Source organism: Desulfitobacterium chlororespirans DSM 11544, from assembly GCF_900143285.1.
Taxonomy (GTDB): Bacteria; Bacillota; Desulfitobacteriia; order Desulfitobacteriales; family Desulfitobacteriaceae; genus Desulfitobacterium; species Desulfitobacterium chlororespirans.
This window is the reverse complement of record NZ_FRDN01000005.1, coordinates 379,390-437,060: the sequence shown is the minus strand read 5'-3', so window position 1 is coordinate 437,060 and position 57,671 is coordinate 379,390. Positions and strand designations below refer to the sequence as shown.

Genomic DNA, 57,671 nt, shown 5'->3' with positions numbered 1-57,671 from the left:
TTTGTTCCGTCAGGATTTTTGATAGATTTTGCGCCCTTACCGTTCCAGTTAAGAGTAGCAGCGCCCGTGTTGGCAGCATGGATTTTAACTGCAATGGCCACTCCAGCCACCAGAGCAGGCAAAGCAGGAGCCGTAGCTGCCGTATAAGCGTTCGCACTCCCTGCGGTCACAGCATACGGTATTTGTTGCGTAAAATCCGCCAAGTGCGTAGCAAGAGTATCTCCTTCGGCGTTGATCAATACATTCTCGGCAATGGTAATTGGCAAAACAGAATCCCAGCCATTGTTCGTTGCATTGCGCTTTTTTATAACTGTGTTGTATGTGGCCATTTTAAGCCCTCCTTAAATAATTGCATACCATAAGTCTCCACTAGAGGGAGACTCCGGTTCGGTGACATTTACTGTTATGTTAGGCAACCCGTCAAGTTTTGATTTATCCACGCCGCTCATCAGACCGGCATTACCGCCTGCTACGGCACCCGGAATTACGTCGGCACCACCCGTGATATGTGTTGCTCCGTGGGCAGAGGGTGTACCTGAAGCGTGTGAGTGTGAAGATATCACTCCTGTAAGTTTGGCCTCAATCTCGGCTTTGGTGATGTCACTATTTTTCTGGGCATTAGCTGAAGCATGGGCAGATTGGCTATGATCGTAGGCTGTTTTTCCACGGTCACCGCGATAGGCTGTATTTGACGTTTCACCCAAGGCCAGTGAGGCACTTATTTCAACATAACCAGTACCACCCCAGCGATAGGTTTGATTCGTATCTATTGCGATGTAAATTTTCCCAGTTTCGCCGGTCGAGGGAAATGCGGCCTGATTTGCGTATTCTAAAACATCGTCTACATAGGATGGCAACTGCGATGCGGGCACTTTGCCGCTTGCATCTAGTTCAGCATACCCGTTAGCCGTTCCTTTTTTACTCGCATTTTCCGGCGTAAAATCCAGAGCAGTTTGCTTACCATTCCACGATGCTTTTTCAGTATCTGACACAAATCTTTTAGCCGCGGACTCGGTCACGTTCTCGGCTTTTGTCTTCGGGTAAAGATTATCCCAAATTTCTCCGTTTCTTTGCTTTATTTGAATATTGATATCAGCCATGGTATTGTCCACCTCTTCCTTTATTAATTTTTTATAGGCTCAAACCAATAATCATCGGTTTCCGGTGGAGTAGTGCTGGTTTGAGCATTTGCTATATTTACTCCACCGCCATCAAAATTTGCTTCAGATCCTATTGCAAACCACAGTGTCTTATGGTTCACTGCTGATGGTTCCTCTTCTTGCAAATATATGCTTTCCGCCTCATGCGCAGCAAAATCATCTATTTTCTGTGATAGCAATGGATGCAATTCTTCTTTTGTAATTTTTCCAGCCACTATTTCACTCTCCTCATAAGATAAATTATTCCTCTTTACATCGTATTAAGGGTCTATTATGCAGCATCGTAGACAGTCTCAATCAGCTGGATGAGGGCAGTACACTCCTCATCACCTAACTGCCCAACAGCATACACAGTGTTCACCCGGGTGGTCACTACGGCCTTGCTGTAGACTTTTGCTTTAGTCATCTTCTCCCAAATCTGATAGGGTGTCATCTTACGCACCTCCTAAAAATTGCATTTCTAATAGGGCTGTCTGATAAAGGTTTTCCGCGTATATCTGTTCTTCGAGAGTAGGTTGCAGCCCTTCAGGTCCCGGCTCAGGAGGCGGGGAAAAAGTATCCGTTGCCTCATCGTACAGCCAGCCCTCTTGCGGCTGTGGTACCAGGTCAGCGATGTCTTTAATCACAATGTAAGGTGCAAATTCTGGTTGCATGTCAGCCTCAAAAATCCAATAGACCTTATTATCCAATATCTGTGCAAATTTAGGCATTAGTGCTAATCCTCCTTAAGACCAAGATACTAACAGAGCTCCAGGGCCTCCATTACCACCATTGCCACCCCCACCATTACCAACTCCAGGGCTTCCTGGTGAGCCTATTGTTATTGGTATAGCCGCACCCGGAGTCACAGGAATAGGGTAGTCTTTTATAAATACTCCAGACGCGCCACCGCCTCCTCGTCTACTTCCTGTTCCACCATCACCCCCTTTGCCAAATGATGAATACCATCCAGGTCCCCCTGCCCCGTTATTGGTGTTTCCGGGGTTACCATTCGCGTATGATGCTGATGGCGGTACATCTGTTAGACTGTTTGTACCCCCTGTTGCGATATTACCTGAGTATTGGGATGCCCCACCACCCCCAGCGCCTCCGATGAGCGATAAAAAAGCCCCAAAGCTTGTTACACCCCCATTGCCCCCTTTTCCACTATCATAGTCACCACCGTTAATACCCCCGCCGCCACCCGCGCCGCCGCTTATCGCAGTAATCCAAACAACAGTCACACCTGCGGGGACTGTAAAACTCCCGTTGCTTGTAAATAATTGTGACTTCATTTTCCCGCTTGATTCTAAGGCGGTTTTCAGGTCCTTTATTTTTGCATGTACACTTCCTGATGCACTGGCCACATCTGCATTGCTACCAACATTAGTTTTTATCGTATCTGTGTTTGATTTGGTGGCATCTAAAGTAGCTTTATCTGCCAAAAATATTTGCGTTGCCATTTATCAGGTCACCTCCTCATAAAGCATATATACTTGACCGTTTGAGGCTCCTAGGCCCCAGCGATAAGTTTTATTTAATGCTGAATCAGTAAATTTATGTGGCATAGTTTCCGCCAAATGCATAGCAAATGCATCATACCCCGCCACTCCTCCAGGGACATCCTTTTTCATCTCATCAGCCATTTTAGACTCTGTCACAGTATCATTAGCCAGCACTGCCGCTGATATCGCTCCATCCGGACCGATGAGCACATTCTTCCATACCTGAATAAATATTTCTGTTCCTATATTTACGCCTTCCGCCAACCGAACTATTTTCAGATCAACAACACTGTATCGCTCCGTGCTCAGCACCGTACTATTCTGGGCAACGGTTACCGTGTCTGTTTCCTTAACAAAGGTTTCCAAAGGTATTTCAAAATCAGTTTGACCGTGCTGATCAGCCGCCAATACATATGAGTAGGTTACCAGTTTAGGGATGCCGGTAGCTGTAACCAGCTGAATTTGCTGATCGGTATAGGCTTTGCTGCTTTGTTCGGCTTCCCCAAGCTGCTCTTCCAGAACAGCTAGTCCAGCTGTTGCTTCATTCACTTCTTGCCCCAACTGATTAAAATCTTCCTCGGTAACAATTTCACCATATTGCCAGTTTGTCTTTGCCATTCTCACCCCTCCTTAACTCGAATGGTCTGCGTTATAATCGTATCTGCGGTAATAGGGACATAAACTTCATTTGAGCTGATGACATTATCAGAAACATCCTTAAGCTCGATTAAAACTACTGTCGGCACCACGCCACTAGGAACAATATATTGCATATTAACCAAGCCTTGCTCTGTCTCTTTAATACTAAAGTCGGTGATTTCGTAGCTCTCATTTAATACGACCTTAGCTACTTGACCATCTACATGGTCTGCCACATTGGATAAAAACTCTGTTGATATCACTTAACGCTCACCTCCAAATCTGCTACGGCAAAAGGCGTCATTCCTACCCTCCATGTTGAGCCCAGTCGGGTTTGTCTCTCTAATGTACGGAAGCGTATATGCTCTTCCAGAGAGATATGATCACCTAAAGCGGTTTGCTGGTTATAGATCAAGTTTGCCGGTTTGATGGTTTTTATTGTCCTCTCGACCTCTTTAAAGAGAGCCGCATTTTCAATGGCGGTCTCCACGAAAAGTAAAAAGTCTTGACCATCCGCACTCACAATTGCTTTCTCCTCACCCACTAGAAAATCCAAGCGGTCTTGAAGATAACGAATAGTGAACGGCGGCTTCGTTGAATAACGGTTAATAATCCGTTTTTTCCGGAAGTCCAGTGTTTCAGTCGTGGGATCAACCTGGATGCCCAGCATCCTTTCCCGGCGTTTTACCGCCTCATAGCCTGAAGTGAGAACAAATTGGTCAGCGAGTTGCTGATCCACTGTCTCACCTAGAGACTGTATTTCGGTATCCACTGCATCAGCTAGAAGCTGAAAGTCTAAAATGTTATCAAACAATTGGGGCCAATATTCTCTAATCGACTTACTCATTGATAATCACCGTCCCTAAGATTGGAATTTCTTCCTCATCAAGCAAGAAATTGGCCTCCGTCCCATTAAGCTTTGTTCCAGTCACATCTTCGACGCCTTGGACAGTAAGCATCCGGGCATCAATTTGTGCCATACGGATGATGATCTGGGTTTGCGCAGCCCAGGTTTTTCTTTGTTCTAAAAGATAGGCATCTAAGATCGCTTCTACATCGGATTGAACCTGCCCGGGAGTTACACCTGGCGCAAGTGTGAGTGTCGTTTCCACATCCACCGTAACCTTATCCACCCCGGCTATCGTCACGGCATGGCCGATCGGTGCCTGCCCCAGTCCCATCCCCTGATTCTCTTCCGGATCCATGGTGGATTGGACCTCATTCACTAATTCAGGAGATGGCTTAGCCCAGTCAGAGGCAATAATCGTGCATTTCACAGTGCCACCTCCAGCCCAGGTTGGGAAGACTTTGGTTCCTCCTACGCCATTGATAGCATTGATTTTCTGCCGATAATCTGCCATATTCCCGCCAAAAGCCGGTTCGTTTACCGTCTCATAATATCGGGAGAGCAGGGCTTCGTCTGTCTCCTCATCCTCACCTGGAACCAGCACCTCGGTGAGTTCCGCCTTGGCCAAACCATTGATATAGGCAATAGGGAGCAAATCCCCAAACTGCTGATTGCCTGCTGTTCCGGCCGTTTCACATTCAAGGACATACGCGCCGGTACTGATCTGTTCGATAGCTGTATAATTCAGCCCACCGATGCTGCAGCGGCTGCCTAGCGGAATGTTAAGAAGGGCATTATTACTGTCCAGAAATCCACCGCGCCGCCAGGCTTTTGTGGCCACCTTCCGCTTGATTCCAAACTCAGCGGCCCGGCGGGTTAAAAATTCTCCGCTGGCCGTATCCGCGAAAGAAAGATTATTGTTAACCCCTAACTCGGCATATGCCTGAGCCAGCTCCGCTGCTGCCGGGGCCAGGGCATCGTAAATCAGGCTGCCCTCCCGCTTGTCGATGGTCTCCGGCACCCTGGCGAGCATCCTGACCAAAATCGCCTCATAAGTCTGATGTTCATACATTAATCGCCCACCTCCTGAGTCATATTGAATCTCCCATAGGTGCTGATCACCGTAAACTCAATCAGCAGGCTATCTCCCGCAGCTGTGGTCTGCACATTTTCGACTCCTGTGATCCGGTCATCTTGAGTCAATGCCTCTTCAAGCATCCTAACAGCTTCAGATTTCACAAAAGCCCGATTCATGCCTATCAATTGACCCAACTCACTACCGTAATTCGGGGTATAGATCAAATGGCGAAACCGCTGGGTCTGCAGAATCTTGGCCGCGGCTTGTTGCACAGATTCCAGTCCGTCCAGCCTCCCAGTGATGCGCCCTTTGGCCGGGTCAAGCCTCCAGGTAAGGGAAGGCCGTTGGGCATATTGAATCACCCCATGGGTAATGCTTCCACCTGTGGGGATCATAAAGACACCACCACCTTATCTAAAATGACATAACGCTGCCCACCCTGGACTCTAAGCATCAAAACCCTATCCCCCGGGGCAAGTCCGGAGCGAATCACGATTCTTTGGGTTAAAGCTTCCGACGTGTCACTCGTAGAACCATCATCGGTGTATTGATGCGTATGCTGCAAATCCACTTCGTATTTTGTCATTCTCTCCGGCACCATTAAAAAATCCGCTGGCAGTATAAAGCGTTGATCGACTTTGACACTGAGCGGATGCACTGTTAAGATCTCGCCAAAAAGAATATTCACAGGGTTGGATGCGTTAACGGCATCCGCCCCAGCCGCTTTGATTAGGTCCAATAAACTAGACATTCTATCACCTTCCCAGGCTTGTTTTATTTATCAAATAACCCTTAACTCCAGACTCATTGTATGATTCACCCCATCGAAGCGGTGGGTGCATTCATCGACCAGAAAAGGCTGATTGATTCCATACTCGGCAATTTGAATGCGTACATAGCAACCTCCCCGGACCCGGATATCGCCTAATGCTTCAATTTTAAGGGATTTCGTCTCCCGATTCTTAAGAGTGAGTAGATTTTTAAGCATTTCACTAATTTGGGCCTCGTTCATCTCTTCATCTATAGATTGACAAAGCTGCAGCACTCCCCATTTGGCTATATTGGCACTGCAGGGCTTTTCGTAGGGTTCCCGTTTACCGGTTTCTTTATTGTCCTTATATAAATTGATGACATTATACGTATCAGAATCAATAGAAACCTTATGACTGAAGTCTGTCATCAGGCTATGATCACCAATGATAAAATCCAGGAGAAAATCCTCAACATTCCGAATGGTCAGTGCGCCAAAATCATCAAAGAAGACATAGTTCTTGCCTGTATTAATGAGCGTCAGGTCCAGCGCCTTACAGATCATATCCATCAGCTTCTGATTGTCTTCGGAGAAAGTCGGTATCCTATACTTTGTATCATCAATGCGGCCTGTCTCAAGTTGGAACCGGGCAGCTATTTCCCTGACCAGCTCCGAGACTGTGATATTCGTATAAATACTAGTATCACTGGCCATAAGATAGCGCAGCTGATCATAGCAAGTAATCTTCACCGCCTCATCCTTACCTCCGTCTATACTAAAGATATAACCATAGAAGACATTAGTACCATCTTCCATCTGGACATGGACAATGTTCCCATTGGCGTACTTAAATGCCAGTTCCTGAGCGGGTGCATTTTTGATGAGCGTAAAATCTAAGCTACCAGCCTTGCCGATCCGGCTTGTTTTCCAATTCACATCAGCGACGATCTGAGAGATGTCCCATACGTTTCCGTCTTTATTGTCGATCACGATTTTCAGCATCTTTTATTCCCTCCCTTCATCTGAACCTATTATGGCAGTTTCAACACCCGACCGATCTGCAGCCGCCTAATTTCCGCGTCCGTGATGTCATTTAGCTTTTGTATTTCCGGCCAGCGGGCACCATTGCCCAAATGCTTCTGAGCCACCGCCCACAGGGTATCCCCAGCCACCAGTGTATAGGTCTTAGGGGGCTTGGTTTCGTTGGGCCTGACCGGTGCCGGAGGCGGCACTGCCACTGTGGAAGCTGATTTATCAATAAGATCTTCTATAGGCACCTTTTGTGCCGCATAGGGGACGTAACTTTTGAGCTTAAGGGAGTATTCAAGATCTCCTGAACCGCCGGCAACCTCTTTCCAGTCAAAGCTCTCAATACTAGCCAAAGTGTTGATCTCAAATCGGTCCGAGGTAAAAATAAAGCGGATGGGTTGTTTAGACTCCATCCACCTGATGATAAGCTGGACATATTCGATAGGCTGCAAGAGTGTTTGAACTGTCACAAAGGGATAGCGCTGAGCTGGAAAGATGCTGCTGAATCCGTATTCAATGCGCTGGGGATTCTTAATAATGTTGATCTCACCCAGGGCGATGATGTCATAAGTTTTGTTGTTGCCGGACTTACTGGCGTCAAGGCTTCCCGGCATGACGGGAAGCTCGAAGGATTCGTCCCGGTTGTTGAAGCTGAGTTCAATGCTATAAGACATTGGAATCACCTGCCTTTCAAGGGTAGTGTTTATCCATACACTGCTGATGCCGACGATGCAATATCTTTCTCCAGCATCATCTTAATCTTTGCCACAATAGTATCCGCATCGCTTCCGTTGCGGATGTCTCCTGTAGTCACGGATACGGTCGGTGTCAAGGTTACAAAGTTCTGGATGTTCTTCATTTCCGCCAGCTCCCGCATGATCTTCAGATCTTCACTGGAGATATCTACGGTGTCATTGATTTTGCCGATTTCGCCCACAGAATCAATAGTGTTGTTCCAAGGTCCGTTGTTGTTCCAGATCCCAGAGCCTTCATTTGTCCCCGGGTCAGGGTCTGCAGCCACCCTTTGGGCTGCACGGCTATTCAGCATTTCCTGCACTTTTTGTTCTCGCTCTGCTGCTTTCTGCGCAGCATCCTGCTCCATAGCTTTTATTGCTACATCCCCTGCTAGTCGAATAGCTGCTGCATCTTTAGCCAAATCTTTGACATTAAGATCTGCATAACCCATCATCTGGAAGTTCGTACCAAGAAGGTCATTTGATTTATTACGAAGCCAATTTATACCATCAATTACGCCGTTAATCAGGAATTCCATTATCTCCAATGCCCCAACACTCATGTCCCAAAACGTATTGACAACAGCCATTTTAATTTTCTCAAAGAAGATAGGGACTTGATCAAAAAAGTTTAATACCGCATTCCATGTTCGCATTACACCTGCCGCAAAATTATCATTAGTTTTCCAAAGATGATGTATATAAATGACGAGTCCTATGATTAAAGATATAATGAATAGTATTATGTTAGCTCTCATAGCCGCATTTAAGCTTCGCCATCCTGCACTTAAACCATTAACCGCGGCAATTTGGGCCGCTACCGCCAGTGTCATTATGCCTGTATTTATCGCCGCAACTGCCTGTGCTACTGCATTCATTTTTGATATTACAAACCATGCCGTGTAGGCGGCGACAATCCCCCAAACAATTGGCTCAATAATGGACCAATTCGATGATATAAAGTTTACTACTTGGAATAGTACTCCAAAAAGAGTCAGAATTATATTAATCGCTATATTTACCCCATAAGCTAAATTGTTAAAAAACTGCATCCCCTCGGTCGTGTCTAACCAGACACTTAATTCTTGTATACGTTTTGTGATTTGTTGCAACGGACCATCCGCTTCATTGAGTTGGCCAATCCAGAAAGAGAATTTATTTCCTAGGACTGTCATTGCCTCGCTGAAAGTACCTGGAGTCTGAAGAAATAAGCCGTTTATTCTTTCTTCTTGATTTTCGAGTGCTGTTACAATTCTGTCTGCTGTCAATTCACCTTCAGCGCCCATTTGCCTTATCTGTTCTACAGATACACCGAGACCTTCAGCAAGTATATTGGCAAACATCGGAACAGCATTTTCAATATCCACTAGCTCACTATTTCCCATTACTCCGTTTCCAAGAGCTTGTGACATTTGAAGGGTAGCCGACGATTTATCGGCAGCATTTGCTTGACCTGCTGCAAGCAACTTATTAAATCGCTCAGCAAAACCAAGCATATCTTGAGTGCTTTTAAAAACCCCTTGAGTACCCATTCCAGCCTTAACTAAAAGGTCCGCTGTTGCAGTATAGCTTGCTCTTGTGTCATTCGCGACTTTCAAAACCTGCTTTTGAAGGTCTAACAAATTCCACGTGCCATCATTTATCATGGCAATCCTTGAATTGACTGAAGTGACATCATCTGCTAGTGTCATTACTTTATTGACGCCACTCCATACCCGCTCCATGAGTGCTATGCCCTCATTAGCCAGCGTTATAGCCCCGCTTATCCTATCTATTGCTGTTGTTCCAGCCTGCGCTGATTGGTTAAATCTTTGCTGCGCTCTATTTGACTCATCAATAGCCTCACTTGTCCCATCTATTGCTACTGTTCCGGTCTGTACTGATTCATTAAATACTTGCTGCACTCTATTTGACTCATTAATAGCTTGCGTTACTTGCTTTTCTGCTGAAATCGTGAATTCTATTTCCTGAGTGATATCTTGTACTGACTGTCTCATAGCCATGGATACGTTTAGTGAAGATGCTGATGAAAATGTTGATGAAAATGTCGATGCTAATGTTGATTCTAACGTTGATGCCAATGTTGATGCTGATATAACTGTGGCCATAGCCCAAACCTCCTTTCGCCAGCTAAACTTTTATCTACACAAAGAACACACCCGTTTTGGGAGTGGTTTATTTACCATTGTATATTACCTACTACTTCTTTTTCATCGCACTTTTTTCAGCTTTTATTCGCTCATCAATACAAGCTATTACAAATGCTTTTTCTTTGTACGGCAGAGTTAAAAATTCACTTGGAAATTTACTGAATGTGTGGAGGGCATAATAAGCGTAATTAGCCTCGCCATCTCCCTCCCGAATTAGTTTTTTGCTTCTTCAATATCCTCTTCAAATGTTTTGTCGAAGCCACTAAGGGTTTGAATTTGGTTTGCTAACTCAGCAATTTCACCAGCCAGTAACACCTTGTTTAAATATTGCTCAGGAGTAATGCAGCCCATCTTTTGGATACTGTTTGCATCCTTAAATTCAGGATTAATTGTGTGGTTAATAATAATAGTCTCGTTGAATTTTCTGGTATCAAAATCAAAACTGCCTCCCTTTTTCGTTTTAATTGTTGTAGCTTTTTTTCTTGCTTCTTCAAATTCAGCGTTAGTCATAGCCTTAATCTTAAATCTTAATGGACTGCCGTTTTCATCTTTAAAACGATCAGAGATAATAACCTCATTAACAACATTATCAACTGGGTTTAGATTTAGAAACTCTTGTAATGTACTCATTCTTCATCTATCCTTTCTTTGTTTAAATCATCTTTGACTAACTGGACGGTTGATATATGGAAAGGAGACCAGACTTTCCTTTATCTGATCTCCTGATTATCTCACAGCATGATCTAACCTCAAAAAAACTCTTTTATCCCGTCACCGGCCGGCTGAACTGATCCAGCATATCAATATCCTCGAAGGTAAAGGGCATCTCCTCTTCCAAAGGATCGTCTGAAGTGATATCAAAAGACGCTGCTGTAACGCTGTCCAGATTGCAGCCCTTAAGCACAACAGTCTGCTTTCCTACACCCGAGGCCGGGTCCTCATTGACGATCTGAAGATCAAAGTAGAAATCCCGCCCGGTTTTCACATAGTCGATCATCAGCTGCCTGAACAGGCTCGTAATATAATAGATCGTCAGGGTCCCACTGCCGGTCCAGCCAGCAGCCTTCTTTCCCACATTCGTCCTGCCGAGAATAGGCACATCCGCTTTATTCTTTTCGATAGTTGCCTCAATGGATTTAGCATAAAACAACTCTTCCACCCGGCCATTGATCGTAGCAAAAGCTTTGGCCTGTTTGCCGCTCACTGCGTCTTCCACTCTTAAAAATGCCATCTTATCTCACCTGCACTTTCTATTTAATCCGCACACGAACATAAATCTTTTCAATGCTGTCTACCGGCCATGCGTAAGCCTCAATATAGACCCCATCCACATCGTTTCCGGGCTGGACTGCCAGATCAGTCTGACCATCAAAATTCTTAATTGCATCAATATCCTGCAAAGTGTTCATGTAGTTAATGCACTCTGATTTCAACAGGTTCCGTCCCTCTGCATTATTGGACACTTTACCAATATAGAACTTAGAAAAAATCCGCACAAAATCACTGTTGATTCCATCCAGGACCCTGATCACCCGGTTCTTGGCGAACTGTTTCCCTTTATCCGCCGTGAAACCGGTCAGTGTGTTAATATCCTGTTCCACCAACGCCTGGTTGTCATTAGCGGTAAATAAAAATTCCCCCGCCTGCAAAGCCGCGATGATCTGTGCATTGGTATACCGGGGGGACACATCAACAGCCCCATCATAGCCCTGATAAGTGAGGGATTCGTTCACCCGTGCCCCTGCCGTGGCACCGGCTACCCACGCTGTCGCCTGAGCGGCCGTCAAGGTAGTTCCATCAGCGAGCACCACACCGTTTTTAACACTTAGCACACCCTCATAGTCAGCCGCCGGATAGTTTTCGAGAACGACCTGGATCTTCTTCCCTTCGTCATCCCGGAGCCTTTTGGCAAAGGCAGTAAAGGTGGCTTTGAGCGCATCATCAGTGCTGGGGAGTGCAATCGTGTTAAAGTCGAAAATCTCCACAGCAGCCAGATAATCGATATAGGCCTGGTTGGTCACGGTTCCGTCAGACCCGTTCACCAGTGAAGCACCTGCTGTTTCCGTTAAGGCTCCAGTACCGGAAAAGATGACCCAATCATTTGCCGCAAGGCCGGCGATATCAGACACAGTTTGCTTATCGAGCTCGGCTCCATCCACTAAGGTGGACACATCAAACTTTGTCTCATCATCGATATTTTCCTGGATAACCAGGGCAATGTCGTTGCCACGGGCTCCACCCCACTTGGCCGTTACCGTCAAGTTTCCGACCGTCACCGCCGCCTTCGTGCCGGCGTTCAGCCGGTAGAGAAGCAACGTCTTGGCCCGTTTCAAAGCCTCATTGATCAAGCGTAATTGGGCATCCATGATGGAGTACCCCAATTTTGGGAATACATCCTCACCGGCTTCGATGGTGATCATTTTACCGGGTTCGCCCCAGCTCAGAATCAGGGGCATGGATACAATCCCCCGTTCCCCCAAAGTCCCTGCCGCTTGGGGCTCAGATTTGAAATTGATATACACGCCGGGTCTCACCTTGTTTTGAGCTGTAAATGTTCCTGCTGCCATTTTTATTTAGCCTCCTTTGTTCGAAAGTCCTCAGAAATTGAGATAACCTCACTCTTGGTATAGCTGGCACCGTCCTGAAGCAAAGCCTCCAGCACATCCCTTTGCTGCGCTGTGAATTGCTTCGATTGCAGGATCTGCAACTTTGAATATACTTTTTCAATAAGTTCATCTTTCTTAGCCACGAATAAATCCCTCCTGTTCCATGGTCTGCATCAGTGGCTCCAGTGTCGCCTCTTTTATAACCTGGAAATTATAATCCACAAAAAAATGCAGTACCCCTTCGATGAGTTCATGTCGCATTTTCGTGCCTCGCATTAGTCCGCCGCCCTCGTCAACCACTGGGATCAACTCCATTGCTTCGTACAGTTGCTCAGCCACATCGTGCATGTCATGATTTTGTCTATTCCCCTCACCTTCTCCGCCTTCTCCCTCATCTACCACTACCGGGAAGTAGCAAATATCGAAAGAGTGGTTCCGTTGATATCGCCGGCCAAGAAGCTGATTCTGCGACACCGGAAAAAGCTTGACAAAAAAACAAGGCTTATCAAAGCCTTGCCGGATCTCTTCGCCATAAACAGAGATGCCGGGGAAATGTTGATGCAGTATTGTTATCACACTGTCCCGGATCCCATTGACTGTAATAGCGCTCATTGGATCACCCCCTTCGGCAGTCGGTCATTCATGATTTGCCTCATTGCCCAGCTATTTTTCTTTCCGACATACGTCCCGGTAAAGCCGTAGTTCTTCTGATAGGCCATCCTCACCTCCTAAAAAAGGAAAGGCGCCAATCCCTCGACGCCTTTCACTGGTACCATAATACTACGGAAATGGTGTTAAATACTTCGCAAATTCTACACTTATATTAACCTCATCCTTAAAGCAAACTTCCTGATTATCCTTTTTTTATCTCCATAGTATTTTGTTTGCCCTATGTGCAACTCACCGATGATTCCAAAGTCTGTATAGCAACTCTTAAAATACTTCATCTCCACTAACCGTGTTTCCTCTTCCGACAACTCTGCTAAGACATCCTCGATGCACATCACAACATCTTTCATCCTTCTAACTCTCTGTTCATTAGCAATAACCCCTGCTACTTCATCATATGTTGGGTCACTGATCCGATTCTGTGCAAACCTCCCCGTCGGGTCTTTGCCAAGCCCCGATTTAGCACCTCTATACAGCATCTCTTTATCGTATTCACCAATAAGTTTTTTATAGGTCCGATAATTCCTAAGTTCTGCCTCGACATATTGGTGAATATGCTTCTCAATTCTTTCTTCCACCGCCGCTCCACTCCTTTATCTGCTCACACCAACTCTATCAGCTCACTGGAACATCGCACATCCACCAACATGTATTGCTGTGGTGCCCGCGTGACCCATAGTGAAGGTGCTCTTTACAACGCTTAAAAATTAATAGTTCTATTTATTTCACTTCTGATTTCTTCTATTCGCTTTACAACGTCTCTGAGGGAAATGCAATCTGATTCCCTGATTTGACGCTTCACAAGTTCCTTAAGACAATGATTGAGATCTGAGCAATAAGCAACTACTTTCAATTCTTCCTGCCCCTTTGTCTTTTTACCGTTACTAACGAATTTTGTGTTAAGAATATATTGGTATTCATCAGAGGTGATGCAGTATTTCTCATTTATATCGATTCGCATACTATCTCTCCACCTTTATATCCAACTTCTCCGCGCTCCGCCTGGAAGAGTTTTTTCCTGTAGGTTCAATCCATGGTAATCTATTCATTATCCCATCCCTGCCAATTCATTTAGATTTGCATCATTGACTATAGGATCAGTAGTGGTTTTCTAGTTTGTATAACCGCTTATGTTAGAGAACCACTACTGATCCTACTTAAGTAATCCATACAGCAGACAACTTCAACTTGATTATTAATGAGCTGATGTACTGACTTGGCGAAACATGATATACTAAGTCAGAGATTATTTTTATTCCGCCCGTTAGATCTGCCAGGACTTGCGGGCATTTTCTTTTTTGTCAGGCATTTTCATTAGCCTGACTTCCCTTCAATAGAAATGAATTCTGCATTTGCCTTTTTTCTTAAGCATTGTGGTTCACCTCCACCTTTTCCCTTTGGATAGTCAGAGCTTTATGGTCCCTCCCCTGACTAATATCTCAGCCCACTTGCTTTTAGGAAGGTTATCCAACTTTCGAGTACGATAAGACGTGATTGCCTTAAGCCACTGCAAAGGTTTTATTCTATACAGCCTGCAACCGCTCATTCACTTCACCTCCCATTCCGATCGATAATTGCTAAAATAACTACTGGCAAGGGTATCTTTGATGTTGACGTTCACACCGACGGAAAGAGTTGCAATCCTTGAAGCTTGGTTTTCACCAAACACATTCTCACCTCAACTTCATATTTCATGAACCCCCAACACCACCTTACTTCACAAATTGTGATGTGTCAACATCTTTTATTCATATTTCATGAATATTCATCTTGATTAAGATCATAGTTATCTATATAATCAACACAAGGGAGTGGTTATCAATGGAGGCAATTAAATTGAGGGTGGCGGAAAACCTACGCAAATATCGCGAAAGAAAAGGTATAACCCAAAAACAATTAGCCGACCATCTAGGGGTCAGAGATAATACGATCTCATCATGGGAGAAAGGAACCAACTCTATCGACATCTCTACTCTTCTGAACATTTGCAATTTCCTAGAGATTAACCTGGACGATATCTATGGAATAAGTGACAAAAAAATATCCCCCGTTGAATTAACGGAGGATGAACTGGCTCTTGTCTCAAATTTCCGCAAGCTGTCTCATGATAACAAAATGAAAATCTTTGGAATGATCGAATTAAAAGCTTCCGAAGATGCATGATGGGAACTTATAAGAAACCTCTAAAAAATTAAGACTCGTGTTAGCAAAATGTTGGCTATAGCCACATCGCAACACGAGTCTTACTTATTTCAGGAATTTATTTGTGGTTTAAGGCTTTACATCATGCCGCCCATTCCACCCATGCCGCCCATACCAGCCATAGCAGCCGCACCATTATCCTTTGATGGGATATCGGAAACTAAGCACTCGGTAGTAAGGAGCATAGCAGCGATGGAAGCTGCATTCTGCAGGGCAGAACGTGTCACTTTAGCGGGGTCAACGATACCGGCTGCAATCATATCTTCATATGCTTCGGTCAGAGCGTTGAATCCTACCCCACGACCGCCATTGCGAACCTTCTCCACAACGATGGAGCCTTCAAATCCTGCATTATTGGCAATTTGACGGAGAGGTTCCTCCAAAGCACGGCATACAATAGCTACACCGGTCTTTTCGTCTCCGGTCAGCTTAAGGCTGTCAAGCGCTTTAGCAGCATCCACTAACGCGCAGCCACCACCGGCTACGATACCTTCTTCAACTGCTGCACGGGTTGCAGCTAAAGCATCTTCAATGCGGAGTTTCTTTTCTTTCATTTCAACTTCTGTTGCAGCACCTACTTGAATCACAGCAACCCCGCCGGCTAATTTAGCCAAACGCTCTTGAAGTTTTTCCCGGTCGAAATCGGAAGTCGTTTCGTCGATTTGCTTTTTAATGGCTTCCACACGGCTCTTAATATCATCTTGAGAACCGGAGCCTTCAACAATGGTGGTTTCTTCTTTAGTTACGCGAATTTGACGAGCACGGCCCAGCATATCAATCGTGGTGTTTTCCAGCTTTAAGCCAAGATCCTCGGTAATGACAGTACCACCGGTGAGGATTGCGATATCTTCCAGCATTGCCTTACGGCGATCACCGAAGCCAGGAGCTTTTACGGCAACGCAGGTAAAGGTTCCGCGAAGTTTGTTCAGAATGAGGGTAGCCAAAGCTTCACCTTCGATATCTTCGGCAATAATCAGAAGTTGACGGCCGGCTTGAACGACTTTCTCAAGAACAGGGAGAATGTCGGCGATAGCGCCAATCTTTTTATCGGTAATTAAGATGTAAGGATCATTTAAAATAGCTTCCATCTTATCGGTATCGGTGATCATATATGCAGAGAGATATCCCCGGTCAAATTGCATACCTTCGACAACTTTAAGCTCGGTGGTCATTCCTTTAGCTTCTTCTACGGTGATTACGCCGTCTTTGCCGACCTTTTCCATAGCATCAGAAATCAGAACACCGATATTGTCATCGCCGGCGGAGATAGAAGCTACTTGAGCGATGGATTCCTTGCTTTCAATGGGCTTAGCATTGGTTTTAATATCATCGACAACAGATTCAACAGCCTTCTCAATACCCCGTTTGATACCCATAGGATTAGCACCGGCAGCTACATTCTTTAAGCCTTCACGGATAATCGCTTGGGCCAATACAGTTGCAGTGGTGGTTCCATCCCCTGCTACATCATTGGTTTTGGTTGCAACCTCTTTGACAAGTTGAGCACCCATATTTTCAAATGGATCTTCCAGCTCAATTTCCCGGGCGATAGTCACACCATCATTGGTAATCAAAGGAGCGCCAAATTTTTTGTCCAAAACCACATTACGGCCTTTAGGTCCAAGCGTTACTCGGACAGATTCAGCCAAGGCATTAACACCACGCTCTAAGGCGCGGCGAGCTTCTTCATTGAAAACGATTTGTTTTGCCACCTGTAAGTTCCTCCTTAAAAATCCAAAATTCAAGAGTCAATAAGTAAAAAACACTGTGCAACGTCAAGTTCATTAAGTGAATAAAGCAAAGAATAGTGTTTTAGCCAATAACCGCTAAAATGTCAGTTTCCTTAAGAATAAGATACTCTTGACCATCATACTTTACTTCAGTACCGGCATATTTGGAATAAATCACGCGGTCACCCACTTTAACATCCAGGGCGATACGCTCTCCCTTTTCCATTTTTCCAGGTCCTACTGCAACGACTTCACCTTCTTGAGGTTTTTCCTTAGCGGTATCCGGCATAATGATTCCGCTTTTTGTCTTTTCTTCCATGGGGAGTGCTTTAATGACTACCCGATCACCTAGAGGCTTAATGTTCATTGAAGAAAGTCCCTCCTTAAGAGCTTAAATATTATTTTGATATTGTTAGCACTCATTCCTATTGAGTGCTAACATCATACTATAATAATATGCAAGGTGGATGAAGAAATCAAATCCTGTCATTTGCGTTTTTAAGAGATTTACAAGCGAAAACCTTCTATTTTCTCCTTATATCTTCCCCTTATTGCACCACTCTTAAATTGACAGAATCTCATCGCTTCGACTTGCATTCACTAAGCAATATATTGACCAGTCCCCGGGGGGTTTATTCATCCTGGGGCAAAAAATCATCACGACATCTAAGAAGAAGGGATATCCAGCCCTCCTGGCCAAATATCCCTTCCTCTAATTCTTTTCCGTGCCTGCTCAATTTTTACACAGAAAGTCATCAATGAGCACTTAACTTTTCATAGCGTTTGCGAATCTCCTCTATTGCCGAACCCAGAACGGCTTGAACCATAGAATGAGCGAGATTCAAAAGATAGACCTTTGTTTTACCGATCTTTAAACTTGAATCGGCATATTCTTGTTCAAGAAGAATCCCCTCTCTTAATGCGTAGCGAATAAGCTCTTTCACTTGGGATATAGTAACTCCCAGATGATCCGACAGGGCGAGCCTCGCTTTGGTGGAAGCAATATACGTCATGCTTAGCTGAAGCTGAGCTAAGATTGAGATTGCTTGTTCGAGATCCTTTTCAGGCTCATATTCCTGCGGTCGCTCCTGAGGGAGAAACTCGCCGAAAAAGTCTCCTGAATCACTAAAGGCTTGAAGTTCGTGGTGCATGCTTCCCTTCACGCCAATGACTTTAACATCTTTTCCCCAGGCCCTTACTTTGCGAACTAAAGGCAAAAAATCTCCATCCCCAGTTAGAAGAAGAAACACATCAAAGGTTGCGGTACGGGTCAGCAAGATCTCCTGCGCTTCCAATATGAGCTCCACATCCGCCGCATTCCGCCTTAATCCTGTACTGGCAAAATTGTTCTTTCCGTAAACATGGCGTGTATATACATGAATCTTCTCAAAGGAAGTCTGGGCACGCCAGAATTCTTCCCGATCGAAATTAGCATAGAGATAAATAGCAGATAGAACATAGTCATTTTGTTTAGCATACAGTTGAATGGATTCCATAAGGATTTCCGGAGTTAATTCATAACCTTGTTCAAAGAGTCCAGTCCATATATTTTCATAATCAATAAAAGCAATCGCCTTCAAAACAATGTCACCCCATTTCCACTTTCCCTTACTATAGAGTACGCAGGAAAAGGACAGGAGTGACAAGCAAAAAAAATTTTATATTAAATTGAATCTAAAAAACCTAAAAAATACGCTGAAGATGCCTATTGATGAACAGGCGCAGCACACTCGCTGGCCTCGCCTTTGAGGATCTGAATTCCATGGGGCAAAGCAGGGACAAGAGCTGCCCAACACTCCTTACAGGCCTTAGGCGAACCCGGCATATTGATGATTAAAGTCTGCTTGCGCAAGGCCGCTACTGCCCGGCTCAACATAGCCTTCGGAGTAATTTTGTAGCTTTCATAACGCATCACTTCAGCAATCCCAGGGACCATACGATCCGCAATAGCAATCGTCGCCTCCGGGGTGACATCACGCAGGGAGAAACCTGTGCCACCTGTGGTCAGAATAAGGTCTAAGCCCTCTTCATCAGCCCACTTTTTCATCGTTTGGGCCAAAAGTTCCCGATCATCCGGAAGAATGGTATAGAGAACAACCTCACCGTCAATCTCTTTCACCAGTTCCTTGAGAACAGCACCGGAAAGATCCTCTCTTTGCCCCTGAGATCCTTTATCACTGGCGGTTATAACTCCAACTCTCAACATTACTCCATCACCTCAACACTATCTCCCACACTTATAGGGCCGCCGTCCAGAACACGGATGAAGATCCCTTCCTTGGGCATAACACAGTCTCCCGCTTGATAATAAATAGCACATCGGGTGTGACATTCTTTACCGATCTGTGTCACTTCGCCCACGCCGGTTTCACCAATCTTTAATTTTGTGCCCAAGGGCAGACTAACCAGATCGATTCCTTCGGTGGTTAAATTCTCGGCAAAATCTCCCGGTCCCACATCAAGCCCCATATCCTGCATCTTCTTGATGCTTTCCATCGCCAGCAAGCTTACCTGACGATGCCAATCCCCGCCATGAGCATCTCCTTCGATACCAAAATTAACCTTCAGCACTCCCTCCCCTACATTTTTTTTCCGCATCCCTTTTTTCTCACTTGTACAGACTGCGATAATCTTCGCCATTATCGTTCCTCCTAATTCGCTTCAAATTAATTCGAATTTATCCCTTTAAATTATGCCCTTTAAGTGGTCTTCACGAATAAAGTGCCCGCTCTTGCCGCCGGTTTTCTCCATAAGCCGGATATCGCCGATGACCATGGTCTTGTCAATAGCCTTGCACATATCGTAAATAGTTAAGGCAGCAACACTGACAGCCGTAAGAGCTTCCATCTCAACCCCGGTTTTACCCGTGACTTTGACAATTCCTTCGATTTCTATGGTTCCGGGAGGAACAATTTCGAAATTCAGCTTTGCCCCTGTAATAGCCAGAGGGTGACACATGGGAATCAGATTTGAAGTTTGTTTGGCTGCCATGATTCCCGCGACCTGGGCCACCGCCAACACATCCCCTTTGGCAATCTGTCCTGAGCGAATCCTCTCCAAAGTCTCCGCCTGCATTTCTACTCTACCCCGGGCAGTAGCCACTCGGGTCGTCTCCGCCTTATCTGAGACATCCACCATACGTGCCCGGCCTTCTTCATCAAAATGTGTCAGTTCCATAATTATCCTCCAATCTGGGACATAATCCGTTGATCCTGCCAAGCCTGATCATTCATATGATGTTCAGCCGGCTTATTCCAAATCGCTTGGGCAAAAACATCCCTGACTTCATTATCACTCTTGTTGGAGCGAAGCACTTCACGAAAATCCACTTCTTTGGAACTGTGCAAGCACAGGCGCAGCTTCCCGTCGGGAGTCAGGCGAATTCGATTGCAAGTGCTGCAGAAATGTTTGCTGATAGCGCTGATAAAGCCCACACTGCCCTTAAAGCCCTCTGAAGTGATATATTCTGCAGGACCTCCCCCTTGAATATCGTGAGTGGCTTTAAGGCCCTCTAAACCCAGTATTGCTTTCATCTCATCGATAGATACAAAATCACTGCGCTTATCCGAGCTGATTCCGATCGGCATCAATTCGATAAAGCGAACATGAAGCGGATAGTCACGAGCTAATTCCATAAAACGGGGCAGCTCATGGCTATTGAAATCACGAACAACCACCACATTAAGCTTAACCGGATGCAGCCCTACTTCGAGAGAGCGGTGTATTCCCTGAAAGACTTTCTTAATATCCCCACCACGGGTAAGTTCCCGGAACCTATCTTCATTGAACGTATCCAGGCTTATATTGACCCGATTAACTCCCGCCTTTTTCAGATCTTCTGCCATGTCCGCAAGAAGTATCCCATTGGTGGTCAGCATCAAATCTTCCACTCCTGGAATTTGCGAGGCATTCTGCAAAAATTCCAGGACTCCGGACCTAATTAAGGGTTCCCCGCCGGTGATGCGGAACCGTCTAAAGCCTAAGGTAGTGCTAATCCGCATGACACGCAGTATTTCCTCATAGGTTAAGATGCGCTCATGAGGAATCCATTGAACTCCTTCAGCGGGCATGCAATATTTACATCGTAAATTGCAGCGATCTGTAATGGAAATCCTCAGGTATTCGATCTGGCGCCGATATTGATCTTGCATAGATTCCCCTCACCTTCACGTTCATTATTCCACAAAATAAATAAGCCCCACGGTCTGTAAAACCGCGGAGCTCCCGCATACCCTACAGACTCCTTTCCAAATGGGAGGCATTACTGTTTCCAATAATACCCGGTGCAGAATGCACGACTGGCAAACCATAGCTCACTTTAGGTTTCCAGTTTCGGAGCACATAAACATATTCTATTTGCTCATCATACCATATTTAAAAAAAATTATAGAAGAATGTACTACTTGTAGTATACACCATTTTGGAGATTGCAAAAAGAGGTTCAAAGGAATAATATTTCTTAATCCTTATTAATATTTCTTAATATATTCCAGATAAATAACATTTTTTCCATTAAAAATAATAAAGAATGTTCTTTTTACAGCATTAATTACTCTGACTATTATGTTGCCGCAGCTCCAGGCACTCTTGAGGCGTATTCATATTGCTTAAAAAAAGATGCATTGCGGGAAAATCTCGGAAATCCTTTTCCCTTATATAACGCACTCTGCTGTATTGCTGAACAAGCTTTGTCAGTTTAAGATGCTTTGCCTTTAAGCTCTCGGCAAGCAAAGGGAGGCAATTTTTGTGGTAAAAAGCATGCAGAGGGTGAACTCCACCATCAATCTCGGGAACTAAAATATCCTCTCCTTCAATTTCCCCAGCCATAAATCGAATCACCTCTGTATTCAAAAAAGGCATATCGCAAGCAGCAAAAAAGGCATAATCATAGCGGGCTTCTCGCAAGCATGCTTCCAATCCACCTAACGGCCCATGATCCGGATAGTTATCCTTGATCACCTTTACTCCATAGTTAGCGTAAAGCTCCGGATGATTGCTGCTAATCATCACTTCCGCAAAAACCGCATTGAAGACAGCTAAGCTGTGTTCGATGAGCGGTGCCCCATCCCATTCAATAAAAGCCTTGTTGCAACCCATGCGGGAACTTTTCCCACCGGCCAGAATAATCCCGGTCATCGGCAGAAGGGTTTGTCCATAATCAGCACCCATATCATATATCTCCCTTGTCTCTATCAACGTTTAAACTTTTGTCTTATATTGTAACATAGATAGAGAAAACATGCCTAGGGTAGAGCTTTAGAAGGTTTTAGCCATTGCTGCCTTTTTTTGTAACAAAACGAGAGTGCCCCACGCTATATACTGGATATAGCCAGACACTCTCCTATTCTTATCCACTCCGCGGATAAGTCAACTACGCTTCAGATAGAGTTGAAACTCCACCTGAAGCGAGTTTTCTTTATTGCTTAAATTACTTCAGAGCTTCCACACGCACACCACAGACCTTATATTCGTAGGTCTTGGTTACTTTATCATACGCTCCGTTGGTTAAGACATTGGTCGGTGACTCCCTGTAGTGCAGGGTCATAAAGAGCACTCCCGGCGGAACTCGTTTGGTTACCCAAACCTTGGTTACTACTTCGCCGCGGCGGGAAACTACCTTGATTTTCTCTCCATCCTGAATCCCCAATCGCCGGGCGTCCTTAGGATTAAGCTCAGCCAATTCTTCGGGGGCATGCTCATCCAGCGCCGCCGAAAAACGGGTGGAGATGTTATAATGCTGCAGCTTGCGGCCCGTGGTCAGCAGGAATGGGTACTCTTCATCAGGCAGCTCATCCGGCAGTTGATGCTCAATCACCATGAACACGCCTTTACCGCGGGTAAATTTCCCTGCATGCAGGAACTTTGTGCCCAGATGTTCGGCATGGGGAACCGGCCATTGCAGACCTTTTTTGCCCAGACGCTCATAGGTAATGCCGGCAAACTGCGGTGCCAGCGAGGCAACTTCCAGCATAATCTCTGCGGGCGATGGGTAAGTCATCGGGTAACCCATCCGGTTGGCAAGCTCGCAAATGATTTCCCAGTCGGCCTTCGTATTGGCGATCGGCTTAATCGCCCGATTAACCCGTTGCACCCGGCGCTCGGTATTCGTGAACGTGCCGTCCTTTTCCGCAAAGCTGGCCCCCGGCAAAATGACATCGGCCAGTTCGGCAGTCTCAGACATAAAGATGTTCTGAACAACCAGGAAATCCAGAGCCCCCAGGCCTTTGCGCACATGATTGGCGTCGGCATCGGTCAGCACAGGATCTTCTCCCATGATATACATGGCCCGCAATTCTTTCTTGACCGCTGAATCAAACATATCCGGAATCATGAAGCCCTGATTGGGATTAAGGGAAACTCCCCAGGCCTCTTCAAACTTAGCCCGCGCTTCTGAGTTGGTAACACTCTGATAGCCGGGGTAAACATTGGGCAGAGCTCCCATGTCGCAGGCTCCCTGTACATTGTTCTGCCCTCGCAGCGGGTTGACCCCGGAGCTTTCTTTGCCGATATTTCCGGTCAGCATGGCCAGATTGGCCAGGGACATAACATTATCCGTACCACAAACATGTTCCGTGATTCCCAGAGTGTAGAAAATCTGAGCTCGCTCCACACTGGTGTAGAGACGGGCAGCTTCTGCCATCAGCTCCACGGGAACTCCAGTAATTTTGCTGACTTCTTCCGGCGGGAATTTCTTGAGATTTTCCCGGAGTTCTTGATAGCCTTCGGTTCGTTCCTCAATAAAAGCACGATCCTCCCAGCCATTCTCAACAATGATGTTCATGATCCCGTTGATCAGGGCAATATCCGTACCTGGTTTCAATCTCATCCAGATATGAGCATCCCTGGCCAGCTCGATCTCCCGTGGATCAGCAACAATAAGCTTGGCGCCCCGAGCCAGAGCCTGCTTCATCTTGGTGCCGATAATCGGATGGGCTTCTGTCGTATTGGAACCAATCACAAACATGACTTCAGCATTAGGGATTTCATTGATAGAATTAGTCATCGCTCCTGAACCAAATGAAGTGGCAAGACCTGCCACAGTGGGAGCGTGTCAGGTACGGGCGCAGTGATCAACATTATTGGTTCCGATCACTGCGCGCATAAATTTTTGCATCAGGTAATTTTCTTCATTAGTACAGCGGGCCGAACTCAGTGCTGCAAAAGAATCTGGCCCATAGTCCTCTTTGATCTGGGAGAACTTTGCGGCTATTAAATCAAGGGCTTCATCCCAGCCTGCCGGGACGAATTCCCCATCCTTTTTAATCAAAGGGGTGGTCAGACGCTGGGGGCTGTGGATCAAGTCCATACCAAAACGGCCCTTGACACAAAGGGCTTTACCATTCACCGGTGCCTCCGGATTGGAGGTTACCCCGATCACTTTGCCATTGCTGACATTTAAATCAAAATTACAGCCTGTGCCGCAGAAAGGGCAGGTGGTCTGTACTTTCTCAATATTCCAGGCCCGCGCCTGGCCGACCATCTTTTTCTCCACCAAGGCCCCCACCGGGCAAACCGAAACACAGGAACCGCAGAAAACGCATTCCGATTCACTATAAGGAACATCAAAGGCCGGTCCCACTTGGGAGTCAAACCCCCGCTTAAAGAAATCCAACACACTTCGCCCCTGAATCTCTTCACAGGCCCGCACACATTTGCCGCAGAGAATACATTTATTCGGATCTCTGAGAATAAAGGGGTTGCTGTCATCAAGAGGCAGCTCACGCCGTTCTCCCCGGTAATCTTCGCCAGTCACACCATATTCATAGGCATACTGAGCCAGCGCACAATCTCCCATCTTCTGACAGGTCATGCAATCCAAAGGGTGGTTCGCCACTAAGAGCTCCAGAATCACCTTGCGGGACTTGCGCACCTTTGGTGTCTGAGTCTTCACAACCATCCCCTGGGTCACCTGGGTAACGCAGGAAGGCGGCAGATTGCGCATTCCTGCGATCTCAACAATACAAAGGCGGCATGCCCCGGCATTGGTGAGTTCCGGATCCTGGCAAAGGGTTGGAATCGGAATATCGTGCATACGGCATGCTTCCAAGACCGTGCTTCCTTTGGGTACGACAACTTCTTTTTCGTCAATGGTTAAGTTGAGCCATTCCACTCAATCAACTCCTTCTTCTAGGCCCGGATAACCGCGCCAAACTTGCAGGAATCCATACAACTTCCGCAGCGGATACATCTTTCCCCATCGATAACATAGGGGGTATTCTTATTGCCGCTGATACAGTTAGCCGGGCAATTTCTGGCACATAGTCCGCATTTTTTACATTTTTCTGCATCGATCGAGTAGGTCAGAAGCTCGCTGCAGACTCCGGCCCGGCATTTTTTGGCGTGGATATGCTCTTCAAATTCTTCCCGGAAATACTTTAAAGTAGCCAGGATAGGGTTGGGCGCATTCTGACCTAAGCCGCACAGTGACGTTTCTTTAACTGTGTAGGCCAATGTTTCCAGTTTTTCAATATCATCCTCCCGGCCTTCACCACGGGTGATGCGATCGAGAATCTCCCACATCCGTTTATTCCCTTCACGGCAGGGGGTACATTTTCCGCAGGACTCACTCTGGGAAAAGTTCAGGAAAAAGCGGGCAATATCCACCATACAAGTGGTTTCGTCCATAATAACCAGACCACCGGAACCAACCATAGCACCGGCTTTAGTTAGGGTGTCATAATCCACTGGGAGATCCAGCATATCTTCCGGCAGGCATCCCCCTGAGGGACCGCCGATCTGGACTGCCTTGAACTTTCCACCATCTTTAATGCCGCCGCCGATATCGAAGATAATATCCCTTAAGGGCATTCCCATGGGGACTTCAACCAATCCTGTGTTATTAACCTTACCTGTTAGCGCAAAAATTTTGGTACCCTTGCTCTTTTCCGTTCCGTACTGGGCATACCATTGGGCTCCATTTCTCAAGATATGAGGAATATTGGACCAAGTCTCAACATTATTGATGTTGGTGGGCTTACCCCATAATCCGCTTTGGGCCGGGAAAGGAGGCCGCACACGAGGCATACCGCGTTTGCCCTCAATAGATGCCATCAAAGCGGTTTCCTCACCGCAGACAAAGGCTCCGGCTCCGGCGTTGATTTTCAAATGAAAGTTAAACCCGGAGCCCAAGATGTCTTTTCCTAAGAATCCAGCTTCTTCAGCCTGTTTGATGGCAATTTGCAGGTTCTTGATCGCCAGAGGGTACTCTGCACGGCAGTAAACATAGCCCTCGTCAGCACCAATGGCGTAAGCACCGATCAGCATACCTTCAATGATCGCGTGAGGATCTCCCTCAAGAAGGCCGCGATCCATAAACGCACCTGGATCCCCTTCGTCAGCGTTACAAATCACATATTTTTTGTCCGATGGAGTAGCCCTGCATAAGCTCCATTTCAGACCAGTTGAGAAACCGGCCCCTCCCCGGCCACGCAAGCCGGATTCCTTGACCTCTTCGACAATGGCCTCCGGGTCCATAGTAAGGGCTTTTTTTAAGCCTTCATAACCTTTGTGAGCCAGATAGTCATCAATTTTGGTGGGATCGATAAATCCACAATTTTTAAGAGCAATACGAGTTTGCTTAGCAAAAAAGCTGATGTCCTCATAACTTAAAGCAGGTTCCCCCGACTGAGGATCCACATAGAACAGGCGCTCCACTTTTTCCCCTTGAGCTAATTCCTTCTCTACCAGTTCCGGAATATCTTCCGGCTGAATTCTCCGGTAGAATCTTTGCGCAGGTTCAATAACTAAAGTCGGCCCTTGCTCACAAAAACCACGGCAACCCGTGGCAATGAGCTCCACATCTTTTGCTAACCCTCGACGTTCTATCTCCACGTTCATTAAGTCTATAATTGTATTAGCTCCTGAAGAGATACAGCCTGTACCTGCACAGATAAAAACCTGTTTTTTAGCTTCTGTGTTCATCCCTATTCCCCCTACTTATACTCTGCCAGGATTCCTGGGATTTGATCTGCATTCAATCTTCCGTGGACATTCCCATTAATGGACATAACGGGAGCTAATCCACAGGCCCCAATACAGTTGACAATCTCTAAAGTAAAGCGCCCGTCTTCCGTGGTCTGCCCATCTTTAATCTTTGTATCCTTCTCTATAGCTTCCAGAACTTTAGCGCCTCCTCGAACATGGCAGGCAGTACCTAAGCAGACACTAATCACATTGCGCCCCATAGGGGTAAGGCGGAATTGAGCATAAAATGTAACGACTCCATAAACCTTAGCCGAAGGTATGCCCAGTCCCCTGCTGATGTGCTTTATCACATGTTCAGGCAAATACCCATAAAGTCCTTGCGCCTCCTGCAAAACAGGAATAAGCGCCCCTTTCTCCCGCTTATAATGAGCTAATATCTGATCCAATTGCTCCTCTTTAGGATCAACTAACTCCTTACACTCCTCACACAAAATAGTTCTCCTCCCTTTTGCACTAAATTCAAAGCGTTTCTTGGAAACGCATGGCACCCTGTTCAGTGATCAACATATCTACCTTCTTATCGTAAACTTCAACGGGGATTCTGTCTACAATTTGGCAGTGAAAAGCGAGAGCAATCTTAGGCGTTCCTTCTCTCACCCTTTCGAAAAATCGATCATAATATCCGCCGCCATAGCCAAGGCGATTTCCCTGCCCATCAAAGGCGGCCCCAGGAACAAAGATACCGTCGATCTCCAAAGGATCAACCTCAGTGAGCTCCTGCTTTTTGGGCTCACGGATCCCCCACATTCCCGACTCAATATCTTTTTCCAAATCTCCGATAAGTGCCGGTATAAGCACCCCTTTAGGGGCACATCGCGGCAATACCAACCGCTTCCCCAAGTCCAGGACCTTCTGGGCCAGCTCAGTCGTCTCTACCTCATCACGGAAATTCATAAACAGCATGATCGTACCTGCTTCTTGAAACTCACGGGTCTGAGTCACGATAGCCCGAATCCTTTGGCTTTTAGCAGCCCGTTCTTCCGGTGTCAACGCTGATCGCAGGGACAGTACATGTTCCCGCAATAACCGCTTCTCCTCAGACACCTTTCCATCCTCCTTCATATCCCCTATTAAAACAAAAGCAGCTCTTCCATTTTAGCGAAAATTCAGTCAATCCTACTAATGGATTCGTCAAAGATTAAAATATTCCTTCTCCAAACTTCGATAAAAATACTTTAACTGCTCACTATGCTTGCTAATTAAGGTTAGCCCAAAACCAAAGGCACCAAAACAGGAACTAAAAGTGATAAAGAAAGACCGCTTATTATAGCCACTATACTGACACCTTTCGGTCCCACCGCCACCAAGAGAGGAAGAGTGGAGTCCATAGCTGTTGCCCCACTGGGAGCAACAAGAGCCAACGGTCCCACTCTCCTGGCTAAAAAAGGGGCAAATATTATGGCTAAAACCTCTCTGAATATATTGCTCAAAAAAGCGATAGTACCCAAGGAGACCGAATGAAGGTCAGAGATCAAAACCCCAGATAAGCTGTACCACCCAAACCCGGCACCAACTGCTCCCCCTTCGCGAAGATTCCACCCAAAGCACAAACCCACCAGCATAGCCGCTCCAATACTGCCGAGCACCACACCCGCAGGTGCTAAAAACACCTGCCAACCGACTTTGAGCATATGCCTCCAGATATCGCGATTCAAGCCTAAATCAATGCCTACCATAACCAAAGTAAAATCAAGGGCTAACGTCGTAATGGTCGGTAAATATACCGTCCATACCTGAGGGAAAAAAATCATCCCGCCGAAAACTCCTGCGATAAACGCCCCAATAATTGTAAACGTCATACGATAGGGATGAGCCGTCTCGGTACTATCGACTTCCAGCTTATCCTGCTGTGGAACCATGCCCGCTTTCCCGATAAAAGCTCTTTCTAAAAGCAGAACAGCCCCTACACTGCCTATAATTGCCGCAACGGCAAATAGAAAAGCCTGCAACCCAAAGTTCCCCAGCTGGGAAAGAGTGTCCTGATCAACCCCAATACGTAAACCCATGGTCAACAAGAGAATCAATACCCCGATCATCATCCCCTGACCCGCTTGATTCAAGACAGCCTTAGGCAATAAACGAAACCATCCTACAAAAGCTCCTGCTATGAGGCAGACAAATAAAACCCACATGTTCGTTCTCCGTTCTTAATTAATAAAATAAACTAGTGCCCTGTCAACCTTAAAATTACACTATAATGGCGAGCCAATTTATAGCAAGACAAGGCGGAGGATTGAGGCATACCGAGCGTATGGCGATTGACGACAACGCAGTATTGCTGTAAATTGGCCGCCAGGATAGGTGAGATTTAGGGTTGACAGGGCACTAGCTTCCAATCGTCTAAAAGAGCTCCCCCCCATGGTATATGAAACTCTATAAAAACATGTTTCTATTTTATCTCGAACAAAGGGTAAAAGAAAAGTACTTTGTGAACTTTTCTATTTTTAAAGTTATCCCCATATCCATCCCCTCAAAAACCCCCTTGTTCCTAACTTATCCACATTATCCACAGGACCTGTGGGTAATTAGTTGCAATACTTGCTCACAAATCCAACACCTCTCAGCCCGCCAATATCAGTTAGTCACAGAGTTATCCACATTGTCCACAGAGTTAACTATCCACAGAACATATTATCCCTCGCAAAACTGCTTACCCGAATGTCCTACCGACTAGTGCATAGTGCCTTTTCAACTGTCCTAATCCCATATCTTTTGTTATAATCAAAGCAATACTCCATGAATTTTCCATGTTTATTCCTGAACAATGGAAGGGGAGAAAAAACTATGTCAAGATATCAATTGGATGAAGGAACATGGGAAATGTTATTTTCCCTTGGAACGCTTCAGAATTTCAAAGCAGGTGAAATTATATATTATCAAGACGAACTCAATACAGGCTTAATTTGTTTAAAAAAAGGTCAAATAAAAAACTGCCTCTTTATGCTTGATGGAACAGAGAAGCAGCTAAACATTCTCAGTGCCCCGAGTATCACTGCCGAGACATCTGTCGTCGACGACGGGAGGAGTATCTGCAGTGCGGTGGCTATTACTGATGTAACCCTTTCGATTATCACTCAGGATAAAGCACGTAAGATTCTCTTTCAGAATCCTCAATTGATGGATCTTACCCTTCATATCATGGCCAAGAAAATGAGAACAATTTTGATGCAATTAGAGGGTGTCGTAACAACGATCCCTCAGCGTTTGGCCCGCATGCTTTTAGCCATCGAAGAGTACGGTATTTATACCCATGAAGAACACAGTGATCGGCTGATTATTACTCACGACACTATGGCTCGATTCCTCGGAACCACCCGACCGAAAATCACAGAATTCTTAAGTGAATTTACCAATGCCGGCATCATCGAAAGAGGGCGTGGCTACATTAAAATTGTCAATCGAGAAAAGCTTGAAAAAATCCGGGAGCAAGGTATGCGGAGCCATTGAAAAGCCATCAACAACTAAATCAGTAATAACAGGACTACCTGCTTAATGATAAATCATCATACACTAGGTAGTCTTTTATTGTTTGAGTCAAATTTATTGTGACTTAATTTTTCAGCATGGAACAAAACAAGAGAAGAGCTCCACAAGTGATTGAGAAGCTCTCTACAGTAGAGCGTTTAAAAGAGTGCCCTTCTATCTTAGAGGACGATAATCTTGGGTGCCGTTTTGTGAATCTTTTTCGCACCCGTTTCAGTAACATAGTAGTTATCGTTGATGTAAACTGCCCGAACATCATCGATGAAGTAGGGATGCAAAGAAATGTTCATTCCTGGTCTGATCTCCATATCTTCTTTCCCGTATTTATGATCAATCATAAACGCAGGACGTTCGATAAGATCATAACCTTGGGAGTGTCCATAGAGACGTCCTTCTTGGCAATAGCCTCTTTCAGATACAAATGCATTGTATTTCGCAACGACTTCGTTGGCATTTCTGCCCGGTGTTAACAGGTCAGCAGTCAATTGTTGAGCTTCCGCAGCAACATCCCAAGCAGCTTGAAGTTCTTTGAATGGTTCACCGAAGCAGAAGTTTCTAGCTGATTCACAATAGTATCCGCCTGGACCGTTTACTTCGATTAAAAGTATACCATAGTCCCCTTCTTTAACGGTACGGTTTGCATATTGGAAGGTGGACATTCCGCAAGGTTTACCTGGTGCTGCAGTTCCTATAAAGAGCAAGTGTTCCTCACTGCCTAAATCAGCCGCAAGTTGCGCAACTTCAGCGCGGATTTGGTATTCTTTCATATTCGGTTTAACAATGGCCGGAAGAGCTGCCCAGAGCAGATCATGAATACGAGCTGTTTCACGGACGTATTCCATTTCTTCATCGCTTTTCAAAGCTTTAATCATGTCGAAATCGTTAGTAATATCTACAAACTCAACATTCGGGAAAGCAGTGACGACTTTTTCCATTAAACCAGCAGTTATGGAGGCTTTGCCAATCCAGCCAATTCTCTTTGGATTTCTTTTACGAATATAGTCAATGACTAAACCGGCTTCGGAATCTGCAGTATAGTTAAGGGTTGGGGCAAAGGGGGCATAAAGTACCTCTTTTACACCTCTTAAAGCCCATTGAGGAATTCTTGATGCGGAGCTTCTAACCAAGGTCATGGGTTCGTCTATGGGGAACAGAACCGTCATATGCAGGTTATATTCGGCAGGGATATCCGTAAACCAGCGAACATATCCTCCTAAGTGCATGTTATTGCCTTGCGTCAAAACGAGCTCAATGTTTTGCTCTTTCATTAAATCTCTATTAGCAGCCCATCTTCTGTTTAATTCTCGATCAGAGATAGGTCTTCTGATTCTTTCAGCTACACTCATGATGGTCACTCCTTTCCTATGATTAAGTGCGGAATACGGTTAACGGTGTTTTGTGCAATTTTTGAAGGCCATTGGGTTTGAGCAAATAGCTGTCAGCAGCATAGACCGTTCTTTCCGTGGAAACAAGGTTGGTATTCACTGCCAGACACATGTCTTTAGCCAGCTTCAGGGTTTCACCCGGCTGAATGCTGGGCCTTTCAATCCAGTCATAACCTTGTCCATAAGCAAAGATTCCTTCTTCTTGAGCATAGCCTTTACTTGCCAAGTATTCATTGTATTGAGCAAAGATAACTTGAGGATCCGTTCCCACTTGAAGCAGCCCAGCTAATTTTTCCTGGGCAGCAATCGCTTCTTCCCAGCTCTTCCTCAAGGAATCAGAGGGCTCACAGCCGATGGAGAACATTCTGCCGACTGTGGTAAACATTCCTCCAGGTCCGCTGCATTCTAAACGAACATAGAGTTCATCCCCTTGTTGGAGAGTTCTGTTTTGGAAGAAACTTGGATACAAGTTGAACTTTTCACCACGAGGTGCGCTTCCGATCATGACAACCATTTCTTCGCCACCATGATCAGTGATCAATTGCATTATTTTGTTACGAACTTCATACTCACGAACACCTGGTTGGGCAACAGCCGGAATATATCCCATAACTTTATCTTGGATTGCGGCGGATCTTTCAATAGCTACAATTTCATCTTCACTTTTTAGGGAGCGGATTTCGTCAATGATTGAGGAAGCGTCGACAATTTCAACACCAGGAAGATTCTTTTTTACGTAATCGTAGTAGTTCCACATCATGATTTCCATACCGGCAATGCCGATTTTCTTGGCCTTGTTTTCTTGGCACCAGTTGACGAACATCTTGCCTTCCCAATCCCAGGTGTAGTTAAAGACGGAAAAGTAGGGATTGCTATCCCATGGTTTACCGATTCTCAACAGGTGTGAGGGGGGATAAAGATCAAGGGGCGGCCCACTGCAGGCAATATAGCCAATTTCACCTTCGAGGGGGATGAAGGATGATTGGGGATATTGGTTTTCAGCAGTAGTATCCGTCAGCCAACGGTTAGTTCCCCCCACATATTGAGTGATATTTTGGGCCACAATCACATCAATTTGTTTCCGCTTCATGGCTAATCTCAATTCACGTGAACGTCTTTCCAATTCTTTGGTGGGAATTGGGGCTTTCAGTCTTTCATGAAATACCTCTGTCATGATTCTTCCTCCTTCTTTTTTGGGTTATGATATTCCCTGACTCTATTGTAGATTAACTACTTGTGAAGCAATGTTCCGAAAGATACAATGAGCCCGAAATTAGTGGCTAAAGACAAATTTAGGCCTTAGATATAATACTGGGATTCGACTTGATCATCTCAGCATTTGGCTTGGTCATCAGGATGGCAATACAACCAACCACTGCAGGGATGATGAAAGTCAAGAATACGACATTCACAGGGACATTGGCACTGAGCTGCACTCCCACAACTGTAGGTGCTACGGCACTTCCTAAACGGGATACTGCAGACCCCCAGCCCATTGCTGTACCACGGATAGCGAGAGGATAGAAATCTGGAACAGTTGCTAAGGTAATGCTCTGAATAAGAGTAACTCCACAGCCGGCTAAAAAAAGCACAATATAAAACACAATCATAGGCAACTGAAAACTGAGAAGGCTGATCGTAATCGCGCATAGGAGGTAAAGAGGCGGCATTACTTTTCTGTAGCCATATTTATCGCCAAGTCGTCCAACGATAGGAGTTGTCAATACTCCACCCAGAAGGAATACAGCTAAGAAAACAACACTGGACTTTAGAGGATAACCCAGCATAGTCATTAATTTAGGCAGCCACGTGGATACACCAAAGAAGAGGTAAAGGTTGCAAAAGAAAGTAATCCATATGAAGATCGTATTTCCAGCATAACCATCTTTAAATAAATTTGTGATCGAAACCTTTTGGGTATTGGTTTGACTGATTTCATAAATATCGTTTTCAACTTGTTTGAAGTCCGGATTGGCTTTGCCCAGTACTTTTTTGATTGTCTTGGACTCCCCTCTGGGAACATAGAATTTCATTGAGTCAGGGACATGGCTGACAACGAAAGCAACTACCACTAAAGCAACAAGAGTGAAAAGATAAAGCGCCTTCCAGCCGAGGGGTTCAAGAAAAGCAACCCCTGCTAAGGAAGAAAACAACTGACCAAGAGGAATGCCAATCATAACCATAGTGAGGAGTAAGGTGCGGTTAGCTCTTGGAGTATACTCAGACAAAAGGCTAATAACCACCGGTGTAATAGCGCCCATGCCCATACCGGCAATAAAACGAACAACGACAAAAAGATGATAGCTGCTGATTAAAGCAACAAGGGCGTTAAAAATGGAGTAGATGAAGATCCCGATAATGATAACTTTCTTCCGACCGATAACATCGGAGAGCATACCAAAGAAAAGCGCACCAAACATCATGCCATACATCCCGGCACTGGCTAAGAGGCCGGTTTGAGTAGGGCTAATCCCCATATCTGCCATGATGCTTGTTAATGTAACTCCATAAACACCCATGTCATAGCCATCAAATATAAGGGCTAATAACAAGAGGATAAATACCCCAAAGAAAAACTTATTAAATTTGCCCTCGTCGATGACCTTATTAACATTAACCCGACGTGCAGCACCATTCTCAAGGGTTTTACTAACAGTTGTATCGCTCACTGTTCTTACCTCCACTCTCGCTAAATTCATTAATGATTAACGGTTCGCTCGTAATTTGCTTCGATGGCCCGTATTAAGAGTGCGATGGTTTCTACCATTGGCGTTGGAACTCCAAGGCGTTTTCCTTCTTTAACAATTGCCTCGTTGATGCTGCCTATCTCGGTTTTTTTCTTTTTCAAGACATCAAAGACCATCGACGGCACATGTCCCGGAACAGCACAAGTTACATTCATCACATGCCTAAGCGCTGCATCTCTGCTGATGTTTAGTCCTTTAGCCCGCGCTACATCCGAGACCTCAAAGATAACCTGTTTGGCAATTTCAAAGGATTCCGGTGTATTGATCATTAAGTCTGTAACATTGACTTTTAATATCGCGCAAAGTGTGTTCTCACAGGCATTAACCAATAGCTTACGCCAGATGCGTTCTTCCACATCGGGTGCAATTTTGGCCATGAGGTTCACCTGATTCATCAGGTTTTCTAGTCTTGCCAATTTTGGTGAAACCACACCATCTAATGGCCACATACAAGTTTCCACTTTACCTGATGTGGTCATTTCAATGTGCCCGGGGCCTTTAACATCACTTGTAAAGGTACTGAATCCATAAACAATTTGTCCTTCGGGAACATATTCTTTAATGATGTCTACATTGCCGATCCCATTTTGCAGGGTGACCACCAAGGTTTTTTTGCCAATACAACTGACCATTGCATCTTGAATGGCTTTGCGGGTTCCTGAGTATTTGACGTAGATTATGGCAACATCAGCTTCCCCGATTTCCTTTGGATTGTTGGTAGCTCTGGCCTTTACCACATTTTTCAAATCACCCTGAGTCATAATAAGGCCATTCTTATTTACAGCTTCTACATAAGCAGTATTTGTACTATAAAGGCATACTTCATCCACAACACTAGCCAAGGACCCGCCAAATAAACTACCCATAGCTCCCGCACCAATAACTGCTACTTTCAAGTTCATCACCTCAGCAATTTTATAGTTCATATTTTCGTCAAAATATTTACTGCAAAACCGGGTATGCTTATAACCTTTTTCACATCTTTCAAATCCTCACTATCCCCTTCTTTCTTTCCAATTTCAGTATGCTTTATAAAACTCCTTTAAGCTGCACTTAATGCCGAATAGAACCCTCCTTTCTCCAGACAGCAATATTCAGAAAACTTTCTATGTATCCAATATAAAATTAAATCTGTCAGATGAATGTACCGAATAATACATACGAAATTATTATTTGTTTCTGTACTATTAGTCCATCCGGGCAATTAGTGACTTATTTCACCTGATTGGCAAAACTGATTTTATCCCTGTTTTTATGTGTATAACCCATATTTCAATACAATAGCCCGATTTTAAATTAGCCCAATTGACCTGAAAACCTTATCGAAAACATAGGTAACTAAAAGGCTTATCAACATCAAGTAGGAAACTATAACATAGAACAAATCCGTTTAATGTGTCCCAAATGAGACCTTAAACCCTTAATGCCGAATCGCCATTACAAATAACCCCCCGTGTTTGTTCGAAAACACGGGGGGTTAAGGTATTGACATCACTTAAACGATTTTCTTGATTAGGATCTATCGTTAGGCAAAGCCCAGCTTAACAAACACCACGTACACATACACAGACGCCAGCGCCAGCGAGATCAGAGTCACCGGAATACTGACCTTAAGAAAGTCCGTAAATGAGATAGGTTCCCCTTCCCGAACTGCGATTGATGCTACAACCAAATTGGCAGAAGAGGCAATCAAGGTTCCGTTGCCGCCTAAGCAGGCACCCAGGGCGAGTGACCACCAAAGGGTAGCCGTTTCCACCTGTGGTAACGCCAACTGAATGCTCATATCCTGAATCATGGGAATCATGGTGGCTACCAAAGGGATATTATCAACAAAGGCAGAGGCAAAACCGGCTCCCCATAGGAGGACCAGGGAAGTAAAGACCATATCGCCTCCGGTAACCTCTATCATCCAGGCCGCGGCCCTGCTGATAACCCCTACCTCAACTAAACCGCCTACCAGTACAAACAAACCGGCAAAGAAAAAGATCGTCACCCATTCCACCGAATGAAAGACTTCTTCCAGCTCGCTGTCCTTGACACCGATCAGCATTAAAAGAGTGGCGCCGGATAGAGCAACCACAGCGGGTTCCAAATGCAGAAACTGGTGCAATACAAAGCCCAGCAAAGTAAGCGCAAAAACAAAAAGGGATTTCTTAGCCAAGGTCGTGTCCCGAATATATTCCCGGGCATCAATGTCCATCAACTGCCGAACATATTGCTCCTGAACATGAAGCTGTTTGCCAAAAAAGTACTTTAAATAAGCAACTGTTATAAGCATGATGATAACAATTATTGGCGTAATATGAAGGAGAAAATCATTAAAGGAAATATCGGCTGCCACACCAATCATGATATTGGGTGGGTCTCCCACCAAAGTGGCTGCTCCGCCAATATTGCATACCAATATTTCCGTTATGAGAAAAGGGAAGGAGCTAATATGAAGAATACGGGCAATGGCAATGGTAATTGGAGTTATTAAAAGAACCGTGGTTACATTATCAATAAAAGCTGAGCCGACGGCAGTCAGCAAGGCAAGCCTTACTAATATTTTCACCGGATCCCCATTGGCACTTTGCGCTGTTTTTACGGCAATATATTGAAATATTCCGCTTTTGTTAGTAATACCAACCAAGATCATCATGCCGAGAAGCAGGAAGATCGTAGCCCAATGAATATGCTCAGTATAGGCATCATGCAAGTCCACGATACCGAATATCACCATGAGAAGCGCCCCACACAGAGCAATAATGGAGCGATTGATTTTTTCCGATACGATAACGGCATAACTCGTGAGAAAAATCACTATAGCTATAATAACTTGTTTACTTTCAACGTTCCCTACTATTTCCACCACTATTTACATCATCTCCTTTAATTTCTTTGTACTTTTCCGGATCCCCCCTCATAATTATTTGAATTGTTTAAACTGGCACTGCGGAAATACTTTTGCCCAAAATAAAAGAAGATCCCCCGAGGGCTTTTCGCAGATCTCAGTCTGTGGAAGCCACTCTCCGGCATCTTCCTCATTTATTGTGACTACTGCGAATTGTCCTGTTACTGCACCCAATAATTTCAATAGCTTTTACTGATACCTGCTACTTGATCAAGGGAAAACATAAAAGCAATCCCTCTATTAGGTTCCTGCAACTCCATTTTTTCAACGATGGCATCCAATACTGCCTGGGCTTTGTCTTTCTTAATCAAGGTCAAAACGATTTCTTTTTCCGGCTCTATACTAATTCCCAATAACAGCTTCACGGCAGTTCCTCGTCCGGCTAGGACAGTTCCCCCTTCAGCACCGGCACAGTGAGTTATCTCTACTACCTTTTCCCCCTTGCCCTTATTCACAATGGTAACAATCAGCTTATAATCTTCCATTATTCCTGACAAACCTCCTCGATATATTTACTTTTGAAATGGCCGGCAAAGTAATACAAAAAATTGTGGCTGAAGTACATTAGGAATCAAAGAGCGTCCTATAAAAATCAACCCCAATTAAAACAGAGATAACAAGCAATATTTGCAGATAACAGGCGATATTAATATCTATATTATAAAAACTACCATATTCAAGACAAAATGTCTATAATCAATCTAAAATAAGGCCTAATTTATTCTGTTAATTAGAAAGTCTTAATATCCCAGACTCCCTATGGATAGCTTAGTCTACAGCTTTTACTTATCACATAAAAATCGCTGAATAAAATAAAAGAATTGATATGCATCAGCATACCAATTCTCTTCAATTCTTTAAGTCAAATTCAGTCCCGGTATAGCATTCAAATTCCAAGGCGCATAATCCTTAGCCAAATAACGGTAATATCCGGCAGTCGCGATCATGGCCCCATTATCCGTACAGAGGATTGAGGGTGGGTAACTAAAAGCAATTCTTCTTTTTTGAGTTGCCTCAGCGAGGCGTTCCCTCAGTAGAGTATTGGCCGCCACTCCCCCGGCCAGAACTAGCGCGGGGGCTTTTGTCTTAGCCAAGGCCAGCAACGTCTTACGCACTAAAACATCGACGATGGCCTCCTGAAAAGAAGCCGCCACATCAGCAACATTTACAGTCTCACCCTTCATTCGTGCCGAATTTAAGGTATTGAGCACGGCCGACTTCACGCCGCTGAAGCTGAAATCCAGACTGCCGGGCTCAAGCATAGCCCTGGGAAATTCGTAGGCATGTGGATTCCCTTCCAAAGCAACTTTTTGAATATATGGTCCACCCGGATAACCCAGCCCTAAAGTCCGGGCCACCTTATCCAAAGCCTCTCCGGCAGCATCATCCCGAGTCTGCCCAAGAACCCGGTATTTTCCATGTCCTTCAAAATAGACCAAATGGGAATGCCCTCCCGAGACAAGGAGAGCCAGCAAAGGAAACTCCAGATCCGGATTATGAAGAAAGTTCGCGTAGATATGTCCTTCCAAATGGTTAACTCCCAGCAAGGGAACCCCTGCCGCATAAGCCATAGCCTTTGCTCCTGCCACCCCTACCAGGAGGGAGCCCACAAGCCCCGGTCCATAGGTTACGGCAATTCCCGCCAAATCGCCAAACCCCATCTTTGCCTCTTGCAAAGCCTGCTCCACAACACTTTGCAAATGCAGGATATGCTCCCGAGAGGCCACTTCCGGCACAACTCCACCGTATTTTTGATGGGTCTTAATCTGTGATGAAATAACATGACTGAGCAGATCACAGCCATTGCGAAGCACAGCAGCTGAGGTCTCGTCACAGCTTGTCTCAATTCCAAGTATGTTAATATCTTTGTTGTTCACCGGCAACCTCCTGATATCAGCCTGCTTCTCTACTCTTTGCCTATATCAAGCCACATAATGAGGGCATCTTCACGATTATCTGAATAATAGCCTTTACGAACTCCCGCTGTCACAAAACCAAGGCGTTCGTACAATCTTTGGGCGGAGGTATTGGAAGCTCGTACCTCAAGGGTCATACGTTCCATACCTTCCTTAACCATCAAATCGATCACAGAGCGCATCAGAAACTCTCCACCGCCCATCCCCTGATACCCCGGCGCTACAGCCACATTGGTAATATGTCCTTCCTCAAGGATAAACCAGAGTCCCATATAGCCAATGATACTGCCCTCGTGTTCCAGGCAAAAGTACCGCGCATACTCATTATCTCTCAATTCGCTGACAAAAGACTGGGGAGCCCAAGGTGCCGGAAAGCAGGCATGCTCTATCTCCAGAATTGTGGATAAATCACTCTCTTGCATGAGGCGAATCATCATTTCCCCTTTTGCGCCTCCTCTTTCTTAGCCCAATTGGTCTCAGCTTCCGATAATCGAATATAATACGGTTCCACAAGCTTTTCCTGGGTTCCCTTCTGCCATTCATTCCAGACACACCGGACAGTATATGCTCCTCGCGGCAAAGCTAAATAATCCGGGAGAAGCACAGCCTTATCCCCCAAGATAGCCTTGATCTTCTCTTGATAACGGGAAACAGCGTCCCCAACAAAAACAATGGGCTTGCCTTGTTCCGCCAATTCCTTAAGCCAAAGTGCCGGCTCTACTGCGAAAGGCTCTCGGCTTCGTATGGGGATTTCCTCCCTTTCCGACCATTGGTACTGGGCTGTATACCATTCATTCTTGCGGGCATCAAGAATCGGTACAATCTCTTCCGTCCGGCTATGCCCGGCCCAAGCCAAGGAATCCAAGGAAAGCACACCTATTAAAGGAAGTTTAAGCACTTGCGCCAACCCCTGAGCTGTGGCAATCCCAATACGGATTCCTGTGAAAGAACCCGGTCCCCGCACCACACCAATAAAATCAAGATCCTGGAGGTTCCAGGCCGATGCCTCCAGGACTTGATCCAGTACAGGAATCAACCTCTCCGAATGGGTTTTGGATGTATGCAAAAAACCCTCCGCCACCAGCTGCCCGTCATCCGCCAGAGCTAAAGCTGTGACTTTGGTGGTCGTATCGATGGTGAGATACTTCATCGCTCCTCCTAGTATTCGAAAGGATTAACAAGACTTTTTTCTGTGATCATATCTTTGAGCCGTTCTGCCCAGACTTCCGCTTGAGAAGAGAAGCCGATTAAGCGCGGCTCTTCACCTGATCCTTCAATCCGGATTGCTAATGAATCATCGGGCAGGATATCCTCCGCAATTCCCGGCCACTCAATCAAGCAAATAGCATCCTCTTGAAAAGCATCTTCGACCCCGATTATCTCTACCTCTTCCGGATAGCGCAAACGATATAAATCCATATGGATTAGCCGCACCGGATTGTCCTGAGCAATCCCTGAATACTCAATCTGAAAGGTAAAGGTTGGGCTGGTCATGGGTTCCTGTACAGCCAGGGCTTCCCCAATTCCTTTCGCTAAGGCAGTTTTTCCCGCCCCCAAATCGCCGGAAAGGCATACCACATCTCCACCGCGAAGCACTTTTCCTAAATTGTATCCTAAGGCATGGGTATAATCTGCACTTAAGCTTTGAACTTCCAGCTCCATCCTGACGCCCTTCCTTTAATCATTTGTTCTAAATTCTACACTATAATGTCTATTTAAGTATCCTTATTTCCCAAAGTTTCCGGCCTTTTCTCAAACATTCGGAAAGCTAATCCGTGATGACTTTGCCGTTGATAATCACCGTCTCCGGGCGTGACTTCAACACAAAAGGATGCTCACTCCAAATGACGATATCCGCATCTTTACCCACTTCCAAGGACCCTAAGCGATGATCCACACCCATAATTTCCGCCGGGTTAATTGTAATGGCCTTTAAAGCCTCTTCTTCATCCATTCCGGCCCGTGCCACCAGCGCTGCGCAAAGGGGCAGCTGTTCAATCGGAGTCACCGGATGGTCTGTAATAATAGCCACCTTAACACCTGCTTGCGTCAGGACATGGGGGGTCTCAAAAGACTTATCTTTCAATTCCACCTTAGCACGGTTGACCAGTGAAGGGCCCACAACAGCAGGATATCCATATTCGGCAATCTCTTCAGCAATCTTATGTCCTTCGGTACAATGTTCAATAACCAGATCCACATTGAATTCTTTAGCAATGCGAATAGCCGTCATAATATCATCAGCCCGATGGGCATGGGCCCGCAGGGGAATCTCCCGTTTAATCACACGAATCAAGCTTTCCATTCCCAGATCCCGCTCGGGCACCTTTTCCGGATCCTCGATGCCTTGCTCTAACTTTTCCAGATAGGTCTCAGCATCCACCAGCGCTTGGCGAAGCAGGGCGGCAGTAGCCATACGGGTCATAGGCATTTTCTTTTGTTCCCCACCATAGACCATTTTGGGATTCTCACCAAAGGCCACCTTCAGCCCTGCCGGCTCCCGTACAATCATCTTATCCACGACTTTGCCCACTGTTTTCAACACGACACCTGTCCCACCAATAACATTGCCGCTGCCCGGCGTGGAGAACACGGCTGTAACTCCCCCCAAACGAGCATCCCGTAAACCTTCATCCTCCGGATTGATACCATCGATGGCCCGAAGCTCAGGGGTAATCGGATCGGTCATTTCGTTGAGGTCATCCCCTTCGTTTTGGTAGATCTCCTCTCCCAGCCCCACATGACAATGGGCGTCAATAAAGCCGGGTAAAACCAACTTCCCATGGGCTTCAATAATCTCCGCTCCCTCAGGAACGACCAAATTCTCTCCAAGGGCTTTTATCTGTGTGCCTTCCACCAAGATGCTGCCAATGAATTCCTGACCCTTCATGGTCTTGATCAGACCATCACGGATAAAAAGGCTCGTCTTTGCTTTCATGATTACCTCCGTTATAAATAGTGTTGCTTTTGGCTTGTTCTTATAGACAGGGCTATAGGGATACCATAGCGTCCGCTGCAATCTCCTTCATGGAGAGACTGACCCGCTCACGGGCGGTATCGATACCTAAAACACGAACTTTAACGATGTCTCCCACGGATAGCACTTCCATAGGATGCTTAATAAACTTCTCGCTGATTTGAGATATATGCACCAAACCGTCGTGTTTGACCCCTATATCAATAAAAGCTCCAAAATCAACGATATTTCTTACCGTTCCTTCTAAAATCATTCCCGTTTTTAAATCCTCCAGATGGGTAACATCCTGACGCAATTTCGGCCTGGGCAGATCCTCCCGGGGATCCCGGCCAGGGCGTTGCAGAGCGGCAAGAATATCTTTGACCGTAGGAACTCCGGCACTGAACTCCCGAGCACATTCCTCAGGATCCAACTGAGCAATCTCCAGCCGTACTTCATTAGGACGTTCTCTTAGATCCATGATAGTGAATCCTGCCTTGTGCAGAATATTTTGGGCCAGCTCATAGGATTCCGGATGAACCGGTGTATTTTCCAGAGGATTGGCCCCTTCGGGAATACGAATAAAGCCGGCGCACTGCACAAAGGTCTGCTCCCCAAGACGGGGAACCTTTTTCAGCTGCTCCCGTTTTTGGAACTTCCCATTGCTTTCCCGAAAAGCCACAATATTTTTGGCAATGGTCGGTTTAAGCCCGGCCACATATTGCAGGAGGGAGGGCGAGGCCGTATTCAAATCCACACCTACAGCATTAACAGCGGATTCAACGACACCATGTAAGGATTCCTCCAAGCGCTTGGGCTGAACATCATGCTGATATTGTCCGACACCCACTGCCTTTGGTTCGATCTTGACCAGCTCGGCTAAAGGATCCTGCAAACGCCGGGCTATGGAGACAGCACTGCGCAAGGAAAGATCAAACTCCGGAAACTCTTCTCCAGCCAGTTTGGAAGCAGAGTATACAGAGGCTCCGGCTTCACTGACAATGATATATTCCGCAGCCAGGTCACTTTCCCGAATCATCTCAGCAGTGACTTCCTCCGTCTCACGAGATGCTGTGCCATTGCCAATGGCGATAACCTCCACTTGATATTTAGCAATAGTATCTCTAAGTACCTTCTTCGCTTCTTCCCGCTTGTTTTGAGGGGGATGAGGATAAATAACACCGACATGAAACAGTTTCCCAGTATCATCCACTACAGCAAATTTACACCCTGTCCGAAAGCCCGGGTCTAATCCCAGTACAACTTTCCCTCGTACCGGGGGTTGGAGCAGAAGCTGTTTCAAATTCTCAGCAAAAACCTTGATGGCTTGCTCTTCCGCCTTCTCAGTCAGAGCTCCCCGGATTTCTCTCTCAATAGAAGGGGCGATTAAACGTTTATAAGAATCATCTGCAGCATTGCGAACAACCTCCGCTGCAGGTCCATGCTTCACATAAACTTGCTCGATCAGAGCATGCATACGCTCTGTAGGAACATCCACTTTGACACTGAGAACCTCTTCCTTCTCACCACGATTGAGAGCCAGGATACGGTGAGGGGGCAGCTTTTTCACAGGTTCCCGGTAATCGTAGTACATCTCATAAGGAGAGCGTTCCTCAGCCTTTTTGGCCGAAGCTGCAACATCGCCAAAACGAAAGGTTGCTTCCCTGATTCTCTTGCGCATAGCGGCGTCATCGGAAATTATTTCTGCAAGAATATCCGAAGCCCCCGAGATTGCTTCTTCTGAGGTTTCGACACCCAGCTCAGGATTAATATACTTTTGAGCTTCCTCAAAAAGCTGGGCCTTGGGGTATTGCTCCAATATCCATAAGGCTAAGGGTTCAAGTCCCTTCTCCTTAGCTATAGTAGCCCGTGTACGTCTTTTCTGTTTGTAGGGTCGATAGAGGTCTTCCACCTCTTGAAGAATGGAAGCCTTTTGAATCTGTTCAGCTAACTCATCCGTGAGCTTGCCTTGCTCTTCAATCAACCGCAGGACTTCGCTTTTCCGTTGCTTTAAATTCCTTAGATATTCCAAACGCTCTACAATACTGCGCAGGGCGTTCTCATCCAACTCTCCGGTGGCTTCCTTACGATAACGTGCGATAAAGGGAATGGTATTCCCCGCATCCAAGAGTTGAATGGCTTCTTTGACCTGATGGGCACGCAAGCTAAGTTCTTGCGCGATACTTTCCGCAAATTCCAAAGGATAATCCCTCCTGATAGTTCTCAATTTTTTATTATACCATTCTTTTCCCAAAAAGTTAAAGAAAGATAGGAAAAGTGAAAAGCAAGTCCACTAGAGACCTGCTTAAAACTATCCTGAGAGAAATTGATTTCTTTTAGGAAACGATATCCCTGCTGAGATGGTGTATCTCAATCAAACAGGGGAACTCTAATCTCCTCCTTCTCCAGACAGAACCCATTGGCATCTATATGATCTATAGTTATAATCAGCTCTTCTCCCACCTGTTCAAAATCAATAACTTCCTGGTTAAGCTTTTGATAGGCCGGATAAAGTGTTTCCGCTTCACCAGTGGCCGGCGTAACCTTTACCAGCTCTCCACCCTTGGCAATCGTCCCATAGGCCAAGCCGATAATGGTAATAAACTCCTGATCATTAAGCCATAAGATCTTCTTTTTCGGAGTATATTTTCCTTCAGGCGCAAAAGAGTTCCACATTTTTATCCGGCTCTCCTGATTGAGTTGCAGCCGGGTCCAACGATTACTTACATTATCTTTGATATAAATATCTCCGATGGTTTCCCATTCATCCGGGTAGATATAAGCTGTAAACTGCTTATTTGGCGAACTGCCATGAACCACATAATTTCCTTGGAGAATAAAGGCCGGAACATAGGGATTGGTAGTCACACGAAAAAGTTGCCCTGTTTGCTCGGTAAGTACCGGTTGCGGAGTCTCATCCTTCACTGCTCCCCTATCAGGCTCACTTGGGTTAGCTGCCGCGGTCTTTACTTTCTTAACATAAGCAGCATAATTGGCTCTTTGCTGTTGGATTCTTTGCTGTGGCGTTTGTTCGGGATCGGTGACCAGCATTGTCGAATAAGTCTGCTCCTCCACACCGGGCTCCCTAAAAGAAGCACTTAAAGGAAAGATATCAAAATTCAAGAACAATATACAGAATACCACTCCCAGGAAAAAAAGGGTGCCGCGAATAATTCTTCGTTTCTTGATAACGCTCCCTCCTTAATCTGTTTTTAACCGAATCACACTATACCATTATTTACCATATTCTTAGAATTGATTCTCTATTACCTTTTCGCAATCCTTCTTTTAGCAAGGATATGCCAAATTGCTTTAGGAATCGTGCAGATAAAAAGGAAATCATCAAAAAGCGAACCAGTCTGAACCAGTTCGCTTTAATTCCACTATACATTTTAAGAAACTCAACATATGATCCTGCCTTATTTAACGAGCTGCATTACCTATGCTGCGCTCCGCAACTACCTTCTTCGCGATCTCGACTATATCGGACAAGACGGCTCCCCCTGTGGCCAATCCACCAGCGCCAGGCCCCTTCCAAAAAAGATCACCCACCAACTGTGTTTCCAGTGATAAGCCATTATCCACACCGGAGACGTGACTGAGAATTGCTTCCCCCGATAACCACTGCACACCCACTTTAGCCACAATTCCTTCCCGTCCTTTTTCCGGCCCTGACGAAGAGCACTCAATGATGGATGCCTCGGCAACTAATTTAGGCACCCGCCCCTGTTTTTTCTGCTCCGCGACCTCTTCTGTCGTCAGCCCTTGGATTCCATCAATCTCCACCTCTTCAAGAGGAATCTCCAGCTCAAAACATTCCCGGCAGAGAATAACAAGTTTACAGGCCGCATCCAAACCGGTTACATCCATAGTCGGATCGCTTTCCGCATAACCAGCCTCTTGCGCTTCGCGCAATGCCTCCTCATAGCCTTTTCCAGACTCCGCCATTTGAGTCAGGATATAATTAGTGGTCCCATTTAAAATACCACAAATTTTCTTCACCTGATCTCCGGCCAGCCCGTATTGAATGGTTCTAAGGATTGGAATCCCTCCTAAGACGCTCCCTTCATAAAGCAAGCAGATTCCTTTATGCTGGGCTATTTCTTGCAACTCCGCGCCATAAAGAGCCAGTAAGAGCTTATTGGCTGTCACTACATGCTTTCCCTTAGCCAGCGCCTTTTTGATAAAGGAATAAGTGGGATGCTCACCCCCCATAACTTCCACTACTACCTCAATCTCCGGGTCATCGAGAATATCTTGGGGTTTCTGGGTTAGAACAACACCCTCGATCGCCCGCTCTTTACTTATATCTTGAACAAGGGCCTTGCTTACAACCAGTGTGATCCCCAGTTTGCGAAGAATTTTGTTTGAATGAAGCAGTATTCCTTTTATCACCCCTTGGCCCACGTTCCCACACCCTAATAGACCAATCTTCACTGTATTTTCCTTCATCTCTTTATTCCTCCCCTTTATCGGTCCTTGATGTTGCCTGCAATATTATGAGAAGAGCATATAAAGCATAAAAAAGCCCTTCCCTATTCCAGGAAGAGCTTATGTGTCGTATTTTTGCTCATCTTCCAGGAATAATCCTGCTGGAATTAGCACCACTGCCATATAGGCCGGTTGCCGGGTTTCATCGGGCCAGTCCCTCCACCACTCTGGATGAGAAGTATTCAATTTTTATTATTATATGACAGTAAACAAAGCAATGTCAATAGAGCAGAGTGATATATTACAGAATAATGTAATCCCTTCCCTATAGAACTATGAAGCAGTGCTACAGAATTTGTATTCCTTCATTTAAACTGCCGCTTCGAAAACCCTCTAAGTCCAGAGTAATATAGGTAAACCCTAATTCCTTGAGGGGCTTGACAATAGTATCATGGTCCAGTTCCATAAGTTTTAAAAAATCCTTTTTAGGAATTTCCAATCGGGCCATATCCTGGTGATAACGCACTCTTAAATTTGTAAATCCTAGTTCCTTAAGTAAAATTTCCGCTTGCTCTACGCGCCGAAGCTTTTCGATCGTGATCTCCTCTCCGTAAGGAAAGCGAGAAGATAGACAAGGGCTGGAGGGCTTATCCCAAGTTGAAAGTCCCATCTTCTTGGACAATTGACGAATCTCTTCTTTGCTTAAACCGGCTTCCTGCAGCGGGCTCCTGATCCCCAGCGCTCTGGCCGCCTGCATGCCGGGGCGGTAATCTTTAAGATCGTCGGCATTGCTCCCGTCAAGAACCCAATTGATCTTCTTCTCTTGGGCAATGCCTGAGAGCTTTGTAAACAACTCATTTTTACAATGAAAACAACGATTTTGAGGGTTCTTTACAAACTCCTCTTTGCCCATTTCTTCAGTTTCGATGACCAAAAACTTTGCTCCAAACTCTTGGACCTGCTGCAAAGCATTGTTATAATCGGCTGAAGGCATAGTTTCCGAAGCGCCGATGACAGCAAGACAGTGATCCCCCAAGGTTTCATGAGCTACTTTTAAGAGAAAGGTGCTGTCCACCCCACCTGAAAAAGCCACCACAACCGCTTCCATTTCTTTGATAATTTGCTTTAAGTGATTCAGCTTTGCTTGCATGATTTACCTCCAGATTACTCAAACTTAATTAACTTTCACACTTCAATCGATCTATGCTTTAGAACTATCGCTAAAATAGTAGTTTCTCAGTTTCTCCATTTTTTGAGAATATTCCTCCTGAGTCAAGATTCCTTGCCTGACTAATTCCGAAAGCACTTTCGTATAGCGTTCTAATTCTTTCATATTTTTACTGGAAACCTTCTTTTGATTATAAAACTGTATGACTTCTTCTAATTCATCATTATCCAGCACCCCGATAGCTTGCAACTTAACCAAGCTTAATTCACTTTCCTCATTAACCGCAACGGCATTGGTGCTTTTGATTAATGGCTGTATAGCCAGCCTTACGGCAAGAAATATAATAATAAAAAGTGCTATTGAATAGAAAAGAATTGCCTCCATCATCATAGCTCTCCTCCACAAATTATAAATCAGTTACCCACCAATCTTGTCCCCAGTGAAAACAGTTCAAGGCTGGACTCCTGTTTAGCTCCGCTTAACTAAGATATTCTCAAAAAGCATAGGATTTTCCTCTTTTCAGAATGAAGTATATCTGAACACAAAAAATTCACTTGCAAAGCCCATAGGAATAATATAATATTAGCCTAAACATCTTATTAGGCTAAAGTGAATTAAATATGAATTTATGTCAAAGCTCTTATCAAGAGAGGCGGAGGGACTGGCCCCATGAAGCCCGGCAACCTACATATGTGAGGTGCTAAATCCAGAGAACCATCAGGTTCGAAGATAAGAGGACGTGGAAACAATTCACGACCTCTTTGGAGGTCGTTTTTGTTAGGTCAAATCTTCTTTGAAGCTCAGCAACATGAATATCTTTGCCAATATGTTCATAGTAGGAGGAATGAAAATGAATATTTTAACCGAACTGGCCCAGATCGGCAATCGCCGCGATCCTTATGGAGCGATCAGCTTTCCTATTTACCATTCGTCTACCTTTGCTCACCCCGGCTTCGGCAAAAGCACAGGCTTTGATTACTCGCGAACCGGCAATCCCACCCGCCAAGCTTTAGAAGATGCTATGGCAAGCCTGGAGGAAGGTACCAAAGGATTTGCTTTTTCCTCAGGCATGGGCGCCATCACTACCATCCTCTCCTTATTCTCCCAGGGCGAGCATCTTCTCGTCACCGAAGATCTCTATGGAGGAACCTACCGTATCCTTGAGGAGGTCTTCAGCCGCTTTGGCCTCCAAGTCACTTTTGTGGATTCCAGTGATCTCGGTGCCATAGAAAAAGAGATCCGTCCCCAAACAAAGGCCATCTTCACCGAAACACCAACCAACCCTCTTATGAAGGTTGCCGACCTAAAGGGGATCGCTTCCTTGTGTCGGAAGCACGGTCTCTTAAATATAGTGGACAATACTTTTCTTACACCCTATTTGCAAAAACCACTAAACTTAGGTGCCGACATTGTTATTCATAGTGGCACCAAATATCTCGGTGGCCATAATGATGTCGTGGCGGGCCTCGTCGTGGTTCAAGGAGAAGAACTTGCAGCTCGCTTTGGACGTTTGCAGAACTCTCTCGGCGCTACATTGGGCCCCCAGGATTCCTGGCTAGTTATCCGGGGTTTGAAAACCTTGGCCCTGCGCATGAGAGCACAAGAAGAAAATGCCCTCCAGATTGCACAATGGCTGGAGAAGCACCCCCTTGTCACCGCGGTCTATTATCCCGGGCTTGAGCATCATCCCGGCTATGCAACTCAACTTGAACAAGCCCGAGGCTTCGGAGCTATGCTATCTTTCCGGGTAAACAGCCCCAGCTTAGTCCCCGCAATATTAAAATCTCTCCAGATTATTTCCTATGCGGAGAGCCTTGGTGGTGTAGAATCTCTAATCACTTATCCCGCTACCCAAACCCATGCTGATATTCCTCTCGAAGTAAGGGCAAGGCTTGGGGTGGACGATTGTCTTCTCCGCTTATCCCTGGGCATCGAAGCCGCCGAAGATCTCATTGGCGATTTAGAACTAGCTTTAAAACAGATGCTTTAGGCATCTCCTCCAGCGGATTTTTTATAGAACCCTCTCACATTCTTAAAGGTCTCATCAATGGTCTCATGCTTTACCGAGGTCGCATCAAATTTCACCCAAGTAAAGACCATTTGCACGCAGACACCTATTCCAAATGCAGAAATAACTGTACCAATTCCTACTGGTCCGCCCAAAATCCAGCCTATCAAGCACACCGTTACTTCAATAATCCCACGGCAAAGCCCTATCGATAGTTTAGTCTTTCTCTCTAAAGCCACCATCAGACTATCCCTTGGGCCTGCTCCAAAACCAGAGGCAATGTAGAGATAGGAACTAAAAGCGCAAAGGAATAAACCAAGAATGAGCATAATCATCCCTGGAAGGAAACTCTGCATCTCAGGGATTAGTTTTAAAGGTAACAGTAAGTCCATATAAATTCCGATGGCAAATATATTAAAGATAGTGCCAATACCCAGCTTCTCTCCAAGCAATACGACTATGATAGAGATTACCAAACTGGCCACTATAGAAACATTGCCAATCGTCATGCCGACAGTATCGGCAGTCCCCCGATGGAACACATCCCAGGGGGCATAGCCTAAATTGGCTTTCATGGTCATCACAATGCCCAAGGATAATAAAAAAGTGCCCAAAAATAAATACATAAGCCTTTTCCATAAACTCATATCCGCACTTCTCCTCAATATCTCCTGATCGATTATCTAATAAGTGTAACATTTTATTGCGCACATTTCCAAACCTTTATTTTATTTCTAAGAATATCCTATTCTTAAAACGGTATTAGGGCCGGGAGGCAACCAAAAGAAAGCTAATGCTTGTAATGATAAAAAACGCCATACCGGTTAGATAAAACCAGAATTTTACCCCGTAAATTTCAGCTACTGGTCCCGCGATTAAAAGTCCCAGCGGCATTGTTGCCGACATGAGGCTGCCCATGATAGAAAAAGCACGCCCTTGTACCTCACGAGGGATTTTCTCCTGCATATAGGCTATATAGGGAATATTATAGAGGTTTCCGCTTGCTCCCATAAGCGTGCATAATGCTGCAAAGAGCCAGAAAGCGTTCTCATTCTGAGGAAGTAAACCGCAGAAAAAAGAGGTAAGTCCTAATCCCAGAAGTCCAATATGCACCACGAACAGCTTCTTTTTGATCCGGCCATAGGCTCCGATCAGCAAAGCACACAACATCATTCCCCCTGAATAGCCAAATTGGACTATACTGGCATGCCAAGCGCTTGCTTTAAAATAGTCACTGGTCATCAGGGCAAAGAATGAAGAAAGTGGCATATAAAAAATCATGGAAAATGCAGCCGCCAAGGTAACGATACACAGTTTTTTATCTCTCTGGAAAACAGCCACTCCCTCTCGCATTTCTTTTTGAAAATTTGGAGCAAGCTGTTTCTCTTTTTTTAACTCAGGGATTTTGACTGCTGCCACAGCAATGCTTGCCAGCGATGCTCCCGCTAAATCAGATAATAATACGATGGGGAGTGGAAAAATTGCATACAGTGCCGCTCCCAAAACCGGCCCCAGCATCAGAGCACCTGTCTGAGCAAATTGACTCCAACCATTCACCCGAACAAGCTCTTCCTCCGGAACCAGCAACGGTATCACTGATTGAATCGCCGGAGTATGAAAAACGCTGCCAATGGCACGAATCCCGAGAACAGCACACGCCGACCAAAAAGGCGGATTTACTCCGATAAGGATCAGTGCATAAACAGCGGCTACCATCCCTATAAAGAGATCGGCACAGATAATTACAGTTTTTCGTTTTAAGCGATCTACCCAGACCCCAGCAAAAGGGCCAAGCAATAATTGCGGCAAAAAAGCAAACAACCCTGCCATAGCCAACACAAGTGGTGAAGAGGTATTGCTGGCAACCCACCAAATTAGCGTAAACTGTACCGCTGAACTTCCAACTATAGACATTGTTTGACCAATAGTTATCGTAAAAAAGCTTCTCTTCCATGGCTGTTTCCCATCGGTTGAATCGATACTCATGCTCACCTCTCCTATTTCTAAAATATACCGACGTTTGGTATGTATCTTTTTAAAATATTAGCTATTCTCTACAATCCATATGTAAAGAATAGCTATTTCTGTTTTTGGGAAAGCGAATGGAGTTCGTCAATGGACTGAAGAACCTCTTCCGTAAATAAAGGGACCCCTATTTCTTCAAATACATTTCTTGCAAAGAAAATGATGTTCTTTAACTCATTGGGAGTCCAGGAATACATCCACGGGTTAAACCAAACGTTAAAAAACAAGAGAATCATCTGGGCAAGCTGACGGGGTTGAGCTGTATGAATAGATCCATCTCTCATACCTTCCTCAATAACACCTGTAAGCAGGTCGGCTGCAGAGCCCATAGTATCACGCATATGAAGAGCCAATAATTGAGGATTTCTAAGAAACGGCGGTACGGTCTGGTCGAGAGCCTCGTGTTGGGCCGATTGGATAGAAAACATAAGCATCTTACCAAGCTTATCCAACCCGGATAGATTACGATCGTGAGCAACTGTTTTTATATCCGCTATCCCCTGCTCAGCTAATCTTTTATTCACCGCATCCATAATTTCTTCTTTTGACTTGAAGTGATGATAAATAGCGCCCTTACTCAAATCTCCCAATCCATCGATGATATCCTGGATCGTCGTATGCTCATATCCTTTGGACATGAACAATTTCATGGCTGTATCGAGAATGCGGTTTATCGTTACTTCAGGATACTTATTGCGTGCCATAGTGATACCCCATCTTTTATTACATACTTTCGGTATGTATAATAGCAGGCTACTACCTAGATGTCAAGGTAGATAAGCGTTTATCCGCCTATCCATGACTGCTCCCACTGCCACTCCGATGGTGTAGGCCACTAAATCCCTCCACAAAAAGCCATACCCCAGCACCAAACCTCCCAGCCGGGTTTGCCTTATAGCATCAATCCAGGGAGCATGATAAAGCTGACTGATTTCAATTCCAAAGGCGAAAAGCAACGCTGCTGCAGCAAGCCAGCCGGTTCCTTTCAACCTGAAAATAAGGCAAAACATAAAAAAAACCATAAGTGCCCATAGGGCATCTCCCAAGTAGAGATTGATTGTATAGGGAAAATACCCCGAAAACTGCCGGCTGCTTAAGCCAAGTATTATTGTTACTCCAACCAAGGTAAGGTAAGTCCATCGATTTCTTTTTATTGTCATAATCATTTCCTCTTCGATGTGGAAAGCATAGCGAGGCCCCATAGGCTAAATTAAGACTGTGAATTATAATTTGATCTGTTTATTCTGGCCATCAGATATTCATCTACATATTTGCCATTTCTTATTGCCGCCAAGCGCTTTACTCCTTCTTTTTCAAAACCAAACCTTTCATACAAATGTATAGCTCTGGCATTATCTGCAAATACAGTCAACTCAATCCTAACTAACATTAGCCAGTTGTCCCCAACATCTATAAGCTTGCTCAGCAAGGCACTGCCAACACCCTGATTTTGATAGTCTTTATGAATCATTATGCCAATGCCGCCACTATGCCGCAGGCGCTGATTAGGATATACCGTTAAGCCTGCATGTCCAATAATCACTTCCTGACCATCCTGAGACCTGGCTACCGCCACAAATTGATGCTGGTTGGCATCTAAATTGGCGATAAAATCCTCATTCCGCTTTAACTGCTCGGACGGGATACCCAAAATATTTTCAAAAACTCCAGGCATGCGCCTTAATATATTTATCCCCTTCCCATCACCAATTTCTATCGGTCGAATATGATACTCCATTCTTATTCCCTCCTGGTAAATCTACTGCTGCATTCCAACCTTATTCCTGGCATGCTTCCATTCTATTATTCTATCATTCTTCCAATTCCGAATCACTATCTCTCTTTAATCCCGCTGTTCTAATAAGATTCAATAGATTAACCAACCCCTGTGAACCAAGAAAAATGCCTATCCCAATAAGCAATTCGGTTATTGTTCCTCCTAAAAAATATATTCGTAATCCGGGCAGCCCCGGCAACCCATGGTTGGAAGTATGCAAACTGGCTAATTTAGTTACCAATTCTGGCAATGAATGCCCAATAAAATAAAGTCCCAATACTGAAAAGCCTATTCTCTGTAGATCACTAGCTCCTATTCCGACAGCCTCATTTCGATTTTTTTCCTTAACCAAAATTTTAGCTAATTTACCGGAAAAGCACCACAGTAAAATACCAAATAGAATCGTAATTAGCGAATACACAATATTAGTCAAAGTATAATCAGCTATCATATTTGCCGCTACAGGGACATTAAACGAAAGCAGTCTGGCCCCTTGAACGACAAAGAAAATCCCGATAAGCTTGCACCCAATACTGGCAATCTCGCGCTGATTCATCCTTTTTACCTCCTCTAAAACAACCCACTTCCTGCCGATTTTCTGCTCTTTCTATCCTAAAGCATTCTTTAACTACTGATTCAATCCTGGAATTATTGCGGAGACTCATATAACGTCTGTAAGGCACCCAATCCGGTCATCGCGACTAACCACTGACCCTCCGTCGTTGTCAGCCAATCCGCAATTTTCCGCGCCGGATGATCCGCCGGCAAATCTTTGCGCACGACCGCGTAATAATTGATCGCCAGAGGATACTCCTTGGATACAATCGTTTCCGGCGTCGGAGCAATCCCGTTATAAGAGAGCGCCTTAATGCCCCTTCTTCCGTTCACGCTTTCGGAAATCTGGATATAGTAATAGAGCGAATAACCCAACGAATAGGCCCTTTCCTCTCCCTCACGAGCAAAATACCGATAATCCTCCACCATTTCCAGTATTCCGTTCATATCCCGCTCCATGTAGTTCTCCTCAATTGCCGGATTTATCTTCCTGCCCATCAGTACCAAATTCTCCAACTGCGCTTGGGAGCCGGAATCCGCATTGCGGCAAATAGGCACGATGCGCCCTTTTCGTCCTCCGAGTTCCTCCCAGTCCTTAATCGACATATCGGAATAAATCCGTTGTATCTGGGAGGCGGTAATATTGGTTACAGTATTATCTTTGTGCGTAACAAACACAAGCGCTTCCGCCCCGATGGGTATATACTCAAGCTCTTTCCCTGAACTCTCAGTCATTTTTTCAATCTTCTGGGAAGGGTCCGGAACGAGAATTAAATCCACATCTCCCGCGATGAGCATCTCGTAGGATTTCATTGTTTTGGAGGCTTGCTGCGGAAGGCCCGGCCATCCGTCTCCACCGCCATCCACGGGCAAAAACATCCTTCTATATATCCCCTGCACCAGTGGAAGTGTGGAAGTTGACCCGTCAATGCGCGGATAATTTTCTGCTGTAATGCCGATAGCTGCGGCATCCTCCGACGGTGTCGGTGTTACTGTTGACGTGACTGTTTTATGATCCGCCGACGTCTCAGTCACCTCCGTCGACTGAGGAGTCTCCGCCCCTCTGGTAGTCTCCGTTTTCGTACAGCCCTGTACAAGAAGGGGAATCATAGCAAGGACTAAGCCTGCCGCAATTCGCTTTATAATTCTTCTGTGTTTGATTATCCCTATCCTCATATTTCCTCCCTAACTGACTACAATAACAATTTAAATTCCATTTTCCACATTCGGGCAGTGTATCCCTCATTCATAGATAGCTTCGCCGGATTAGTATATTTTTCCTTCTAATCCTTAAATTTGTATAGGATGAAGTACAAGCACTGAATAACGAATTTTCTCGTCATTCAGTGCTTGTGGATGGGAATTCTGACATTAAACCCTAAACTTCCCGACTGAATTTTGCAGCTCATCCGCCATCTTGGCCAGTGCCTGACTGGATGCTGCAATCTGTTCCATAGATGCGGACTGCTCTTCGGTAGCAGCCGAGACGGTCTGAGTTTGGCTGGATGCCTCCTTGCTGATATGCTCAATATCCCGTATTGAATCCACAATTTGCTGACTTCCGGAAGCCATCTGTTGAATTGCTGCTGAAATTTCCCTGACTTGGGTGGAAACTTCACCGATGAGATTCACAATCTCTTTAAATGCCTGTCCAGCAGAGTTTACAACTTCAGAGCCAACCTTTACTTCACGGGTGCCATCATGCATAGCATTGACTGCATTGCCGGTTTCCTGCTGAATTTCTGTGATCAAGCCGGCAATTTCCCTAGCCGCTTCCTGAGATTGCTCCGCCAGCTTGCGTACTTCCTCAGCAACTACGGCAAATCCTCTGCCTTGTTCACCGGCACGAGCAGCCTCTATCGCTGCATTCAGTGCCAACAGATTGGTTTGGGCAGCAATTCCGGAAATCGCTTCAACTATCTGACCAATTTCTTTCGATCGCTCACCAAGTTGCGTAACTACCTGGGCCGTGCCTGCTACCGTTTTTTCAATGTTTTTCATCTGGTTCACCGCTGCTTCCACAGCCTTATCTCCTTGGCCAGCCGCATTTGCCGTCATTTCGGCAGATCTCGAAACACTATTAGCATTAGCCGCAATCTCCTGAACACCTGCCGACATCTGTTCCACGATCGATGCCGTATCATCTATGGCAGCTTCCTGCCTGGTTGCTCCCGCAGCTACATCAGTGATCGTTGCAGCAATCTGATTCGTAGCAGAGGCTGACTGCTCAGCACTGGCCGTCAGTTCCTCTGATGAAGCCGCCACTTGTTCTGAGGTGTAAGCTATATTTTGGACTAAAACCCGCAAATTGTCCGTCATAGTATTGAATTCTGCTGCCAGTTGACCAGCTTCATCTTGAGAGATAAGATCCACTTTTTTTACAGCTAGATTGCCCTGGGCGATTTCACGAACTGTACCTACTAACTGAATCAGGGGATTAGCCACCATTCTGGCGATATACCAACCTATGCCCATAGCCAAAACTACAGCAACCAAAGTTATTCCTATCATAAGTTTACTTACCATTGAAGCTAGCGACTTACTTTTTATCTCTTCATCATCGGCAATTTGGGCATTATAGTCGGCAAGTTCCTCTAAAAAAGCATTCACAATATTGAGGTTGTCTGCAGCATTAGCAGCAAAATAGGTATAGGCTTCATCCTGCTTTCCCGCTAATGCCAAATCCACTGCCTTACTTCTTTCTGTCCGGTATATCTGTAATTCGTCCATCAGCTTTGGTAATCGTTCTTGTTCGTATGTATCCATAGCTGTCTTGCCATAATCGCTAAGGAGGGTGTCTACTTCCGCTGCCCGCTCTTGGACCTCCTGGAGAATCTCCTGCTGTCTGTTTTGATCCTGAGTGATAAATAATTCAAGAGTCATTGCCTCTACTGCCCTGCTTTGCCCCCGGGCTGCATTGAGCCACTTGATTGGCAGCAAATTATTCTGATACATACCTTCCAATGAAGCAGCTAAGTTATTGGCAGAATATATTCCCACGAAGCCCACAAGTCCAAGAAATACTGCCATGAGCAGTACTAAACTATTAATTTTTGAGGCTGTTTTCAGATTGCGGAATTTTTGCATTGCTGTTACCCCCTTTTGCTTATGCCACAAATAATTTCTAAAAGTAAACACTCCTGAGTGCAGTTTTCTATACTTAAATAATTCTATTGAGATTTATAAATTCCTCTAACATAAGTTTAAGTTTATGGCAATTATTTATTAATAATAAAAAGAGAAGCCTTTTGGGCTTCCCCTACC

61 protein-coding genes, 1 pseudogene and 3 riboswitches (1 of these 65 running past the window's edge) are annotated in these 57,671 nt (G+C 45.3%); of the genes and pseudogenes, 3 read left to right on the top strand and 59 right to left on the bottom strand.

Features of this window, described 5'->3' with window-relative positions; translation table 11 throughout:
• The 22 genes and pseudogenes from BUA14_RS28465 to BUA14_RS07875 all read right to left on the bottom strand — a co-directional run.
• Positions 1 to 329, bottom strand: partial view of a hypothetical protein gene (locus BUA14_RS28465; RefSeq protein ID WP_242954591.1) — the beginning only. The gene continues 682 nt to the left of window position 1, outside the view; only the first 329 of its 1,011 coding nucleotides appear in the window; its start codon is at positions 327 to 329; its stop codon lies off the left edge, out of view.
• A gap of 12 nt (positions 330 to 341) precedes the next feature.
• Positions 342 to 1,100, bottom strand: a complete 759-nt coding sequence (locus BUA14_RS07970) for a hypothetical protein (protein ID WP_072772108.1) — start codon at positions 1,098 to 1,100, stop codon at positions 342 to 344.
• Between the two features lie 23 nt (positions 1,101 to 1,123).
• Positions 1,124 to 1,375: a hypothetical protein gene (locus tag BUA14_RS07965; RefSeq protein WP_072772107.1), complete on the bottom strand. Its 252-nt coding sequence runs from the start codon at positions 1,373 to 1,375 to the stop codon at positions 1,124 to 1,126.
• Between the two features lie 56 nt (positions 1,376 to 1,431).
• Complete coding sequence (locus tag BUA14_RS27840) at positions 1,432 to 1,593, bottom strand: hypothetical protein (protein ID WP_178371649.1); 162 nt, start codon at positions 1,591 to 1,593, stop codon at positions 1,432 to 1,434.
• Position 1,594: 1 nt separating this feature from the next.
• Complete coding sequence (locus BUA14_RS07960) at positions 1,595 to 1,870, bottom strand: hypothetical protein (protein WP_072772106.1); 276 nt, start codon at positions 1,868 to 1,870, stop codon at positions 1,595 to 1,597.
• A 15-nt stretch (positions 1,871 to 1,885) separates the two neighbouring features.
• Positions 1,886 to 2,602, bottom strand: a complete 717-nt coding sequence (locus tag BUA14_RS07955) for a hypothetical protein (RefSeq protein WP_072772105.1) — start codon at positions 2,600 to 2,602, stop codon at positions 1,886 to 1,888.
• A 72-nt stretch (positions 2,603 to 2,674) separates the two neighbouring features.
• Positions 2,675 to 3,262: pseudogene (locus tag BUA14_RS07950) on the bottom strand (hypothetical protein); the annotation flags it as partial.
• A gap of 2 nt (positions 3,263 to 3,264) precedes the next feature.
• On the bottom strand, positions 3,265 to 3,546 hold the full coding sequence (locus BUA14_RS07945) for a ketopantoate hydroxymethyltransferase (RefSeq protein ID WP_072772104.1): 282 nt from the start codon (positions 3,544 to 3,546) through the stop codon (positions 3,265 to 3,267).
• Entirely contained in the window at positions 3,543 to 4,130 is a 588-nt protein-coding gene (locus tag BUA14_RS07940) for a putative phage tail protein (protein ID WP_072772103.1), read from the bottom strand. The genes BUA14_RS07945 and BUA14_RS07940 overlap by 4 nt, the downstream gene beginning before the upstream one ends.
• Positions 4,123 to 5,202, bottom strand: coding sequence for a baseplate J/gp47 family protein (locus tag BUA14_RS07935; protein ID WP_072772102.1), 1,080 nt, complete (start codon positions 5,200 to 5,202; stop codon positions 4,123 to 4,125). Before BUA14_RS07935 ends, BUA14_RS07940 begins: the two co-directional genes overlap by 8 nt.
• Positions 5,202 to 5,603: a DUF2634 domain-containing protein gene (locus BUA14_RS07930; protein WP_005817290.1), complete on the bottom strand. Its 402-nt coding sequence runs from the start codon at positions 5,601 to 5,603 to the stop codon at positions 5,202 to 5,204. The genes BUA14_RS07935 and BUA14_RS07930 overlap by 1 nt, the downstream gene beginning before the upstream one ends.
• Positions 5,600 to 5,959, bottom strand: coding sequence for a DUF2577 domain-containing protein (locus BUA14_RS07925; RefSeq protein WP_005817292.1), 360 nt, complete (start codon positions 5,957 to 5,959; stop codon positions 5,600 to 5,602). The genes BUA14_RS07930 and BUA14_RS07925 overlap by 4 nt, the downstream gene beginning before the upstream one ends.
• 30 nt (positions 5,960 to 5,989) lie before the next feature.
• Complete coding sequence (locus BUA14_RS07920; RefSeq protein WP_072772101.1) at positions 5,990 to 6,961, bottom strand: XkdQ/YqbQ family protein; 972 nt, start codon at positions 6,959 to 6,961, stop codon at positions 5,990 to 5,992.
• 29 nt (positions 6,962 to 6,990) lie between these two features.
• Positions 6,991 to 7,662, bottom strand: a complete 672-nt coding sequence (locus tag BUA14_RS07915; protein ID WP_072772100.1) for a LysM peptidoglycan-binding domain-containing protein — start codon at positions 7,660 to 7,662, stop codon at positions 6,991 to 6,993.
• Positions 7,663 to 7,691: 29 nt separating this feature from the next.
• Entirely contained in the window at positions 7,692 to 9,830 is a 2,139-nt protein-coding gene (locus tag BUA14_RS07910) for a tape measure protein (protein WP_072772099.1), read from the bottom strand.
• Between the two features lie 255 nt (positions 9,831 to 10,085).
• On the bottom strand, positions 10,086 to 10,502 hold the full coding sequence (locus BUA14_RS07905) for a phage tail assembly chaperone (RefSeq protein WP_072772098.1): 417 nt from the start codon (positions 10,500 to 10,502) through the stop codon (positions 10,086 to 10,088).
• A 133-nt stretch (positions 10,503 to 10,635) separates the two neighbouring features.
• Positions 10,636 to 11,103, bottom strand: coding sequence for a phage tail tube protein (locus tag BUA14_RS07900; RefSeq protein WP_072772097.1), 468 nt, complete (start codon positions 11,101 to 11,103; stop codon positions 10,636 to 10,638).
• Between the two features lie 19 nt (positions 11,104 to 11,122).
• Positions 11,123 to 12,439 (bottom strand): phage tail sheath family protein, encoded by a 1,317-nt coding sequence (locus BUA14_RS07895; protein ID WP_072772096.1) that lies wholly within the window; start codon positions 12,437 to 12,439, stop codon positions 11,123 to 11,125.
• Positions 12,440 to 12,441: 2 nt separating this feature from the next.
• Positions 12,442 to 12,621: a hypothetical protein gene (locus BUA14_RS07890; protein WP_072772095.1), complete on the bottom strand. Its 180-nt coding sequence runs from the start codon at positions 12,619 to 12,621 to the stop codon at positions 12,442 to 12,444.
• Entirely contained in the window at positions 12,614 to 13,090 is a 477-nt protein-coding gene (locus BUA14_RS07885) for a phage tail terminator family protein (RefSeq protein WP_072772094.1), read from the bottom strand. The genes BUA14_RS07890 and BUA14_RS07885 overlap by 8 nt, the downstream gene beginning before the upstream one ends.
• A 206-nt stretch (positions 13,091 to 13,296) precedes the next feature.
• Entirely contained in the window at positions 13,297 to 13,725 is a 429-nt protein-coding gene (locus BUA14_RS07880; protein WP_018213751.1) for a transcriptional regulator, read from the bottom strand.
• Between the two features lie 122 nt (positions 13,726 to 13,847).
• Positions 13,848 to 14,108, bottom strand: a complete 261-nt coding sequence (locus BUA14_RS07875) for a DUF5405 family protein (RefSeq protein WP_072772093.1) — start codon at positions 14,106 to 14,108, stop codon at positions 13,848 to 13,850.
• An 860-nt stretch (positions 14,109 to 14,968) separates the two neighbouring features.
• Here BUA14_RS07875 and BUA14_RS07870 point away from each other — a divergent pair.
• Entirely contained in the window at positions 14,969 to 15,310 is a 342-nt protein-coding gene (locus BUA14_RS07870) for a helix-turn-helix domain-containing protein (RefSeq protein ID WP_072772092.1), read from the top strand.
• 116 nt (positions 15,311 to 15,426) lie between these two features.
• On the opposite strand, the gene groL is transcribed toward BUA14_RS07870, so the two are convergent.
• The 13 genes from groL to BUA14_RS07800 all read right to left on the bottom strand — a co-directional run bounded on the left by groL (position 15,427) and on the right by BUA14_RS07800 (position 29,195).
• Complete coding sequence (gene groL / locus BUA14_RS07865; protein WP_072772091.1) at positions 15,427 to 17,061, bottom strand: chaperonin GroEL; 1,635 nt, start codon at positions 17,059 to 17,061, stop codon at positions 15,427 to 15,429.
• A 100-nt stretch (positions 17,062 to 17,161) separates the two neighbouring features.
• Positions 17,162 to 17,446 (bottom strand): co-chaperone GroES, encoded by a 285-nt coding sequence (gene groES / locus BUA14_RS07860; protein WP_072772090.1) that lies wholly within the window; start codon positions 17,444 to 17,446, stop codon positions 17,162 to 17,164.
• Positions 17,447 to 17,834: 388 nt separating this feature from the next.
• Positions 17,835 to 18,659, bottom strand: coding sequence for an NYN domain-containing protein (locus tag BUA14_RS07855; RefSeq protein ID WP_072772089.1), 825 nt, complete (start codon positions 18,657 to 18,659; stop codon positions 17,835 to 17,837).
• A 125-nt stretch (positions 18,660 to 18,784) separates the two neighbouring features.
• Complete coding sequence (locus tag BUA14_RS07850; protein WP_072772088.1) at positions 18,785 to 19,285, bottom strand: MogA/MoaB family molybdenum cofactor biosynthesis protein; 501 nt, start codon at positions 19,283 to 19,285, stop codon at positions 18,785 to 18,787.
• Positions 19,285 to 19,719: an MOSC domain-containing protein gene (locus BUA14_RS07845; RefSeq protein WP_072772087.1), complete on the bottom strand. Its 435-nt coding sequence runs from the start codon at positions 19,717 to 19,719 to the stop codon at positions 19,285 to 19,287. Before BUA14_RS07845 ends, BUA14_RS07850 begins: the two co-directional genes overlap by 1 nt.
• A gap of 45 nt (positions 19,720 to 19,764) precedes the next feature.
• A complete protein-coding gene (gene moaC / locus BUA14_RS07840) occupies positions 19,765 to 20,256 on the bottom strand; it encodes a cyclic pyranopterin monophosphate synthase MoaC (protein ID WP_072772086.1) in 492 nt (163 codons plus the stop codon).
• Positions 20,257 to 20,258: 2 nt separating this feature from the next.
• Entirely contained in the window at positions 20,259 to 21,230 is a 972-nt protein-coding gene (moaA, locus tag BUA14_RS07835) for a GTP 3',8-cyclase MoaA (RefSeq protein ID WP_015943407.1), read from the bottom strand.
• A gap of 72 nt (positions 21,231 to 21,302) precedes the next feature.
• Positions 21,303 to 21,429, bottom strand: a riboswitch (molybdenum cofactor riboswitch).
• Between the two features lie 195 nt (positions 21,430 to 21,624).
• Positions 21,625 to 22,248, bottom strand: coding sequence for a molybdenum cofactor guanylyltransferase (gene mobA, locus BUA14_RS07830; protein WP_072772085.1), 624 nt, complete (start codon positions 22,246 to 22,248; stop codon positions 21,625 to 21,627).
• 259 nt (positions 22,249 to 22,507) lie between these two features.
• A complete protein-coding gene (fdhF, locus tag BUA14_RS27180; RefSeq protein ID WP_084078495.1) occupies positions 22,508 to 25,189 on the bottom strand; it encodes a formate dehydrogenase subunit alpha in 2,682 nt (893 codons plus the stop codon).
• Positions 25,190 to 25,206: 17 nt separating this feature from the next.
• A complete protein-coding gene (gene nuoF, locus BUA14_RS07815) occupies positions 25,207 to 27,000 on the bottom strand; it encodes an NADH-quinone oxidoreductase subunit NuoF (protein WP_072772082.1) in 1,794 nt (597 codons plus the stop codon).
• Positions 27,001 to 27,011: 11 nt separating this feature from the next.
• Positions 27,012 to 27,494: an NADH-quinone oxidoreductase subunit NuoE gene (gene nuoE / locus BUA14_RS07810; protein WP_072772081.1), complete on the bottom strand. Its 483-nt coding sequence runs from the start codon at positions 27,492 to 27,494 to the stop codon at positions 27,012 to 27,014.
• Between the two features lie 28 nt (positions 27,495 to 27,522).
• Positions 27,523 to 28,125, bottom strand: coding sequence for a 5-formyltetrahydrofolate cyclo-ligase (locus BUA14_RS07805; RefSeq protein WP_072772080.1), 603 nt, complete (start codon positions 28,123 to 28,125; stop codon positions 27,523 to 27,525).
• Between the two features lie 143 nt (positions 28,126 to 28,268).
• Entirely contained in the window at positions 28,269 to 29,195 is a 927-nt protein-coding gene (locus tag BUA14_RS07800) for a LysO family transporter (protein ID WP_072772079.1), read from the bottom strand.
• A 652-nt stretch (positions 29,196 to 29,847) separates the two neighbouring features.
• Between BUA14_RS07800 and BUA14_RS07795 the strand changes: the two genes are divergently transcribed.
• Complete coding sequence (locus BUA14_RS07795) at positions 29,848 to 30,510, top strand: Crp/Fnr family transcriptional regulator (RefSeq protein WP_072772078.1); 663 nt, start codon at positions 29,848 to 29,850, stop codon at positions 30,508 to 30,510.
• Between the two features lie 197 nt (positions 30,511 to 30,707).
• Here the strand turns inward: BUA14_RS07795 and BUA14_RS07790 are convergent, their stop codons facing one another.
• From BUA14_RS07790 to BUA14_RS07715, 16 genes are all read right to left on the bottom strand, one after another.
• A complete protein-coding gene (locus tag BUA14_RS07790; RefSeq protein ID WP_072772077.1) occupies positions 30,708 to 31,892 on the bottom strand; it encodes a M24 family metallopeptidase in 1,185 nt (394 codons plus the stop codon).
• A 22-nt stretch (positions 31,893 to 31,914) separates the two neighbouring features.
• Positions 31,915 to 33,105, bottom strand: a complete 1,191-nt coding sequence (locus tag BUA14_RS07785; protein WP_072772076.1) for a M24 family metallopeptidase — start codon at positions 33,103 to 33,105, stop codon at positions 31,915 to 31,917.
• A gap of 118 nt (positions 33,106 to 33,223) precedes the next feature.
• On the bottom strand, positions 33,224 to 34,600 hold the full coding sequence (locus BUA14_RS07780; RefSeq protein ID WP_242954589.1) for an MFS transporter: 1,377 nt from the start codon (positions 34,598 to 34,600) through the stop codon (positions 33,224 to 33,226).
• Between the two features lie 29 nt (positions 34,601 to 34,629).
• Positions 34,630 to 35,574 carry a ketopantoate reductase family protein gene (locus BUA14_RS07775; RefSeq protein ID WP_072772074.1) on the bottom strand — a complete coding sequence of 315 codons (945 nt, stop codon included), beginning with the start codon at positions 35,572 to 35,574 and terminating at the stop codon, positions 34,630 to 34,632.
• A 629-nt stretch (positions 35,575 to 36,203) separates the two neighbouring features.
• Positions 36,204 to 37,532 carry an ArsB/NhaD family transporter gene (locus BUA14_RS07770; protein WP_072772073.1) on the bottom strand — a complete coding sequence of 443 codons (1,329 nt, stop codon included), beginning with the start codon at positions 37,530 to 37,532 and terminating at the stop codon, positions 36,204 to 36,206.
• 218 nt (positions 37,533 to 37,750) lie between these two features.
• Positions 37,751 to 38,056: a P-II family nitrogen regulator gene (locus tag BUA14_RS07765; RefSeq protein ID WP_072772072.1), complete on the bottom strand. Its 306-nt coding sequence runs from the start codon at positions 38,054 to 38,056 to the stop codon at positions 37,751 to 37,753.
• A 372-nt stretch (positions 38,057 to 38,428) separates the two neighbouring features.
• The gene (gene tsaD, locus BUA14_RS07760) at positions 38,429 to 39,448 is read right to left on the bottom strand and encodes a tRNA (adenosine(37)-N6)-threonylcarbamoyltransferase complex transferase subunit TsaD (protein WP_072772071.1); all 1,020 of its coding nucleotides are present in this window, start codon (positions 39,446 to 39,448) and stop codon (positions 38,429 to 38,431) included.
• A gap of 29 nt (positions 39,449 to 39,477) precedes the next feature.
• Positions 39,478 to 39,924 carry a ribosomal protein S18-alanine N-acetyltransferase gene (gene rimI, locus BUA14_RS07755; RefSeq protein ID WP_072772070.1) on the bottom strand — a complete coding sequence of 149 codons (447 nt, stop codon included), beginning with the start codon at positions 39,922 to 39,924 and terminating at the stop codon, positions 39,478 to 39,480.
• Positions 39,921 to 40,637 carry a tRNA (adenosine(37)-N6)-threonylcarbamoyltransferase complex dimerization subunit type 1 TsaB gene (gene tsaB / locus BUA14_RS07750; RefSeq protein ID WP_072772069.1) on the bottom strand — a complete coding sequence of 239 codons (717 nt, stop codon included), beginning with the start codon at positions 40,635 to 40,637 and terminating at the stop codon, positions 39,921 to 39,923. The genes rimI and tsaB overlap by 4 nt, the downstream gene beginning before the upstream one ends.
• 8 nt (positions 40,638 to 40,645) lie before the next feature.
• Entirely contained in the window at positions 40,646 to 41,149 is a 504-nt protein-coding gene (gene tsaE, locus BUA14_RS07745) for a tRNA (adenosine(37)-N6)-threonylcarbamoyltransferase complex ATPase subunit type 1 TsaE (protein ID WP_072772068.1), read from the bottom strand.
• Positions 41,150 to 41,255: 106 nt separating this feature from the next.
• Positions 41,256 to 42,425, bottom strand: a complete 1,170-nt coding sequence (locus BUA14_RS07740) for an amidohydrolase (protein ID WP_072772067.1) — start codon at positions 42,423 to 42,425, stop codon at positions 41,256 to 41,258.
• Positions 42,426 to 42,477: 52 nt separating this feature from the next.
• The gene (locus BUA14_RS07735) at positions 42,478 to 44,643 is read right to left on the bottom strand and encodes a Tex family protein (protein ID WP_072772066.1); all 2,166 of its coding nucleotides are present in this window, start codon (positions 44,641 to 44,643) and stop codon (positions 42,478 to 42,480) included.
• Between the two features lie 170 nt (positions 44,644 to 44,813).
• Positions 44,814 to 45,518, bottom strand: a complete 705-nt coding sequence (locus BUA14_RS07730; protein WP_242954588.1) for a DUF4652 domain-containing protein — start codon at positions 45,516 to 45,518, stop codon at positions 44,814 to 44,816.
• A gap of 348 nt (positions 45,519 to 45,866) precedes the next feature.
• Positions 45,867 to 46,895, bottom strand: a complete 1,029-nt coding sequence (locus BUA14_RS07725; RefSeq protein WP_072772064.1) for a homoserine dehydrogenase — start codon at positions 46,893 to 46,895, stop codon at positions 45,867 to 45,869.
• Between the two features lie 115 nt (positions 46,896 to 47,010).
• Positions 47,011 to 47,112: riboswitch (SAM riboswitch) on the bottom strand.
• A gap of 108 nt (positions 47,113 to 47,220) precedes the next feature.
• A complete protein-coding gene (gene larE / locus BUA14_RS07720) occupies positions 47,221 to 48,024 on the bottom strand; it encodes an ATP-dependent sacrificial sulfur transferase LarE (RefSeq protein WP_072772063.1) in 804 nt (267 codons plus the stop codon).
• Between the two features lie 51 nt (positions 48,025 to 48,075).
• Positions 48,076 to 48,432 (bottom strand): hypothetical protein, encoded by a 357-nt coding sequence (locus BUA14_RS07715; protein ID WP_084078493.1) that lies wholly within the window; start codon positions 48,430 to 48,432, stop codon positions 48,076 to 48,078.
• Between the two features lie 247 nt (positions 48,433 to 48,679).
• A riboswitch (SAM riboswitch) is annotated at positions 48,680 to 48,778 on the top strand.
• Positions 48,779 to 48,886: 108 nt separating this feature from the next.
• Here BUA14_RS07715 and BUA14_RS07710 point away from each other — a divergent pair.
• The gene (locus tag BUA14_RS07710) at positions 48,887 to 50,032 is read left to right on the top strand and encodes a trans-sulfuration enzyme family protein (RefSeq protein WP_178371653.1); all 1,146 of its coding nucleotides are present in this window, start codon (positions 48,887 to 48,889) and stop codon (positions 50,030 to 50,032) included.
• Here the strand turns inward: BUA14_RS07710 and BUA14_RS07705 are convergent.
• From BUA14_RS07705 to BUA14_RS07670, 8 genes are all read right to left on the bottom strand, one after another.
• Positions 50,029 to 50,697: a YczE/YyaS/YitT family protein gene (locus tag BUA14_RS07705; protein ID WP_072772061.1), complete on the bottom strand. Its 669-nt coding sequence runs from the start codon at positions 50,695 to 50,697 to the stop codon at positions 50,029 to 50,031. The genes BUA14_RS07710 and BUA14_RS07705 overlap by 4 nt on opposite strands.
• A 115-nt stretch (positions 50,698 to 50,812) precedes the next feature.
• A complete protein-coding gene (locus tag BUA14_RS07700) occupies positions 50,813 to 52,036 on the bottom strand; it encodes an MFS transporter (RefSeq protein ID WP_072772060.1) in 1,224 nt (407 codons plus the stop codon).
• 92 nt (positions 52,037 to 52,128) lie between these two features.
• Positions 52,129 to 52,779, bottom strand: a complete 651-nt coding sequence (locus BUA14_RS07695) for a TetR/AcrR family transcriptional regulator (RefSeq protein ID WP_072772059.1) — start codon at positions 52,777 to 52,779, stop codon at positions 52,129 to 52,131.
• Positions 52,780 to 52,842: 63 nt separating this feature from the next.
• Complete coding sequence (locus tag BUA14_RS07690; protein WP_072772058.1) at positions 52,843 to 53,235, bottom strand: ribosomal maturation YjgA family protein; 393 nt, start codon at positions 53,233 to 53,235, stop codon at positions 52,843 to 52,845.
• A 50-nt stretch (positions 53,236 to 53,285) separates the two neighbouring features.
• Positions 53,286 to 53,813, bottom strand: a complete 528-nt coding sequence (locus BUA14_RS07685; RefSeq protein WP_072772057.1) for a GNAT family N-acetyltransferase — start codon at positions 53,811 to 53,813, stop codon at positions 53,286 to 53,288.
• Between the two features lie 73 nt (positions 53,814 to 53,886).
• Positions 53,887 to 54,408 (bottom strand): hypothetical protein, encoded by a 522-nt coding sequence (locus tag BUA14_RS07680; RefSeq protein ID WP_072772056.1) that lies wholly within the window; start codon positions 54,406 to 54,408, stop codon positions 53,887 to 53,889.
• Between the two features lie 92 nt (positions 54,409 to 54,500).
• A complete protein-coding gene (locus tag BUA14_RS27175; RefSeq protein ID WP_084078491.1) occupies positions 54,501 to 55,583 on the bottom strand; it encodes a PstS family phosphate ABC transporter substrate-binding protein in 1,083 nt (360 codons plus the stop codon).
• A 195-nt stretch (positions 55,584 to 55,778) separates the two neighbouring features.
• Positions 55,779 to 57,494, bottom strand: a complete 1,716-nt coding sequence (locus BUA14_RS07670) for a methyl-accepting chemotaxis protein (RefSeq protein ID WP_072772055.1) — start codon at positions 57,492 to 57,494, stop codon at positions 55,779 to 55,781.
• Positions 57,495 to 57,671 lie beyond the last annotated feature (177 nt).

What these genes read in the sequence shown, in the direction of transcription:
- BUA14_RS07970 (WP_072772108.1), bottom strand. Translation starts at nt 1,100, where the DNA reads ATGGCTGATATCAATATTCAAATAAAGCAAAGAAACGGAGAAATTTGG.
- BUA14_RS27840 (WP_178371649.1), bottom strand. Translation starts at nt 1,593, where the DNA reads ATGACACCCTATCAGATTTGGGAGAAGATGACTAAAGCAAAAGTCTAC.
- BUA14_RS07960 (WP_072772106.1), bottom strand. Translation starts at nt 1,870, where the DNA reads ATGCCTAAATTTGCACAGATATTGGATAATAAGGTCTATTGGATTTTT.
- BUA14_RS07955 (WP_072772105.1), bottom strand. Translation starts at nt 2,602, where the DNA reads ATGGCAACGCAAATATTTTTGGCAGATAAAGCTACTTTAGATGCCACC.
- BUA14_RS07940 (WP_072772103.1), bottom strand. Translation starts at nt 4,130, where the DNA reads ATGAGTAAGTCGATTAGAGAATATTGGCCCCAATTGTTTGATAACATT.
- BUA14_RS07935 (WP_072772102.1), bottom strand. Translation starts at nt 5,202, where the DNA reads ATGTATGAACATCAGACTTATGAGGCGATTTTGGTCAGGATGCTCGCC.
- BUA14_RS07930 (WP_005817290.1), bottom strand. Translation starts at nt 5,603, where the DNA reads ATGATCCCCACAGGTGGAAGCATTACCCATGGGGTGATTCAATATGCC.
- BUA14_RS07925 (WP_005817292.1), bottom strand. Translation starts at nt 5,959, where the DNA reads ATGTCTAGTTTATTGGACCTAATCAAAGCGGCTGGGGCGGATGCCGTT.
- BUA14_RS07920 (WP_072772101.1), bottom strand. Translation starts at nt 6,961, where the DNA reads ATGCTGAAAATCGTGATCGACAATAAAGACGGAAACGTATGGGACATC.
- BUA14_RS07915 (WP_072772100.1), bottom strand. Translation starts at nt 7,662, where the DNA reads ATGTCTTATAGCATTGAACTCAGCTTCAACAACCGGGACGAATCCTTC.
- BUA14_RS07910 (WP_072772099.1), bottom strand. Translation starts at nt 9,830, where the DNA reads ATGGCCACAGTTATATCAGCATCAACATTGGCATCAACGTTAGAATCA.
- BUA14_RS07905 (WP_072772098.1), bottom strand. Translation starts at nt 10,502, where the DNA reads ATGAGTACATTACAAGAGTTTCTAAATCTAAACCCAGTTGATAATGTT.
- BUA14_RS07900 (WP_072772097.1), bottom strand. Translation starts at nt 11,103, where the DNA reads ATGGCATTTTTAAGAGTGGAAGACGCAGTGAGCGGCAAACAGGCCAAA.
- BUA14_RS07895 (WP_072772096.1), bottom strand. Translation starts at nt 12,439, where the DNA reads ATGGCAGCAGGAACATTTACAGCTCAAAACAAGGTGAGACCCGGCGTG.
- BUA14_RS07885 (WP_072772094.1), bottom strand. Translation starts at nt 13,090, where the DNA reads ATGAGCGCTATTACAGTCAATGGGATCCGGGACAGTGTGATAACAATA.
- BUA14_RS07875 (WP_072772093.1), bottom strand. Translation starts at nt 14,108, where the DNA reads ATGCGAATCGATATAAATGAGAAATACTGCATCACCTCTGATGAATAC.
- BUA14_RS07870 (WP_072772092.1), top strand. Translation starts at nt 14,969, where the DNA reads ATGGAGGCAATTAAATTGAGGGTGGCGGAAAACCTACGCAAATATCGC.
- groES (WP_072772090.1), bottom strand. Translation starts at nt 17,446, where the DNA reads ATGAACATTAAGCCTCTAGGTGATCGGGTAGTCATTAAAGCACTCCCC.
- BUA14_RS07850 (WP_072772088.1), bottom strand. Translation starts at nt 19,285, where the DNA reads ATGTTGAGAGTTGGAGTTATAACCGCCAGTGATAAAGGATCTCAGGGG.
- BUA14_RS07845 (WP_072772087.1), bottom strand. Translation starts at nt 19,719, where the DNA reads ATGGCGAAGATTATCGCAGTCTGTACAAGTGAGAAAAAAGGGATGCGG.
- moaC (WP_072772086.1), bottom strand. Translation starts at nt 20,256, where the DNA reads ATGGAACTGACACATTTTGATGAAGAAGGCCGGGCACGTATGGTGGAT.
- moaA (WP_015943407.1), bottom strand. Translation starts at nt 21,230, where the DNA reads ATGCAAGATCAATATCGGCGCCAGATCGAATACCTGAGGATTTCCATT.
- mobA (WP_072772085.1), bottom strand. Translation starts at nt 22,248, where the DNA reads ATGGGTGCTGATTATGGACAAACCCTTCTGCCGATGACCGGGATTATT.
- nuoF (WP_072772082.1), bottom strand. Translation starts at nt 27,000, where the DNA reads ATGAACACAGAAGCTAAAAAACAGGTTTTTATCTGTGCAGGTACAGGC.
- BUA14_RS07805 (WP_072772080.1), bottom strand. Translation starts at nt 28,125, where the DNA reads ATGAAGGAGGATGGAAAGGTGTCTGAGGAGAAGCGGTTATTGCGGGAA.
- BUA14_RS07800 (WP_072772079.1), bottom strand. Translation starts at nt 29,195, where the DNA reads ATGTGGGTTTTATTTGTCTGCCTCATAGCAGGAGCTTTTGTAGGATGG.
- BUA14_RS07795 (WP_072772078.1), top strand. Translation starts at nt 29,848, where the DNA reads ATGTCAAGATATCAATTGGATGAAGGAACATGGGAAATGTTATTTTCC.
- BUA14_RS07790 (WP_072772077.1), bottom strand. Translation starts at nt 31,892, where the DNA reads ATGAGTGTAGCTGAAAGAATCAGAAGACCTATCTCTGATCGAGAATTA.
- BUA14_RS07785 (WP_072772076.1), bottom strand. Translation starts at nt 33,105, where the DNA reads ATGACAGAGGTATTTCATGAAAGACTGAAAGCCCCAATTCCCACCAAA.
- BUA14_RS07765 (WP_072772072.1), bottom strand. Translation starts at nt 38,056, where the DNA reads ATGGAAGATTATAAGCTGATTGTTACCATTGTGAATAAGGGCAAGGGG.
- rimI (WP_072772070.1), bottom strand. Translation starts at nt 39,924, where the DNA reads ATGATGATTCGCCTCATGCAAGAGAGTGATTTATCCACAATTCTGGAG.
- tsaB (WP_072772069.1), bottom strand. Translation starts at nt 40,637, where the DNA reads ATGAAGTATCTCACCATCGATACGACCACCAAAGTCACAGCTTTAGCT.
- tsaE (WP_072772068.1), bottom strand. Translation starts at nt 41,149, where the DNA reads ATGGAGCTGGAAGTTCAAAGCTTAAGTGCAGATTATACCCATGCCTTA.
- BUA14_RS07740 (WP_072772067.1), bottom strand. Translation starts at nt 42,425, where the DNA reads ATGAAAGCAAAGACGAGCCTTTTTATCCGTGATGGTCTGATCAAGACC.
- BUA14_RS07725 (WP_072772064.1), bottom strand. Translation starts at nt 46,895, where the DNA reads ATGAAGGAAAATACAGTGAAGATTGGTCTATTAGGGTGTGGGAACGTG.
- larE (WP_072772063.1), bottom strand. Translation starts at nt 48,024, where the DNA reads ATGCAAGCAAAGCTGAATCACTTAAAGCAAATTATCAAAGAAATGGAA.
- BUA14_RS07715 (WP_084078493.1), bottom strand. Translation starts at nt 48,432, where the DNA reads ATGATGATGGAGGCAATTCTTTTCTATTCAATAGCACTTTTTATTATT.
- BUA14_RS07710 (WP_178371653.1), top strand. Translation starts at nt 48,887, where the DNA reads ATGAAAATGAATATTTTAACCGAACTGGCCCAGATCGGCAATCGCCGC.
- BUA14_RS07705 (WP_072772061.1), bottom strand. Translation starts at nt 50,697, where the DNA reads ATGAGTTTATGGAAAAGGCTTATGTATTTATTTTTGGGCACTTTTTTA.
- BUA14_RS07700 (WP_072772060.1), bottom strand. Translation starts at nt 52,036, where the DNA reads ATGAGTATCGATTCAACCGATGGGAAACAGCCATGGAAGAGAAGCTTT.
- BUA14_RS07695 (WP_072772059.1), bottom strand. Translation starts at nt 52,779, where the DNA reads ATGGCACGCAATAAGTATCCTGAAGTAACGATAAACCGCATTCTCGAT.
- BUA14_RS07690 (WP_072772058.1), bottom strand. Translation starts at nt 53,235, where the DNA reads ATGACAATAAAAAGAAATCGATGGACTTACCTTACCTTGGTTGGAGTA.
- BUA14_RS07685 (WP_072772057.1), bottom strand. Translation starts at nt 53,813, where the DNA reads ATGGAGTATCATATTCGACCGATAGAAATTGGTGATGGGAAGGGGATA.
- BUA14_RS07680 (WP_072772056.1), bottom strand. Translation starts at nt 54,408, where the DNA reads ATGAATCAGCGCGAGATTGCCAGTATTGGGTGCAAGCTTATCGGGATT.
- BUA14_RS27175 (WP_084078491.1), bottom strand. Translation starts at nt 55,583, where the DNA reads ATGAGGATAGGGATAATCAAACACAGAAGAATTATAAAGCGAATTGCG.
- BUA14_RS07670 (WP_072772055.1), bottom strand. Translation starts at nt 57,494, where the DNA reads ATGCAAAAATTCCGCAATCTGAAAACAGCCTCAAAAATTAATAGTTTA.